We start from the raw sequence: 57671 nt of genomic DNA, 5'->3' as shown, positions 1-57671 counted from the left end.
ATACCTTTACTTTTGGTACACATAATGAATTCTTCAAGTTTAGAAACTTGTATATCAATAATTTCAACGGTTATTGGGAATTCGATAATCTAGCGACATATCTTGCCGGTACCCCTAAGCGTCTACAGGCAACATACTCTAATGTTGATGGTGTGCAATTTCCTGCATCAAAATTCAATGCAGCTCAATACTCAGTTTACGCACAAGACGAATTTGAAGCTTTCGAAGGTTTTAGATTAACAGCAGGTGTACGACTTGATATCCCCGTATTGAACGATAAGCCAGCAGCTAATGCGCAGATTGCAAAAACTTTCGCAGATCAGGGTTATAGAACAGATAAGGCACTCGGCGCTCAGTTCTTATGGGCACCGCGGGTTGGATTCAACTACGATGTGCTTGGAGATCGTTCTATTCAACTCCGCGGGGGTGTAGGTGTTTTTACAGGACGAGCTCCTTTTGTTTGGATGTCTAATGCATATGGAAACGATGGTGTGATGTTAGGTACAGTAGACGTCGCAACATCAACCAGGGCTCCGATAACCACTGCTCCTCCATTCTCAACAGATATAAACAATTACCGCAATTTAGGTCCCGCAGGAGGAACTGCTGAGGTGAATTTAATTGCCGATGATTTCAAGTTGCCGCAGTTGTTAAGATACAACCTTGCTGGTGATTTTAAGCTGCCTTTTGGAGTGGTTGGAACATTAGAAGGGATCTTTTCGAAAACCCTCAATAATATTGTGTACAGGGATGTAAATATGAAGCCATCTGTCGGAACCATAAACGGAGGTCTTTCTAACAACCAGGATAACCGACCTGTTTATACAAACGCAAATGCTTCTGGCAAGATTGATCCTAAATTCACCAACGTGCTCCTGATTGATAACACGAGCCGTGGATATACTTACTCTGTTACTGCACAATTGCAAAAGAACTTTAATTTTGGTTTGAACGCGATGGTTGCATATACGAACGGAAAGTCTAAAGGTATAAACGATGGAACAAGCAGCACGGCTAAATCAAACTGGCAGTTTATGCAAATTGTGAATGATCCTAACAGTCCAGATCTGGCTTATACGCAATTCGATATTCGTCACCGTGTAGTTGGAAGTTTATCTTATGCATTCCAGTATGGTGCTAAGAATGAGTATGCAACGGGTATTAGCTTGTTCTACTCAGGTCGCTCAGGACTTCCATACTCTATCGTTTATAATGGAGACTTGAACGGAGATGGAGGAAATGGTAACGACTTAATTTTTGTTCCGGCTTCAATTGATCAAATCAAGTTAGCTCCGATCACAGGTAACAACCCATTAACTGTGGCTCAGCAGTGGGAGAATCTTGATGCATTCATTTCGAATAACGATTATCTAAGAAAGAATAGAGGGAAGTATACTGCCAGAAATGGTGCGAGAATGCCTTGGGAACATCAGTTCGATCTTAGAGTTTATCAGGATCTGGGAACTGTCATCGCTGGTAAGAAGCATGCTCTTCAGATCACCTTCGATGTGTTCAATGTGGGTAATCTGATCAATAAGGATTGGGGTCGCGCATATACAGTAGCTAACCAGTCATTGACACTGATTTCGTACAACAGTTCAGCATCTAACTTTACATTCAACAGGTCAAACCCTGATGGATATGATGTTCTTGATTTTGCCTCAAGATGGCAGGGGCAGCTGGGTCTAAGATATAGTTTCTAAACTCAGTTCTTACAAATTTAAAGCCGCTCGTAGCAACACGGGCGGCTTTGTTGTTTTAGAGTCAAAACAAATGCTTAAAGAGTTGTGTATTGACTACATGTCTCTTTCAACTCAAATAGCCTGGCTGTTTATTCTGGCCATCCCTATCGCCTGTGTGGCATGGACTGTTACGCACGAGGAGGTTTTCAGAGAGCCTCGCGAATATTGTGTACGTTGTAGTCAGTATGGGAAGACCTTATTCAAAAGAAAGTTTTTTTATTTGTTCACCTGCGAGTACTGCTTCAGTCATTATATCACGGTAATATTTTTGATTTTGACTGATTTCAGGCTGCTGGTGGATGACTGGAGAGGCTATATCATCGCAGGTTTTGCCTTGGTATGGGTGGCGAACCAATACATGAGTTTGTATGGGTACCTGAGGATTGATTTGAAAAAAGAAAAGCTCCTCACAAAGAAGGAGGAGCAGGAGTTGAATAGTTAAACCTTAATGATCAGGTTCTTCTTATACATCGGCCAAAGGAGCAGAAGGAAGAACAGTACGAATGCCAGTGCCCAGGCCAGTGAGGCTATGTCGGACGGAAGCCATGAGGTGAAGAACGTATCGTATAGCCAGGTTCTGGAGCTTACCTCTTCGCCGTTCGCGTTTACTTTGATCATGCCCATTACTTTAGAGATGATCGCTGAGAGAAAGAAAACGGTAATGGCATTTACCCCGTAGGCGACAAAGATCCTGCACCAGCGGTTGTGGCCTTGTACATCAATTATCCAATAGAATAGCGCCAGCATCATAGACGCGAGTCCACCGCAATAGAGCACGTAAGAGCTGGTCCACAACGATTTGTTAATTGGAAAAAATAATCCCCAGAACATGCCCAATATCCAGGCTATGATACCGAAGCTGAAGAGCCAGGTGGTTTTCTCTGCGGCTGGCTTTTCTTTGCCTTTGAGTATGCTGCCTATCAGCATACCGAAAAGGCCGGTAGCTACAGCGGGAAGCGTGCTTAGAACGCCTTCAGGATCCCAGGTTTTTGCAGATTTCCACGTATGATTTTCGGTTAAGACCAGCCGGTCTACCCAGGCAGCCAGATTTGTTTCTTTTTCGAGGTTCGGCGCTCCAAAACCGGGTACAGGTACTAATGTCATCAATATCCAGTACAGGATAAGAATACCGGTCATGCATATAAACTGTGTTCTAGGGGTAGTTTTGATGAAGATGGCTGCGCAAATGAAGTAAACAATGCCTATACGCTGCAGCACTCCCATAATTCTGACCGTTTCAAAGTTGAATTTGGGAAAGAGGGCGAGAAACAGGCCGAGACCGAAGAGTATGGCTCCTCTTTTAGCGGCTTTGATGAGGAGTTGATTATGGTTGCTGATGTCGATTTTCTTTGTTTCTAAAGCGTAAACGATGGCTACGCCTACAATAAAGAGGAAGAAAGGGAAGACAAGGTCAGTAGGTGTGCATCCGTGCCATTCCGCGTGCTTTAGCGGTGGATAGATCCTAGCCCAGCTTCCCGGATTGTTGACGAGGATCATGGCGGCTACCGTTAGTCCCCGGAAGGCGTCGAGTGAGAGAAGTCTTTTCGAAGGAGTCATTGTGTTTGGTAAAAGGGTTTATGTAAATATATGCGTTATGCTGCGTTTTGTGAGAAATCGTGCGCATTTATTTGCATTTGCGCCTGACGAAGCTTATCTTCATTGTAGTAACCAGTTATCAACATTGTCTCAGGTGTATTGTCGACCGTCAAGTCGCGGGCCTTTAGTATTTATCTCATTTTTTGTTATTTCGGGTTATTGTTTCTTGTTTTCAGTCCTGCAAATATGCTCTAGAAACGTTGGAAGAGAAATTTGGATGCGTTTTTATGCATTTTTTTGAGTAAATTTTATGCTTTTCTGTATTTTTTGAATGATTTATTAATAGATTAGGTATTAATTTGAATAATTGATCCTCTTTTAAAGGATTTTTGGTTAAGGTATTGGATCTAGGTGAGGCGAGTGCATGCATATGGTTGAATCATAAATAAAATCAAAATGAAGAGAACATTACTTTCGTTTTTAATGTGCTTTATGTGGGTGTCAGCCCAGATTATGGCACAGGAAAGGACAGTGTCTGGAATCGTCAGGCAAGTCGGGGACAACACACCTTTGGTAGGGGTTTCCGTCAGTATCAAGGGTACCAACAAAGGCACACAAACAGGCGTCGATGGCAAGTTCAGCATTTCTGCAGCTCCGACTGACCGCCTCCGCTTCGTTTACATTGGTTATAACGAGAAAGAAGTCCTGGTGGGACCTTCTCAGAATCTTACTGTTATGCTGAGTGAAAGTGCTGAAGCTCTTGGTGAAGTGATTGTTACCGCAATGGGAATCAAGAGGGACAAGGCAGCCCTGGGCTTTTCGGCCCAGGAAATCGGCTCAGAGGAGCTCCTCAAGAATAAGGATCCCAATATCATCAATTCACTGAACGGAAAGATCGCAGGTGTGAACATTACTAACTCGGGCGGAGCTCCCGGAGCTTCTGCATCTATTGTGATCCGCGGCGGAACGTCCTTAGAACGTGATAATCAGCCTTTGTTTGTTATCGATGGAATGCCTATGGACAACTCAACCGGGCAAGGCGACAATAGTGCATTTGACGGATCGGTTAATATGTCCACGACCAATAGTAATCGTGCGATGGATATCAATCCTGAAGATATTGAATCAATGTCTGTATTAAAAGGTCCTGCTGCTGCTGCACTATATGGTTTACGCGCTGCTGCCGGAGCTATTATTATTACCACAAAAAAGGGCCAGGAAGGAACAACTTCTTTGTCGCTCACCTCACGTTTTGTTACAAACTGGGTGAATAAACTGCCGGAGCAACAGAGTACATTCAAGCAGGGGTCGAGCTATAATGGTACTTTCACGAATCAAACGTCAAGATCATGGGGACCCGCTTTTGCACCTGGTGAGAGAATCTATGATAATATGACAGATTTCTTCCAAACAGCTTATGCGTATGATAACAGCTTCAATTTATCGGGCGGGTCTAAAGCTGGGAATTTCTATTTATCAGCGTCTAACCTGGACCAGTCGGGAGTTGTGCCCACAACTGACTTTAAAAGAAGTACAGTACGTTTCAACGCCGAGCAGAAAAAAGGAGCCTTTACATTTGGTGTAAATGCTTCATATTCAAAGAGTGAAACTCAAAAGACCTTAACAGGGAGTGGATTATGGGGTTCAGGGGGGTCAGGTTATATGGAAAGTATTATTGCCTGGCCGAGGAATGATGATATGTCAGTATGGTTGAATGCTGATGGAACAAAAAGACGTTTGTTGCCTGAGTTACCCTTAGATGAGGACAGCGACAATCCCTATTGGTTGATTAACAAGAATCCTCAGAAGGATCAGACAGACCGTCTGATTGGAACTGTATATACCAATGTCAAGGTTGCAGATTGGTTAGACGTTAACTATCGTCTGGGAATCGACAGTTACAATACAGATTTCAGAAGCTTGACGGCACCTGGGTCCAGTGTTAAAATAGCCTGGCAAAAGGGTATGTTATCAGAAACAACGAGAGATTACAATTATTTGAACTCCAATCTGATGCTGAATTTCCATAAAACTTTTAAACAGGATTGGGATCTCAATTTCGTGTTGGGTACGACAGCTGAGGATACCCATCTGAAGTCGAATTCAGCACGTGCAGAAAACTTCGTTATTCCAGATTTTATCAGTCTTAACAATGCTGCAAATGAAAACCGCTATTTTGCACAGGGTAATAATAAGAAGAGACTCTTAGGTGTGTATGGTGATTTTCGCCTGGCTTATAAAAGCTTGTTGTACCTTAGTGTTACAGGACGTAATGACTGGTCTTCAACTCTTCCTCCTGAGAATCAGTCGTTCTTCTACCCATCCTTCAGCGGTAGCTTTGTATTCACTGAGCTCATGCCGAAAAGCGATATTCTATCCTTCGGGAAGCTTCGCGCCTCCTATGCTCAGGTGGGAAAAGATGCTCCGGCATATCAGACTAATACTTATCTGTTCGGACCTGAGCTAACCATTGGCGGCGGTTTCCGGAACTCATGGACTCGTGGTAATAATCTACTCAAACCCGAAACAACAACATCGAAAGAGTTTGGTACTGACCTCCGGTTTTTGCAGGGGCGAATAGCGCTTGATGCGACATACTACATCAATAACAGTAAGGATCAGATTCTTCAGCCTCGGGTAAGTAATGCAACGGGGTATATCCTTAGTTATGTCAATGTCGGGGAGATCGAAAATAAGGGCTTTGAGCTTTCTTTAACCGGAAGTCCGATCAAGAGGAAAGATTTCCGCTGGGATGCCACGCTGAACTTTTCACACAATAAAGGCGTTGTGAAAGAACTTCCAGGCGCACTACCCATTTTGTATGTAACCGACGTTCAGGTTGGTAACGCAAAGGCCGCCTCCTTTGACGACGGCAACTTCATGGGGCTAAGTGGTACGCTATGGCAGAAAGATAAAGATGGCAACTTACTTCTTAACTGGGCCACCGGCTATCCGCTGACTGATGCCAATGCAACGAAACCGGTAGGGAACCGTGAGCCAAATTTTATCGGCGGTTTAAATAATAACTTCAGCTATAAGAGCTGGAATCTATCTTTTCTCTTTGACTTTAGAAGAGGCGGCGATATCTATAATGGTACAGAATATCTGTTAACAGCTTATGGTCTTAGCAAAAACACAGAAAATAGAGGTAATACGGTCTCATTCTCGGGTATGTCTCTAAATCCCGCAAGCGGTGCTTATGAAGCGGTTACCCGGGAAGTAAAGGCAGATGAAAAATACTACCGGGATATTTATTTGAACAATGCGTCATTTTTCATTGAAAAGGTGAACTGGTTAAGACTGCGCTCTCTATCCCTCGCTTACTCTCTTCCATCGGAAACCTTGAACAGGGTGAAGTTTTTAAAGGGTGCGACAATCACTGCGACCGGCACCAATCTGTTGTTGTTTACCAACTACTCGGGTATGGATCCTGAAACAAGTGCTGCGGGAGCAGGTGTAATCGGCTCAGGTTCTGTAGGTATTGATTATGCGGGTGTGCCTGCCACAGCGTCTTTCGGAATAGGTTTAAATCTCAAGTTTTAAAATTGTGTCCATGAAAAAGATTATATATATACTGGTCTTGTCAGTAGTGTTAACATCATGTAAGAAGTGGCTTGATGTGAATGACAATCCGGATAGTGCAAATTCAACTGTACCTACAGCCGACCAGCGCTTGGCTCCAATAATTGCACAATTTGCAGATGGTTACGAAAGCGCCGGAACCAGAGCTGCATTTTTGTCACAACAACTTGCGGTAACCTACGCGGTAAACAATAACTGGAATCTGACTAGATGGAATGTTAATGCGTCAAACGCTGGTTGGCCATGGCAGGCCTGGTATGTGAATACCGCCGTTAATATACAACCTATGATCGAAGCAGCTGAAAAGCAAGGAGCCTATCATTATATCGGTGCGGGTAAGATCATGAAGGCCTGGGGCTTTGGAACACTTGCTGACCTTTATGGCATGATCCCTTATGAGGAGTTTGACAATCCTGCCATAATTACGCCCAAGTTTGATGATGGCTCTTATGTGCAAGAGAAAGTGCTAGCGCTACTTGATGAAGCGATTGCCGATCTTAAGAAGACACAAGAGGTTGGTGCACCAGCACTTTCGGCAGGAGATATTCTTAACGGAGGAAACGTTGATAGCTGGATCCGTTTGGCTTACGGTTTGAAAGCTCGCTATTTGAACCATCTAACAAAAAAGTCAACTTACAACCCCCAGGCTGTACTTGATGCGTTAGCTAACGGACCGCAGACTGACGCCCAAAGCTCCATTCTGCAATATGTTGATGAAGGTCCTGATGTACCCAGTGCAGCGAAAGAAGCATTACAATATACAAATACGAGTACTACTGCGCGAATCACCAAGTTGTATCTCAATTATATCACTAATAACTATACCGGCGCTCCGACAGGGGCTACCAATATGGAAGATCCCCGCACCGATCTTTTGATTCCAAGCAGTCAGCAAAAGGGAATAATGACCCGTTCCGCCGGAGTAGACATGCAGTCGCCATTGCCTGCTACGGGACCTTTAGCCAAGGATTCGAGCTATGTGCAATTACGTAAGGCGCCGTATGCGCCTACTGCTAAGGACAGGATCGTTTCTACGGGAACCTGGTATACCCAGCGGGGTGCAAAAGGTCTATTGCTCACGAATGCAGAAATGCGGTTTATTGAAGCAGAGGTTAAATTCAGACAGAACCAGCCAGCCGTCGCTCTTGCAGCCTATAAGGCAGGGATTCAATCTCATATGAGCATTATGGGTGTTGCAGCTGACAAGATCAGTGCTTATCTGGCAAGTTCTTCTGTGGTGCAGAACCCGGCTGCTTTGACCCTGAGCCATATTATGATACAGAAGTATATCGCTTTGTCATATTCTCCGGAGCTGTTCTCGGATGTGAGAAGGATGGATTATTGCACAGATGCAAGTGGCAATTATAATGAGGCTACAGGAGTTTACAAAGGCTTCAATCGCCCCTCTCATGTGTTCGTAGAAGCTTATCCAAGCGCTAACAACTGGCCTCGCAGGTTCGCTATTCCGAGCTACGAAGTTAACTATAATCTTGTTCAGGTTTTGAAAGCTAACCCTAACGCTTCATTACCGACTTACTTAAATGAGCCGATCTGGTGGGATAAGCCTTAATATGAGAAAAGCACCTTTTATTCAAGTACTAGTATTTTGCGTTGTTTTTATCACTCAGGTTAAAGGTCAGTCCTTTGACCTGAGTGACGTTACCAATTATCCTTTTAGTTCTGATCTGACTGCTTCGGCTCAGGGGAGTCGCATCGCTCTTTCCATCAATCAGCAGGGTAGGCGTAATATTTACGTGGGTCAGGGGCCTGACTTCAAACTACGAAAGCTCACCACCCGTGATAGTGACGAAGGTATAGAGATCAGCAATGTGAGGTTGTCGTCTGACGGGAAGTGGGTGGTGTACGTTACAGGGGCAGATCATGGGGCATTCGATGAATCGAAGGCTAGAAATCCTTCATCCTTGCCGGTTGCCCCGGCTGTGCAGGTGTGGTCAGTGCCGTTTGAGGGAGGAAAACCTGTGCTTATTTCCGACGGGGACTTCCCTGAATTGAATCCCGCCGGAGATCGTATTGCCTTTATCCGGAACTCCCAGGTTTGGGAGGCACCAGTAGATGGGAAAACTCCGGCAAAGCAACTTTTTTATACCCGGGGAGCAGTGCATTCGCTTCAATGGTCGCCTTCCGGTAAGGAACTAGCATTTGTCGTATCCAGAAGAGATCATGCTTTTATAGGTATATTCAGAGGTAAGGAGCAAGCTATTCAATGGTTAGCACCGGCTTTCGCCAGCGACTATTCACCAAGATGGTCGCCTGATGGGAAGTCCGTGGCTTTCATCCGTACTCCGGCGAGCGGAGGCGCGCCAGACTCCCTGTTGAGCAGGCGACATCGTAAATGGTCTATCTGGAAAGCAGATGTGGCAGATGGGAAGGGGAGTCTGGTATGGAAAGCTCCGGAATCGTTACGCGGATCTGAACCGAGGAATACTTATCTAAACTGGGGGGAGCGGAATCGGATTGCATTTGTTTCTGCACACGATGGTTGGCATCATCTGTATTCGGTATCAGCTGCCGGTGGCCAGGAGACTCTGCTTACACCCGGCAATTTCGAGGTGGAACAGGTGCGCTTAAGTCCGGACAAGAACTGGCTGGTATTTAGTTCCAATACAGGATCAGAAAGAGAAGATATTGACAGGCGGCATATTGCCCGCGTACCTGTGGATGCTGCAAGAATGGAGTTGTTGACAACAGGGGAGGGTATAGAAGAAACTCCGGTGCTGACGGGTGACGGCAGATCTCTTGTGATGATCACATCGACAGTAACACGTCCGCCTTTGCCAGCAGTAAGACATCTTGCCGATAAAATCACGAACTACAAGCTCCTTGGTTCGGAACTCCTTCCCGGAAACTTTCCAGGTAAGGAACTTATCGTTCCGAAGCAAGTCGTATTTAAGTCTTCAGATCAGTTGAATATACATGGACAGCTATTTATGCCTTCCAACAAGAAAGGGAAGAGGCCGGCGGTGGTTTTTGTGCACGGTGGTCCTAGGCGGCAGATCCTTCTGGGCTGGAATCAGGGTGATTATTATGCGAATACGTATGCTATCAACCAATATTTGGCGAGCCGTGGTTTTATTGTACTAACGGTCAATTACCGCCTGGGAACAGGATACGGTTATGATTTTTACAATCCTGCTAGCGCGGGCAGGGCAGGCGCTTCCGAGTATCTGGATGTAAAAGCTGCGGGGGAGTATCTCGCATCACTCCCTGATGTAGATGCTGAACGGATTGGCATTTATGGGGGCTCATACGGTGGATTCCTTGCTGCATTAGCTCTGGGGAGGGATTCGAAATTATTTGCTGCAGGCGTCGACATACATGGTGTTCATAATTATTTGGAGAGAGTGCCTGTGGAAAGAGGAGAGCAAGCCCCTGATCTTGTGGAAGCACAAAAGGTTTTCTGGGATTCCTCACCTGTAGCATGGGTAGATAGCTGGACTTCGCCTGTATTGATTATCCATGGCGATGATGATGGCAATGTGGATTTTCAGGAGAGTATTGATCTGGTGAGAAGGTTGGAAAATAAGAAAGTGGATATGGAAACGCTGGTGATACCTGATGAAACTCATCATTGGATGAAATATTCAAATACATTAAAGGTAAATTCGGCGATCACTGAATTTTTGATCAGAAAACTTAAACCATGAAGAGAGCCACATTTACCTTTGTCTTATTTATTCTTGTCAGGCTGTGCTTCTGTCAGGAGGCCACCGGAGAGTCGACCGTTAACGTTAATGAGTTGGTCAGGAATGTTTTTAAGCGAAAAACCATTACATCGAAACAACTAAGAAACACTATACAGGCTGAATTTGGCAAATATCCGCAAGCAGCCTTTGCCGTCGCTTACCTGGACGTTGAAACGGGGGATAAGTTTACGATCAACGAGCGGGAGAGTTTTCATGCGGCAAGCACGATGAAAACGCCGGTACTCGTTGAAACCTATAAGCAGGCCGCGGAAGGGAAATTCTCCCTGGACGACTCTTTACTGGTTCATAATTCATTTAAGAGCATTGTCGACGGCAGCATATTTGCAGTTGACTCAGCGGATGACAGCGAGAAGGATCTGTATAGTTTGATCGGATCGAAGGTCCCGGTAAGCGACATCCTGTTCAGGATGATTACCAGAAGCGGTAATCTGTCTACGAACATCATTATTGACAAGGTGGGTGCAGAAAACGTCAACCAGACGATGCGAAGTATAGGTGCTAAAGACATCCGGGTATTAAGAGGGGTGGAGGACAGTAAAGCGTTCCAAAAAGGGCTTAATAACACAACAACGGCTCATGATCTGATGCTGATATTCGGCAGGATTGCGAGAAATGAAATGGTCAGTCCCGAGGCATCAGGCGGAATGGTTGATATACTGATGAGTCAGCACTTCAAGAATATTATTGGAGGTAAGCTACCTCCGGAAGTAAAAGTAGCCAGTAAGAGTGGTTCTATTACTGCCGTTTGTCATGATTCAGGAATTGTATTTCTACCTGATGGAAGACGCTACGTAGTGGTATTGTTATCGCGAGGCATTGAAGATCATAAGGCAGCTTCGCAGCTACTCTCGAACGTGTCGAAGCATATCTACGATTATAACCGAAGTAAACACAGATCTCCTAAGTAGATGATAGAGTCGGAATTAAAAAGGACGATTACCCGGCTGCCGGCAATTTTGCTCGTAGTGAGTTCGATTATTGGTTCGGGGGTTTTTAAAAAGATTGCACCGATGTCTGACACGTTGCACTCGCCTATGCTTATTCTTGCATGTTGGATCGTGGCGGGGCTACTGAGTTTGATGGGCGCCTTGTGTACTGCTGAACTGGCTGCTATGATGCCTGGTTCGGGTGGTGAATACGTGTATTTCAAGAAGATTTATGGGCGTTTCTTCTCCTTTTTATTTGGCTGGGGTAACCTGACGGTGATGAAATCGGCAACGATAGCGGCGCTGTCTTATATTTTTGCGGAATCATTCAACACTTTGCTGCCGCTACCGGATCTCTCATTTGCTGCACCGGGTTCTATCGGTCATAATGTGAGCATCAAGATGATTGCTACATTGCTGATCATCATCTTAAGTTATGTTAATCATCGGGGAGTCGTCTTTGGGGAAAAGCTTAGTAGGTATTTTATCGTCAGCATTATCATCGTCATCCTAAATTTTGTAGTACTGACAGTTGTATCTGACAAGGGAAGGATAGAGAACTTCCATACGGTTGGGGAAGTGCCGGAAGGCTGGCCATTGATGGCAGCCTTGTTTGCTGCGTCTCTGAGTGCGTTTTGGGGATATGAAGGCTGGAATAACATTGGATATCTTGGGGAAGAGGTTAAGAATCCACAAAAGAACCTGCCTCTGGCACTGGCCGTTGGAACGGTTATCGTAATTATCTTATACCTCTTGGTAAACGCCTGTTATCTGTATGTGATGCCTGTGGATCAGCTTGCTTCAATCAATCAGGGAATGAATAAAATTGCTGCGGTGGAAGTTGCCCGGGTGATTACCGGAAATATAGGTGCGATCGTGCTATCCTGTCTGATTCTGCTGACTACGTTCAGTTGCACAAACAGCACGATACTGATGTCGGCACGCATCTTCTATGCGATGGCGCGCGATGGCTTATTCCTGAAGAGCGCAGGAAGGGTACATTCGATTTTTCAGACTCCTTCGAAGGCGATCATGTGGCAAGGCATCTGGGCGCTGGTGCTTTTATGGTCTGGGAACTTTGACCAGCTGACAGATCTGCTCATCTTTGCTTCTTTCATCTTTTACGGATCGAGCGCGTTCGGCGTGTTGTTACTCCGGAAGAAAGAGCCTGATGCTCACAGGCCCTACCGTGTGATCGGGTATCCGGTATTGCCCATTATGTTCGGGGTATTTTGTCTGACACTTGTTGTAGCGACGATCATGCAGAAGCCGGTACAGTCGGGGATCGGCCTATTTCTGATTTTCTCAGGAATTCCTGTTTATTGGTATTATACGCGGAAGCTTAAAGAAGTTGAGGAGGGAGTAAAATGATGAACCTGAGTAGCTGCCTTCATGGACTTGTTGTTGGCTTAGTTTTTACTGTATCAGTACAGAAAGGCCACTCACAAGTCCCGATTTTAGTTAACGATACGGATCAGGCGGGCAATATAGCTGTTGCACTTCCTATGGTGGACAGTTTATTTAATGCGTATCGGAATCAGTATCATTTGCCGGGGCTTGCTTACGGTATTGTATACGGGGGCAAGCTTATACATAAAGGATATCTTGGTTATGCAGATCCGGAGAAGAAGCGTTTGGTTGATGATGCATCGGCTTTTAGGGTCGCTTCGATGACCAAGAGCATTGTTGCCATGGCTATTCTAAAGCTCCGGGATGAAAAAAAGCTGCGCCTCGACGATGCTGCGGAGATGTATATTCCGGAACTTAAAGGGCAAGTGTATCCATATTCAGATGCTCCGCTCATCAGCATCAGGCATCTTCTTACGCATACGGCAGGATTTCCAGAGGATAATCCCTGGGGAGACAGGCAGCTCGCTATCAGTAATGCTGAGATGCTGGCCATGATTAAAAAGGGTGTAAGCTTTTCAAATGCTCCGGGTGTGGCGTTTGAATACAGCAATATGGGTTACGCGATGCTCGGCTATATCATTGAACGCGTGACGGGTGTTTCTTACCAGCAATATATTAGTCAGCAGCTTTTCAGTCATCTCAACATGAGTGCTTCGTATTGGGAGTATGATAAGGTTCCGCCGGATAATCTCGTTTATGGTTACAGAAGGGTAGGAGAGAAATGGGTTAAACAACCCATGTTACATGATGGTGCCTATGGAGCAATGGGCGGCCTGATTACTACGATTGATGATTTTTCAAAATATGTGATTGCCCACTTATCAGCCTGGCCTTCATCGGATGATCAGGAAGCAGGCCCAATTAAGCGAAGTTCCCTGAGGGAGATGCAGCAACCCTGGGCTTTTAATAATGTGCAGTCGGGCATAGTGTCTGCCTACGGATATGGATTAAGGTGGACGAGAGATACCAGTGCACGCGTGATGGTGGGTCACAGTGGGGGCTTGCCTGGCTTCGGCAGCAATTGGACTATTCTGCCTGAGTATGGCCTGGCTGTGATTTCTTTCAGTAATCAGACCTATGCGCCCTGCGGATCGATGAACAGTCGTGTGGTTGAAGCAATTATCTCGCGGGCGGGACTGAAGGCCCGGAAACCGGCCTTATCTGCGGTGCTTTCTACGCGACTGCAGCAGCTGTTAAAAGTCCTTCCGGACTGGAAGCGGGCAGAGCAGTCGGGGATTTTTGCTGAAAACTTTTTCAGTGACAATTATATCGAGGTGCTCAGGGAAGAGTCTGTGCGCTTATTCAAAAAGGCAGGAAAGATCAGGGGGATTAAAAAGGTGGAGCCCACTAACAGGCTCCGGGGGACTTTTGTTCTGGACGGTGAAAATACGGCTATCGAAATTAAGTTTACGCTTAGTCCCGAACATGAACCGCTCATTCAGCAGTTTCAGATCATGGAAATAAAAGAATAATAACACAAGGATAATATCATGAAGTACAACAAACGTCTTTTTCTAAAGGCACTGCTTTTTGGGGGGCTTGCCATATCAGGTGCACAGGCTCAGCAGCATAAATTGAATGAAAAATGGTTGAAAGAGAAGAAGATTATTGAGCGGAATACCGTCTTGCTGAACAATGAGCAGAGTTTTATTCCTATCAGGAAGCTGTCTGATAATCGTATCGCGAGTATAGGGTTCAATTCTCAACTTTCGGGAACATTCGACAGGATATTGAACTTACATGCGCGGGTTACTGCGGTGGACGGGAATGCGTATTGGGGGAAGTCGGCCCGACTGAGTGATCTTAGCTATGATCTTAAATTTTATAATACGCTGATCTTACAGCTTGAAGCTGCTCAGTTGCGGGATCAGCAGGTACTTGATTTTATAACAGATAATCAAAAAGAAAAGCAGATCATTGTTGCAGTCTTTGGCGGTCAGGAGGCTTTAGTCAAACTTGATGGTCTTTCGGTTCCTGTCATCTGGAGTCAGAAAGTCTCTGCGGAATCAGCAGACTATACTGCTCAGGCGATCTTTGGCGGTGTGCCTCTGATGGCCAAACTCCCGGCTAATATATCCCCAAAATATAAAAAGGGACAAGGATTTACGACGACGGTAAGCCGGCTTACTTATACGGTTCCGGAGGAGCTTGGCATTAATTCAGCAGATTTGCAACAACCTATAGACGCGATCATTGCAGAAGCGATTGTCAAGCGAGCTACACCGAGTGCCGTGTTATTGCTGGTTAAAGATGGGAAGGTGATTATGAATCAGGCATTTGGTTCGCATACCTATGAAGGGACTCAGAAAACCAGAACTACTGATATTTACGATCTCGCTTCTGTAACTAAAACGACTGCTACGACGCCGGCAGTAATGAGACTGGTTGAAGAACACAAACTTAAACTGGATACGCCTGCTAGTGCATATATACCGAAAGCATGGGCGACTAATAAGCGGAATACACCTGTTCGTCAGATCATGCTTCATGAGGCGGGCTTTGTGCCGTTCATTCCTTTCTTTAAGGATATTAAGCCGGACGACTTCCGCAAAGATTCCTCAGCTGCGTATCCTGTGTCCGCTTCTCAGAACTACTATTTCCGGAAGGATTTCTTTAAAGACGTGATGTGGCCATTGATGTTAAATTCGGCTCTGCGCGACACCGGCAAGTATGTCTACAGTGACCTCAGTATGTACTTCATGAAGGAGATTGTTGAAGGAGTTTCTTCGCAGCATCTTGAGAATTATGTTCAGGAGAACTTTTACAAACCTCTCGGAATGCAAAGAGCCGGATACAATCCGCTTTACAGATTCGCAAAGGAGCAGATCGTTCCGACAGAGATCGATACGCTCTTCAGGAATACCTTGCTGCAAGGGTATGTGCATGACCCGGGTGCATCGATGGTAGGTGGTATCTCCGGTCATGCGGGTTTGTTCGGTTCGGCAACTGATCTTGCAATTTATTATCAGATGCTTCTAAATGGTGGTAGCTATGGAGGAACTCAGTACTTCAAGCCAGAAACCGTTCAGATGTTTACCTCCAAACAGTCGCGCACCAGCCGCAGGGGACTAGGCTTTGACAGGAGTGATGCTAAAGAAGATTATCCATCCAAACTAGCGTCTGCGAATACTTTTGGCCATACAGGCTATACCGGAATACGTGTTTGGGTAGATAAGGATGTTAATTTGGTTTATATCCTGTTAACAAATAGGGTTCACCCGGTGACATCAAATAAACTAAACGAGCTCAGTACCAGTTCCCGATTAATGGATTCTATTTACCAGGTCGTAGGAAAAGCAGCCCGCTAAACTTGTATCGGATCAGTTAATGTGCTGCTTTTTGCTGCTTAGTAGCAAAAAGCAGCTATAAAGTCGCGTTTTTGTGCGCTATCTCCTCAATAAGTCGCAACAATTACTGAACTCAGGAGATGATTTGCTATATTTAAGTATAAATCTACAATCCCAATGAAGAAAGTAACTCTCCTTGCTCTCTGTTTAATAGCATTGCCGAATATGATAAGAGCGGCAGAGCAAGACTCCCTGCTTTCCCGTTATCAAAACATCATCCAAACCGTTAAATCGGAGCTTGTACCGGATCCCCGAACGGAGGTTTTTAATGTGACGCTGAATAATGGAAGAGTGCAGGTGGAGACGACGAGAAAGGATGCTCTGGAACGGTTTAAATCACTCATGACGAAAGCTGGAGAGAAAGAGGAGGTAACAGAAAAGCTGCTTCCTGCCGGGGAGCTCGGGGAGAGGTTTATGGGGCTTGTTCGCCTTTCTGTTGCCAACCACAGAGAGGAGCCGGGCCATCCCGCAGAAATGGTTACCCAAAGTTTGTTGGGAACGCCGGTTCAGCTATTGAAGAAGCAAATGGGCTACTATCTGGTCCGTACGCCAGATACTTATATCTCATGGCTTAGTGACGATGAGGTAACACCTATGACTGAAACGGAGATGGAGCAATGGAAAAAGTCAGCTCGGGCTGTATATATTGCAGACTACGGATATTCTTTTAGCAGCGCATCGGCCCAGTCACAGCGGGTTTCAGACCTGGTGAGTGGCAATATCCTGGAAGTGACAGGGAAGAAAAAGGAGTTTACGCAGGTGAAATATCCTGACGGGCGTGTTGCCTGGGTTCATTCAAAGGATCTGGTGATGCTTGATGCCTGGTTATCGCGGCCTACCCCATCAGCCACGGATGTATTGAAAACAGCGCGTCAGTTTGTAGGAGTTCCCTATCTGTGGGGCGGCACCTCTGTAAAAGGTATGGACTGCAGCGGCTTTACACGTACATGCTATTTTCTAAATGGTATACTTCTCTCGAGGGATGCTTCGCAGCAGGCTTTATATGGTGAGAAGATAGATATCCATGAGGGAGATTCTTTGAGTATTGAAAAGTGTATGAAGAATCTACAGCCGGGAGACCTGATGTTTTTCGCTTCCGGGCGCGCCAGAAATCGGAACGCAAGAGTAACGCATACCGCCATTTATATGGGAGAAGGCCAGTTTATACAGGCTGCGGGCATGATACGCATCAACAGTATCCTGAAGGAAGCCCCGAACTACGATGATTTTCAGAGCCGGACACTCGTTGGAGCCAGAAGGGTTTTAAGTGCTGTCGGCAACAAGGGGATCAGCCGGGTAGATCACAACAAATTTTATAAAACAGCAGCAGAATAATATGCATAGCAGAAGAGATTTTATCAAAAAGACAGGCTTGGTAACAGGTGCAACTATGGTAACAGGATCATCAAACGTATTTGCTCAGGCTTCATCAGAATGGGCCGGAAAAGGAAAATTGCAGTTGAGCTATAAGCCTTATACACTGCAGCTCAGGCATGCTTTCAATCTGGCGACGAGTTCGAGGACAACGACGCCTGTTGTGCTTACCCAACTTGCCTATAACGGAATAATCGGTTACGGAGAAGCCTCTATGCCGCCTTACTTAGGTGAGTCTCACGAGACTGTACTGAAGTTTCTGGCCAAAGTTGATCTTTCCAAATTTGAAGATCCATTCCAGATGGAAAAAATACTGGACTATGTTGATGGGATTGAAGAAGGGAATAAAGCGGCAAAGGCTTCTGTTGATATTGCGCTACACGACCTCGTAGGGAAAATTATAAAGCAACCATGGTATAAGATCTGGGGCTTTGATCCTGCAAACACGCCCAACACATCCTTTACGATTGGAATAGATACACCTGAAGTCGTTCGCCAGAAGGTGAAGGAAGCTGATCCGTATAAGATTTTAAAGGTCAAGTTGGGAAGAGATACCGACAAGCTCATGATTGAGACCATTCGCGAGATGACTGATAAGCCCTTGTGTGTGGATATAAACCAGGGGTGGACCGACAGGAAGATGGCTTTGGATATGGCCCACTGGCTTCACGAGAAAGGAATTGTGTTTCTGGAGCAACCTATGCCTAAAGAACGCATAGACGATAATGCATGGCTGACTGAGAATAGCCCCATCCCCACCATAGGAGATGAGGCAGTTCAGCGTTTGGATGATGTGTTGAAGGCTCATAAAGTTTACAACGGAATCAATATTAAGCTGATGAAGTGCACGGGAATGCGCGAGGCACATAAAATGCTGATATTAGGAAGGGCCCTGGATATGAAGATTATGATTGGCTGTATGACCGAGACTTCATGTGCGATTTCTGCAGCTGCACAGCTGTCGCCAATGACAGACTGGGCAGATTTGGATGGTGCATTGCTGATCAGCAACGATGTTTACACAGGAACAACGATCAAAGATGGCAAGGTAATGCTGAACGATAAAACAGGTATTGGAATTCAGAAGATCTGATATGCGAAAAAAGTTTGTCGTTGCTATTTTAATGATTGGCTCTATCATGCAAAATGGATATGCGCAAAGTCAGGGAGACTGGCTTCCTTCTTTGCTAAAGCAGAATGGTTCGTCTCATTTGAAAGAAGTGTTGGCACATCAGGATGAGTACAGGGTGCAGGTGATCTATACGAAAATTGAACGGGATAAGAGGAACCGGCCGCATTTTACGTCATATAAGCTGAATCCCGTTGACCACTACTTTTATCCGGCATCTACCGTTAAGCTGCCCACTGCGCTCTTAGCGCTGGAGAAGCTGAACCGATTGAAGGTGAAGGGGCTGGATAAATATTCGAGTATGATCACCGACAGCGGCTTTACTCATCAAACGAAGGTTTCGCAAGATCTTACCGCTGAAAATAAGAAGCCATCGGTGGCACACTATCTCAAGAAAATATTCATCGTTAGCGATAATGATGCTTATAACAGGCTGTACGAGTTTGATGGGCAGCAGTTTCTGAACGAAAGGCTGTGGGATCTGGGGTTCAAAAACACCAGGATCACTCATCGGTTCCAATATCCGATGACAGAGGAAGAAAACAGGTACACTAATCCGATTCGCTTTTACAATGGAGAAAGTCTGGTCTATGAGCAGAAAGGGGAGTACAGCAAAGCGAAGTTCAGATATCCGGAGAAGATCCTCATCGGGGATAAGCATATGGATAACGATGACAAGCTTTGGGATGGACATATGGATTTCTCGAGGAAGAATAGTTTCCCGCTGGCAGAGCAGCAGAATATGCTGAGAAGGGTTTTGTTTCCTCAATCGGTGTCAGCTAAGGAGAGATTCAACTTGAAAGAGGACGATTATGCGTTTTTATATAAATACATGTCGATGCACCCGGCGGAGAGTGACTTTCCGAAATATGACACCAAGGAATTCTTTGAATCATACGCGAAGTTTTTCTTTTTCCGCGCAGGAAAACAGCAGAAACCGGACTATATCAAAATATTTAACAAGGCCGGATGGTCACACGGGTTTTTAACAGACAATGCCTATGTGGTTGATTTTAAGAATAACGTTGAGTTTATGGTTAGCGCTACCATTTATGTGAACAGTGATGGAGTGATCAACGACAACAAGTACGAGTACGAAGAAAAAGGTTATCCGTTCTTCAAGGAAGTGGGGGAGATTTTGTATCAGTACGAGCTCAAAAGAGAGCGGAACCATCGTCCGGACTTAAGTATGTTCAGATAGGTGCGTGATGGTGCGTGTTTCAACTTTTTATGTGCAGGAGTTTGCAGATGTTGCTGAAATCTTTTATCTTCATCATTGTTGTCAACCATCCGCTAAAACTAATCACCTATGAAAAGCTTGTTCAGTGTTGCGTGTTTGTTAATTGGGTTTGGAAGTGCTTTTGCGCAGACTGATTCAAGCGCAGTCGTAAATGCCGAATGGCTAAGTAGAAAAATCTCAAAGGGCGTCATATTGAAGCAGGCGGCATTCCATCAAAATCTTTTTGAGTCGAATCAATTCGTAAGTATTCTTGAGATTAAGCAGAAGCGCCGCTACACGATTGATCTGGCTTATGAGGACTCTTTATTACGGACGACTAGCGAATTTGGAGAAATACATAAGGCGCTCGCGGCCATCAATGGTACTTTCTTCAATATGGCCAGGGGAGGGTCTGTTGATTATCTACGGTCTGATGGTAAAGTTATTAATGAAAACAGGTTGAATAAAGATGGCAGTCGGGCTGTACATCAGAAAGCGGCTGTCGCGATCCGTCGGGGAAAACTGTCGTTGACGGAATGGAATGGCTCTGACACCTGGGAAAGCTCTATAGAAGCAGAAGACGTAATGTTGAGCGGTCCCTTGCTCCTAAGAAAAGGCTCCATCGCTGGTCTTGATTCTGCAGTCTTTAATACAGCGCGCCATCCGCGGTCCATTATTGCCACAGGAAAAGGGAAGAAAATCTATTTCATCGTTGTAGACGGCAGGAGAGAAAATGCCGTGGGTATGTCCTTATTCGAAGCCAGAAAGGTTATGAAGTGGCTGGGCATGATTGATGGGATCAATCTGGATGGGGGAGGCTCGTCAGCACTCTGGGTTGCCGGTCAGCCCTTTAATGGTGTAGTGAGTTATCCTTCCGATAATAAAAAGTGGGATCATGAAGGTCAGCGAAAGGTGGCAAATGTTATCCTTTTAAAAAATAAAAAGCCATAAGTATGTTTTCGAAAAAAATCACGGGTCTGATAGCCTCTTTGCTGGTTGTCAGCTTCTCACATGCGCAGTTCCGGACTGGAGCAGATCAAACAGAAAAATATCTATCCTATTTGAAGGGAAAGCGGATAGGGATGGTGGTCAACCAGACTTCTATTATTGGAAATAAATCAAGCGTTGACAGCCTTTTTTCATTAGGGATCAATATAGTTAAGGTCTTTGGACCAGAGCATGGTTTTCGTGGGAACGTCGGTGCAGGAGTACACGTAGGCGATTCAAAAGATCCTGCAACCGGGATTTCGGTCGTTTCTCTTTATGGGAAAAATAATAAGCCAACCAGTGAAATGTTAAAGGACGTCGATCTGATGATCTTTGATATACAGGATGTAGGAGCCCGCTATTACACTTATCTGGCAACCATGCACAGAGTGATGGAAGCTTGTGCAGAGAACGGCAAGGAGCTGCTCATTCTCGATCGTCCGAATCCTAACGGATATTTTGTAGACGGACCTGTACTGGACATGGCTCTCAAGTCGGGCATCGGTATGCATCCGGTACCTGTAGCACATGGTATGACCGTGGCAGAGTATGCTCAAATGATCAATGGTGAGGGATGGTTGGCGAATGGCGTTAAGTGTAAAATCAAGGTAATTCCACTGGCAAACTACAATCACAATATGCCTTATGTACTACCCGTTGCGCCGTCACCGAATCTGAATACGAACGCGTCGATATTGCTTTATCCCTCCGTTTGTTTATTCGAAGGAACGATCATCAGTCAGGGGAGAGGAACCCACTTTCCTTTTACGGTGTTGGGAAACCCGGATTTGAAGGGTAAGTACTCTTTTTCCTTTACTCCCCAAAGCATCAAGAGTATGAGTGAGACACCGCTCTTTATGGGGCAGGAATGTTTTGGTTTAGATTTGCGTACTGTTGATCTTGTGCAGCTTAAAGCAGCAAAGAAGCTCAATTTGTCCTGGTTGATTGAAATGTATAAGGCCTATCCATACAAAGAAAAGTTCTTTGATTATAAGCAAAGTAAAGAGATAGGGAACTTTGACAAGCTCGCGGGAACCAAGGAATTAAAAGAGCAGATCATTGCAGGAGTGAGTGAAGAACGGATAAGGGCAAGTTGGGAGCCGAAATTGTTGTTATTTAAGAAAATGAGAAGAAAATACCTTCTTTATAGCTAGATTTTCATCAAATAAGCCCATTTTCTGATATTTTTATCTTCTTTGTGTTGGGATGTTTTGCATAGGCTTGCGTTTTTGTGCAAAACTTTTAAAAGAACTTGCAAGAACGTATCGTTTTTCAAATATCTATTCTTTAAATTTGTTAGTGTCAGGTCTTTTTTGTTGCTGCAAAGATGCCTTGACGTGATCCATTAAATCAAAAAAACTTAAATCAAAACAATGTTATGAAAAAAAGGCTACTCGCATTTTTAATGAGCCTCATCATGATCTCTGTGCATGTTGTTGCACAGCAAAGGACAATAACCGGAACGGTTATTTCCGCTGATGACGGTGCGCCATTGCCGGGTGTTTCTGTGAAGGTCAAAGGAACAGCCCAGGGCACCAGCACGGACATGAATGGAAAGTATACCCTTCGTGCTAATCAGGGCCAGGTATTGGTGTTCAGTTTTATTGGGTCTGCTACCCAGGAGAAGACAGTTGCTGCTAACGCAGTAATTAACGTTAAATTGGGGGCTGATTCGAAGTCGCTCGACGAGGTAGTTGTGGTCGGTTATGGTACACAGAAAAGGGCAAATCTTACAGGAGCTGTTTCGACAGTAGACACAGAAGTACTGCAGTCAAGACCTGTTACTGACGTCGGTCGGGCTCTTCAGGGTACAACACCGGGACTTAGTATTACTACATCCAGCGGAGCTATCGGACAAAATCCAAACATAAAGCTGAGAGGAAATACGGGTACTTTAACAGGAACAGGCGGAGCTCAACCACTCATTCTTGTGGATAACGTAGAGATTCCGAGCCTTCAATTGATCAATCCGGAAGACATTGAGTCCATATCTGTTTTAAAGGATGCGGCTTCAACATCGATCTACGGAACGCGTGGAGCCTGGGGGGTAATTTTAATTACAACAAAGACCGGTAAGAAAGGAGCTCCAACGCGAGTTATGTATTCAAATAACTTTTCTTACAGCAATCCAACAACCACACCAGAGATCGCGCCTGCAGCAGAAGGCGCCGAAATGGCTTTCCTTGCTTTCAGAAGAACTAATCCCAGCTATCCACTCTTCAGCGCAGTGGGCGTTTCTATCGACGAAATTGCAATAGAAAAGATGAGAGAGTGGGAGACTTTGTATGGTGGTAAAGATTTAGGAAATGAAATGGTTTTAGGACGGGATTTTGAAATCAGAGATAATCGTCTTTTCTTTTACCGTCCCTGGGACGTGAATGAAATGTTCATGAGAGATCGTACTCCACAGCAAAACCACAACATCTCGGTTTCCGGAGGAAGCGAGAAAACGAGTTTTAATCTTGGAGTCGGCTACCTCGGACAAGAAGGTGTATTGAAAGCTAATCCAGACCAGTTTTCACGTTACAATCTAAACCTTGGTGTGAATACCTCGGTTAACAACTGGTTTGATGCGAGAGGAAAAGTGTTGTATTCCAACTCGGTTCTGGAGCAGCCTTTTGTCTTTGCAGCTGCTGTTTATGATCCATGGTACTATCTGTATCGCTGGCCGGTCGTTCATCCCTATGGAACTTATGAAGGTAAGCCTTTCAGAAATGCTGTTACTGAAGTTGAGCAGGCAAATATGAATAAACATACGTCAGGGCTTACTCGCGTGTCAGTTGGTGGTACACTTAAACCGCTTAAAGGTCTGACCGTAGATGCTGATTATACCTACACGTCGATGAATAATCACCAACGTAATGCAGGAGGATCTGTTACTGCTTTGAACTATTGGGCAGGACTGTCTAATGGACAGATTCCATATCAGAATTATACAAGTGCAAGTTACAATAAGGCTGAGTACTATTCTTATTGGTCTGATATGCACACCGGTAAGTTGTTTGGAACTTATTCTAAAGATATCAACGATCATGCTTTCAAAGTAATCGCAGGTGGTGATGTAGAGACCTTCCAAAATTACTCACATACATCATCTCGTCTCGGTTTGATCGATCCCAACCTGGTAGAACCTGTTCTGGCTACTGGAGATCAACTTATAGGAAGCGCGAGGGGGCATTGGAATACGGCGGGTGCTTTTGGACGAATCAACTATAGCTATAAAAGCAAGTTTCTTTTTGAGCTTAACGGACGCTATGATGGATCGTCCAGATTATCTCCGAATTTAAAATGGGGCTTTTTCCCGTCAATGTCCGCAGGGTATATTATCAGCGAGGAGCCGTTTATGAAGGCTGTAAAGCCAGTTCTTTCGACATTGAAGTTTAGAGGATCATGGGGTGAAATTGGAAACCAGAACACTGCGGTAAGCAGTATTTACTCCGTTTTGCCAACTAGCAATTCAAACTGGTTAATAGATGGACAAAAAGTACTTGTTACTGGAACACCGGCCCCTATTTCTGGTACTCTTACCTGGGAAAGCGTTGCTACACTCGATTTTGGACTTGATGCACGATTGTTGAACGACAAAGTAGGAGTAGTATTTGACTGGTATCAAAGAACAACCAAGGATATGCATTCAGCGGGTGCTACTTTGCCTAGTTCATACGGTGCTGCGGCTCCGAGAAGAAATTTCGGCGAATTACAAACAACAGGATGGGAACTAGCTGTGGATTTTAATCACCGATTCGGTAATGGATTAACCATTAATGCAACAGGTACGTTAGCTGACTTCAAAGAGAAGCTTACTAAATTCGAGGGGTCGCGCGCAATATCCGGCAATTACCAGGGCAAAACCCTTGGCGAAATCTGGGGTTATGAGACTGATCGCTTTTTCACGAAAGACGATTTTGCTCAAGATGCTAATGGTGCTCCAATATTGCAGGATGGACGTTATGTTCTCAAAGAAGGAATTCCTAGCCAGGCTCAGTTCGAAGGAAGCGGCTTCTTTTATGGCCCAGGTGATATAAAGTATGTAGATGCAAATGGAGATGGTGTCATCTGGAGGGGAGACAACACTGTAGAGAACCCTGGCGACCAAAAAGTTATAGGTAACACGACTCCACGGTATCAGTACGGTTTCCGCATCGGTGCAGATTTCAAAGGCGTTGATTTCAACGTTTTCTTTCAGGGGGTTGGAAAAAGAGATTTCTGGGCACAGGGGCCGATGTTTGTTCCCGGTTGGAGACCTGGAGAAGCTTGGTATGCTCATCAATTAGACTATTGGACAGAAGAAAATCCAAACGCTTTTTATCCGCGCGTTACTCAAATTGGTGAATCTAGTACCAAAAACTTTTATCCACAAACGAAATACCTTTTAAATCTTGCTTACCTAAGACTTAAAAACCTAGCGGTCGGCTATACTTTGCCTCAGGCACTTACACGTAAAGCTCATATCGAACGTCTTAGATTTTATTTTAGCGGTGAGAACTTGTTTGAATGGGATAAGCTAGGAAATGTTCCAATTGACCCGGAGGTCAATGTTACTGAAGCGGGTGCAAATGACTCCGCTGCCTTTGGAAGGGTTTATCCTTACCGCAGATCTGTTTCTTTAGGATTACAAGTTACATTGTAAAATTTGATAGTAATGAAAATTAAAATATTAGCGCTGCTTTGCCTCGGGTTAACTACAGTTGTTAGCTGCAAAGAAGATTATTTAGAGAAACCGCCACTTGACCAGTTGTCAGATGGTACTTATTGGACAAACGAAGCTAACGTAAGAACCTTTGCTTATGGTTTTTACACTGATTATTTCACCGGATATGGATCAGGGAATACCTGGGGGAATTATTTTTCCGGTCAGGCTTTAAATGATGATTTCGCTTCAGGAACCCCGCCGGAATACACCAGGGTGGTTCCTGCGTCGGGTGGAGGTTGGACCTTTACGTATGTTAGAAAAGCAAACCTGTTTTTGTCAAAAGTCCAGAATATGGAGGTTGATGCAGACATGCCTGAGGAGGCAAAGCTGCACTGGCAAGGAATAGGTAGGTTTTTCAGGGGACTGGAATATTTCGATTTGGTGAAGCGTTTTGGCGATGTTCCTTACTATGATCAAGTAATTGATGAGAAAGACGTTGCATTGCTTTATCAGCCAAGAGATCCACGGACTTTAGTAATGGACAAAGTCCTGGAGGATTTTAAATATGCAGCTGCGAATGTTCGGGCCGTTGATGGAAAGGCTGGATTAACGGTTAATAAGTATGTAGTTTTAGCATTTATGTCTCGGGTGTTCCTTTTTGAAGGAACGTGGCAGAAATATCATATGAATAATACAGCGAAAGCAAAGGAATATCTGGAAGCCGCCAAGTGGGCTGCTGCCGAGGTAATTGCTTCGAAAAAATATTCGTTGAAAAATTATCGTGATGTATTCAGTTCTTTGGACTTAAATGGTAACACTGAAGTCCTCCTTTACAGACAATATGTTGAGGGAGTCCTTACGCATGCCTTAATGTCCTATAATAACAAAGAGGCTCAAACTGGTGCACCGAAGGATCTAATTGAATCCTATCTAGCTTCTGATGGTTTACCAATTTCCCTTTCGACCGTGTATCAGGGTGATAAAACTATCGCTCAGGTTATGACCAACCGGGATCCGCGTATCAAGGAAACGTTTGTAAGCGAACTTCGTCCTGCAGGTGTAGTAAGTGCCTCTTCAACTACTGGTTACGCGACTCATAAGTTCTTAAATGAATCGATCAAAGATCAAACTATAGGTACATTAAACTTAAATCCTACAGATGCTCCAATAATCCGTTTTGGAGAGGTATTGATCAACTACGCAGAAGCTGCTGCAGAACTCGCTACAGTGGGAGGGCCAGCCTTGACAAACGAGGATCTTAATCTTTCTGTCAATGTACTTAGAAGCAGACCCGGTATCAATATGCCTGCATTGCAGGTAAGCGGCGACGTAGCTGTTGTGAGGAATGTTCCTTACACAGATCCGCAGAAGGATGCTGATATCTCTTCTATACTTTGGGAAATAAGAAGAGAGCGAAGAGTCGAATTGGTCTATGAAGGTTTCAGATGGGATGACCTGAGAAGATGGAAGAAACTGGAATATACAGATACTCAAGCCAACCCTGACATCAACAGAGGCGCCTATCTGAAGAAGTCAGACTTTCCAAAGCTTGCAGCCAGCGTCGTGTTGGATATGGATCCGGCTGATTCCGAAGGTTATATCACACCAGCTTGGAAGCCTGAGTCTCAGAGGAAGTTTACTAATCCGCGGATTTATCTGAATCCGATTCCGCAGGATCAGATTGTACTGTACAAAGAAAACGGATCAACATTAACACAAAACCCAGGTTGGGAATAAATACCATTAACAAACCCTCCGGCACCTACCGGAGGGTTTTTACTAAACACTATGATTAAAAACTTTACTGGCCTGCTTTTCATTACCCTCCTGTCATTTGTCGCGAAAAGTCAGACCCCTGATCCGAAGCGCGAGTTCAGAGGTGTATGGGTAGCCACAGTTCAGAACATCGATTGGCCATCCAAAAGAGGCCTTAATTCAGACAAACAGAAAAAGGAGCTGACCGGGATTTTTGACGAGCATCAAAAATCAGGGATGAACGCCATCATGTTCCAGATCCGTCCTTCCGCTGACGCACTATATGCAAAGGGTACTGAGGAGTGGAGCATGTTTTTGTCAGGTAAACAGGGAGTAGCTCCTGCACCGCTCTATGATCCGCTTGAGTTTGCCATCCAGGAAGCTCACCAACGAGGAATGGAGTTGCATGCATGGTTTAACCCTTACCGGGCAACCAATAATCTTGTAGACGCTGATATCAGCGCAAGGCATATTACACGTACAAAGCCCGAGTGGTTCTTTACGTATGCCAACAAAAAATATTTCAATCCGGGAATTCCTGAGGTAAGGAAATATATCGTCTCTATTATCATGAATGTTGTCCGTAACTACGACATCGACGGCGTGCATTTCGACGACTACTTTTACCCTTATCCTGATAAACCCGCATTGCCTGATAGCCTCACCTTCACGGCTTATGGAAGCAATTCGTTTAAGTCCATCGAAGACTGGCGACGCAATAATGTAGATATGCTGATCAAAGAATTGAACGACAGTATACATGCAGAAAAGAAATACGTGAAGTTCGGCATCAGCCCCTTCGGTATATGGAGAAATAAAAAAGAAGACCCACTCGGTTCGGAGACAAACGGCCTTTCCGGTTACGCCGGCCTATATGCAGACGCCCGCAAGTGGCTCTCCGAAGGGTGGATAGACTATATAAATCCTCAGGTTTATTTTCCGTTCAAATACCCTGCGGCGGCGTATGAGAAGTTGGTAGACTGGTGGAGTAATAATGCCTTCGGGAAACACGTATATATCGGTCAGGGTGTCTACCGCGCTACTGAACAGCGCGAGGGATGGAAAGAAAAGAACCAGCTTCCGGAGCAGGTGCGCTACCTCAGAAAAAATCCAAGGGTACAGGGAAGCGTATATTTCAGTTCCAAATCACTGACAAATAATCTGGCAGGGTTTCAAGACTCTCTTCGACAGGATCTGTATCGCTCAAAGGCTCTGCTTCCAACCATGATATGGCTCGATGCAATTCCCCCACAGTCTCCTTTAAACCTTCAGGTCAAGCGATCTAAAGGGAAGAACGAACTTGCATGGAATCAGCCGCTTCCGGTACGTGACAACGAAGCCGCCTATGGTTATGTGGTATATCGCTTCGACAAAGGAGAGAATATAGATATTAACAATCCGGAGAAGATCAGAAACATCAGTTTCGACAGTTCCAAGCTTTCATTCCAAGATCAGGAAACGAAGAAAAGGTCGAAGTACGTCTACGTGGTTACCACCCTCGACCGCCTGAAGAACGAAAGTCTTCCATCAAACAGCATCCAGGTTAAGTCAAAATAAAATCATGAACTACATCAGACCTGTTTTTTTATGGCTCGCGCTGCTTTGTTCCAGCCAGGTGCTGCATGCACAGTCCGTGCGCTTTGCATTCGTTACGGATACGCATGTGGGTGGAGCTACAGGCGCGGATGATTTACGACGCACTGTGCAGGATATCAATGCCAATAGCTCTTTGGAGTTTGTTTTAGTAACAGGTGATATCACCGAATTTGGAGCGGATATAGAACTGGCGCTTGCTCATCGGATCCTCGATAGCCTGAACAAACCCTGGTATGTAATCGGGGGGAACCATGACTCCAATTGGTCGGAGAGTGGTGCCAATAGCTTTCGTAAAGTATTCGGATCAGAAACCTTCGCCTTCGTTCATGGAGGCTATCAATTTGCGGCTACAAGCTCAGGCCCGAATATGCGAATGAGCCCCGGGCAGGTGCCACGCGAAAACCTTGTGTGGCTTGATTCAGTTTTGAACAATATGAAGGAGCCTGAAATGCCCTTGATCTATATCAATCATTATCCACAGGACTCATCTTTGAATAACTGGTATGACGCACTAGACAAGGTCAAGAAGAGAAATATCCAATTGATGCTCTGCGGCCACGGTCACCAGAACAAGCTCTATAACTTTGAAGGGATCCCACAAGTAATGGGCCGCTCAAACCTGCGTGCAAAAGACAGCATCGGAGGGTACAACATCGTCACCATTAAGGACGGAAAAGCTGTTTTCGAAGATCGCAGACCTCTGGTCAGCACTCAAAACAAGTGGCTGGATGTTCCAATGGTTAACTACCGGTTTGCATCCTCAAATCAGCAATACCCCCGTCCTTCATTTGCAGTAAACGCCAAATACCCAAATGTCAGAAAACTATGGGAATTCCAGGATCAAAGCGACGTGGGCAGTGGTATGGCTGTAGGCAAGGGACTTGCTGTTGCGGCTAACACCAATGGCGACCTGTATGCACTCGATTTTAAGACCGGTAAAAAAAGATGGTCATTCAATACCGGTGGTAAGATATATTCAACTCCTGCAATCTCGGGCAACTATGTCGTGGTCGGTTCTTCAGATGGCCACATCTACTGCGTTGGCTTGAATGATGGAAAGCTCCTCTGGAAACTTGCAACCGGAAAGGCAGTACTAGGCTCTCCGGTCATCGAGAATCAGGTCGCTTATATAGGCGGCTCTGATGGCCACTTCAGGGCGCTCGATATTCGTACCGGCAAACTTCTGTGGGACTTTGCAGAAGTAAAAGGCTTTGTTGTCACCCGTCCTCTTATCTATCAGGGAAAAATCTTTTTCGGCTGCTGGGGACATGATTTCTACGCACTTGATCAGAAAAACGGAAAGCTCGTCTGGAAGTGGAATAACGGTAATGCTAACCGCATGTTCTCACCTGCAGCCTGCTACCCTGTAGCATCAAATGGCCGCGTATTTATCGTCGCTCCTGATCGCTTCATGACAGCCTTCGATGCAGCTACAGGTAAGGTGGTCTGGAGACAGCAGATGAAAGAGGGTCGTGTTCGCGAATCAATGGGCTTGTCAAAAGATGGTAGCCTGGTCTACGTAAAGACCATGGACGGACAACTCTTTGGGGTTTCAACCAAAGCTGATTCCTTGCAGGTAGGCCTTACAACCGAACTGAAGCTGCCCTATGAACTCAGTCCCTCAGAGATCGTCGAAAGCAACGGGATGATTTACGTGCCAAGTAACTCTGGCCTGGCTACAGCGATAGATCGAAAAACAGGTAAGGTGGTTTGGCAATACAAGAGCTCCAATGCCCTGGTCAATCCCATGCTGCCATTTGGCAAAAGTTCCGTGCTGATGAGTACGATGGATGGAAAAATAGTATGTCTCAACTACGCGAAGTAGGAGAGCTGGAATAATAAAAATTATAATGAAGAAGATATTACTGATTGCGTTTCTTTTCTCTTCTACCGGGAGTTTTGCACAACGTTTTTTGGAAGTTACTCCGCAATCCAGGCATTGGGCGGACAGCACTATAAAGAAATTATCAAAGAAGCAAAAGATAGCCCAGCTGATGGTTATCCGTACATCGACCACCAGTCCCGGAGGTGTCAAATTCTTTGAGGAAGATGTTCTGAAATACATTCGTAAATACAATATCGGGTCGATCTGCCTGTTCCAGGGAACATCTCTTCAGCAGGCCCTGCTTATTAACAAATTGCAGGAAAAGGCAAAAACGCCTTTGATGGTATGCGTGGATGGCGAAACAGGTCTTGGAATGCGCTTCTCTGACGTGATTCCCTTTCCTGATCAGCTCACGATAGGAGCGGTTCAGAATCCCTCTATTGCCTATCATGCAGGAGAGGCTATCGCCGCTCAGTGCAAACGTATCGGCATACAGGTCGATTATGCTCCCGTGGTCGATATCAATAACAACCCCGCTAATCCGGTCATCAACTTCCGCTCCTTCGGAGAAGATAAATACAAAGTCGCTACTTTCGGTAGCAGTATCATGAAGGGAATGCAGGATAATGGCGTTCTTGCCTGTGCTAAGCACTTCCCCGGACACGGAGATGTCTCTGTTGACTCACACTACGATCTGCCTGTAATCAACAAATCTTTTGCTCAGCTGGATGAACTGGAGTTGTATCCTTTCAAGACCATGATCAAAGATGGTATTGGCAGTGTTATGGTCGCTCACCTTTATATCCCGGCGATCGACAGCACGACAAACCGTGCTACCTCCCTTTCTCCGAACAATGTGAGTAAATTGCTCCGCCAGGATCTGGGCTTTAAGGGACTTACTTTCACCGATGCTCTCGAAATGAAAGGCGTTGCCAAATTTTACCCGCAAGGGGAGGCCGCGGTACAATCACTCATTGCGGGCAATGATATGCTTTGCCTGCCCGGAGATATCAAAGGAAGCATCCGCAAGATTAGGAAGGCAGTTCGCAAGAAAAACCTTAGCTGGGCTGATATTGACGAGAAAGTGAACCGTGTGCTTTTGGCCAAGTATAACCTGGGCCTCAATCAGGTTACCAAAATTGATACCACCTCACTGACCCACGATCTGAATGCACAGACAGACGTTTTGAAACAGCAGGTCTACAAAAATGCCATCACGCTTCTTCGTAATGACAATGGCGCCTTACTTAATAACCTTAAATCCAGGAAAGTCGCATACGTCGGTATCGGTCTTGATAAAAGCAGCAAGTTCGGTACTGAACTGAAGAGCCGCATGAATGCTGATGCATTTTTCCTGCCGCATACTGCCACTCAGGCCTCTGCCGATAGTCTGCTTCAACTCATTGGAGATAAGTATGATGTGGTTTTCCTCGGCGTTCACAAGTACAAGAAGTATCCTGCTGCAAACTTTGGAGTCAGCAAAGATGCCGTACGCTTTATCAGCACTTTGGGCGCAAAAGAAAACGTATTTAGTTTTATATTCGGAAATCCTTATCTGATTAGCAATTTTTCAGAAAATAAGAATCTGGTAGCCTGCTACGAAGATGATCCGTTGATGCACGATACGGCCATCGACTTTATCGAAGGTAGACTTGTCCCGGGTGGAACGCTCCCTGTGACTGTCTCTTCCAGATACCAGTTTGGTGCCGGGATCAGCGCAGCACCGGCGACCCTGACATCTCAGGGCCTTTAACGCGAAAGATGAGTTTCAGTCATCAAAGTCGAAACTCCATATCCTGATATCACGCGCATTGACGCGTATAGTATATTAATATTGATAACGAACAGCATTTATAATACAATGGAAAGAATAACAGAGAAGGATTCAAATTATACCAATTTAGAGAAGATGTCAGTGAAGGAAATCCTCGAAAACATCAATCGGGAGGACAAAACCGTACCGACTGCTGTTGAAAAGGTCATTCCTCAAATAGAAAAGTTGGCCGAAGTGGTTGCTGAGAAAATGAAGAACGGTGGCCGCATGTTCTATATCGGTGCCGGCACCAGCGGGCGCCTCGGTGTCCTTGATGCTTCTGAATGTCCTCCTACTTTTGGTGTGCCCTTCGACTGGATCGTCGGAATCATTGCAGGAGGCGATACCGCCATCCGTAAGGCAGTCGAATTTGCTGAAGATGATATTAACCAGGCATGGCTTGACCTGAAAGAATACGATATCGACGAGGGAGACGTAGTTGTTGGTATAGCTGCATCAGGCACTACTCCTTATGTAATCGGGGGATTGAAGAAAGCAAACGAGAATAGCATCGTAACTGGCTGTATCGTCTGCAATAGTGGAAGTCCCGTTGCTGCCGAAGCAAAATACCCTGTAGAAGTAGTTGTAGGCCCAGAGTTTGTTACCGGCTCTACGCGCATGAAATCGGGTACTGCACAGAAGCTTGTGCTGAACATGTTGAGCACTTGTGTCATGATCCGCTTAGGTCGTGTGCAGGGAAACAAAATGGTCGACATGCAGCTGACCAATAAGAAGCTCTACGAACGTGGTGTAAAAATCATCATGAACGAAACGGGCACTCCAGAGCCAACTGCAGCAGAACTGCTCCAGAAGTACGGCAGCGTACGTAAAGCTATCGAGGCCACCGCTAAGTAATTCTCATTCCTTCCAAAGCTTATTATGTCTCCAATAGTATTATTATCTTTCCTGATCGGGTACTTTGCCCTTTTGATCCTTGTATCGTACTTCACATCGAAGGGATCATCCGACAACTCCTCGTTCTTCATTGCCAACCGTAATTCCAAGTGGTACTTCGTCGCCTTCGGGATGATTGGTACTGCATTATCGGGAGTGACGTTTATCTCTGTTCCGGGTGCAGTTGTCAACAGTAGCTTTGGCTACTTCCAGTTTGTTCTGGGCAATGCCGTTGGCTTCCTGCTGATCGCTACCGTTCTGTTGCCTTTGTATTACCGCATCAACTTGATCTCTATTTACACCTACCTGGAAAACAGACTGGGGCATTGGAGCTATAAGTCGGGTGCCATGATCTTTCTGGTGTCGCGTACTATCGGTTCGGCCTTCAGGCTTTATTTGGTAGCCATCGTCCTGCAGAAGTTTATCTTCGACGCATGGAACGTTCCCTTCTGGGTTACCATTGCCATCTGCCTGGTACTGATCTGGTCTTATACCTTCAAAGGTGGATTAAAGACCATCATCATCACGGATACACTGCAAACGGTATTTCTGCTTTCGTCGGTTATGCTGTCGATCTATTTCATTTCCAAAAGCCTCAACCTGGATATCGCAGGCACCATCGAGACCGTGAAAACCAGCTCGTACTCGAAGATATTTTTCTGGGAAGACTTCATTGGGAATAAAAATCATTTTATCAAACAGTTCCTTGGCGGCGTGTTCGTTACCATTGCCATGACTGGGCTTGATCAGGACCTCATGCAGAAGAACCTGAGCTGCAAGAATATCGGGGAGGCACAAAAGAACATGCTCACTTTCACCGGCGTATTCGTCGTCATGAACATTTTTTTCCTCAGTGTTGGATCTCTGCTCTACAGCTATGCCGCAGCTAAGGGCATCGATGTAGCCTCACTCGGAACACCAGACCATGTATTCCCCGAAATAGCACTCAACTATCTGGGCGTGCTTCCGGCTATCGTTTTTATGCTGGGACTTACTGCAGCAACCTTTGCCACCACAGATTCTGCGCTAACGGCTTTAACCACTTCGTTCTGTGTAGACTTTCTAAACTTTAACAAGAAAGATAACCACAATGATCCGAAGCTGATCCGCACCCGTCACCTGGTGCACGTGGTTTTCTCCGTAGTTATGTTGCTGGTTATCCTCGTGTTTAAAGCCATCAACGATGATTCGGTAGTAAACTCCATATTCAAAGCAGCAGGTTACACCTACGGACCCCTGCTTGGCCTATTTGCCTTCGGGATGATTTCTAAAAGAGCAGTAAAAGACAAACTGGTGCCGTTCTTTTGTATCCTGTCACCGGTGATCTCTTTCTTAATCGACAAATATTCACCTGCTCTGACAGGATATTCCATCGGTTTTGAGCTAATTGTTATCAATGGATGCATTACCTACCTTCTCCTTCTTTTAACAAGCAGACACCATACAGAAGAAGAACGGAAGGGCGTTATTTATTAATATTGCACGAGTTGTACGATCGTTTATGAATATAGGAAGAATGCTGGAGGCCATCATGCCGAAGGCAAGGATTAAATCGAGGTTGATAGATGTGGTTTCTTATGCTTCAGATGCGGGTTTCTATTATCTGCAGCCGAAAGCAGTAGTACAGCCTGTTTCTGAGGAGGAGGTAAAAGGCTTATTCCGATTCTCCCATGAACATCGCATTCCTTTAACCTTTCGCGCTGCAGGCACCAGCCTATCAGGGCAATCTATCACCGATGGGATCCTGGTCGATCTCAGTCAGTACTGGAGCCTTGTCAGGGTGGAAGATGCAGGCGAGTCAGTAAGGGTGCAGCCCGGCGTAACAGGTGCTGTGGTCAATGCCCAGCTGAAAAAGTTCAAAAAGAAGATTGGGCCTGATCCTGCCAGTATCAACTCGGCTATGATGGGAGGAATCCTTTCCAACAATGCCAGTGGCATGTGTTGCGGAGTAAGCCGCAACTCCTACCATACCACCCGTTTCATCCGCTTCATCCTGCCCAGTGGATTAAGCTATACAACGGAGAGAAAAGAAGACTACAGCCGCTTCCGTCTGGAAAATCCGGCTATTTACGATACTCTTGTCGCGCTTCGCGACCAGATCAGGAGCAATCCGGATACCTACGCGAGAATCAGGAGCAAGTACAAGACCAAAAATACGGTTGGATATTCCGTCAACTCTTTCATCGATCATGAAGAGCCCATGGATATTCTCGCACACCTGCTGATCGGCGCTGAAGGCACCCTCGGGTTTATTGCCGAAGCCGTCATGCAGACTGTGCCTGATTACCCGATGAAATCCACCGCACTAATCTACTTCCCGGATATCTTCGCTGCCTGTAAGGCGATCGTACCGCTCACCAATTCGGGCGCCGAAGCCGTGGAGCTTATGGACCGGGCCTCGCTTCGGTCCGTGGAGCACATCCCCGGAGTGCCCGACGTGCTCAAAACGCTTCCCGAAAGCGCCGCTGCTCTTCTGGTGGAGTACCAGGGCAACACCCAGGAGGAGCTCGACGCAAAGAGCGAACGCTTCCTGGCCGTCGCGCCGGAACTTTCCATGCTCAATGCACCGGTATTCACCAGTAATCCTATTGAGCAGGCTTTCCTCTGGAAGATCAGAAAAGGCATGTTCCCTGCCGTAGGTGCGGTCAGAGCAAGCGGAACTTCCGTGATCCTGGAGGATATCGCCTTCCCTGTATCACAACTGGGGGATGCTATCCTCGACCTGCACGGCCTCTTCAAGGCCCACGGCTATCATCAGGCAATCATCTTCGGACATGCTAAGGATGGCAACATCCACTTCGTGGTGACTCAGTCCTTCGAAACGCAGTCGGAAATTGAGCGATACAATCGCTTTCTGCAGGACGTTGTGGACCTGGTAGTAAGGAAATACGACGGTGCACTGAAAGCAGAGCACGGCACAGGCAGGAACATGGCTCCTTTTGTCGGAACCGAATGGGGAGAAGAAATCTACCAGGTGATGAAGTCGCTGAAGAGCGTTATTGACCCGAAGAACCTCCTGAACCCGGGCGTCATCATCAATGCCGACAAAAACGCGCATATTCAGAATCTCAAGGAACTCCCCAGGGTAGAAGAGGAAGTGGACCGGTGTATGGAATGCGGTTTCTGCGAATACAAATGCCCGAGCCGCAATATCACCCTCACACCGCGTCGACGTATCGTCGTCAGGCGCGAACTGCTAAAACTAAAGCGTGAGGGCAAAACGCAGACCTACAAGGAACTGCTCAGGGAGTACCAATACGATGGCCTCGAAACCTGTGCTGTAGATGGCCTTTGCGCCACTGCCTGCCCGGTAGACATTAACACCGGATCCCTTGTAAAGCGCCTCCGCAGGGAAAGCCACAGCGATTTTGCCAATGGCGTAGCCATGATGGTCGCTAAGAACTTCAGTCCCGTTGCTGGTGCCGTAAAGCTCGCGCTGCAGGCAGGTAACGTCATGAACAAGGTCCTTGGTCCCAATACCCTCGTCAGAACTACGGGCGCCATCAAAAAGGTTATGCCGGTAATGCCATTGTGGAGCAACCAGCTGCACGCTTCCGCACATAAGAAGGCCCACGGCTCAGCTAATCTGAAAACGGAAAAGACCCTTGCCATTTACTTCCCAACCTGTATATCCCGCAACATGGGTGGATCGGCAGATAAGGAAGACAGCATCGTGGATGTGTTTAAAAAAGTCTCTGAAAAAGCCGATGTGGGCTTCTGGATTCCTGATGAGATTGCAGGTACCTGCTGCGGACAACTGTTCTCTTCTAAAGGCTTCAACGATGCCTATGCTTATACGGTTAACCAGACGGTTGAAAAGCTATGGCGCTGGACGGATCAGGGGAAATATCCTGTTGTACTCGACATAACCTCCTGTACGCATACCCTTCAGGGTTGCAGGCCGGCACTGACTCAGGAGAATCAGCAACGGTACGATGCCATAAAAATCATCGACAGCATCGAATACATCAGCGACTACCTCTTACCGCGATTAACCATCAGGCAGAAGAAAAATGCGGTGGCACTTCATCCGGTATGCTCCCTGCAGCATATGGGGCTCGAAGCCAAGTTTGTCAGCATTGCCCGCCAGATGGCTGAAGTGGTCGATATTCCGCTTCATGCAGGATGCTGCGGAATGGCCGGCGACAGAGGATTCCTCTTTCCCGAGCTCACACGCTCAGCCAGTATGCCCGAAGCCTTAGAAGTCAAACAAAAAGAATACGACGGCTATTATTCTACATCCAAGACCTGCGAAATGGCCATGTCAGATGCGGTTGGGAAAAACTATAAATCGATCATTTACCTCCTCAAGGAGTGTATCTGATACGGATTAGAGAGTTGTTCAGGTTCTTATAGTACCTGAACAGCTTCTGCGTATTTAGCCAGCTGCGGGTCTTCAGGATTCAGATCAGTAATCAGATAGCTGATGGAGTTCAGTCCGCAGATCTTCATCTTCTGTACCGACTCCAATTTCTCGCCGATGCTGATCACCGCTGTTTTCTGAGCCGATTTAAGCATAGCCTTCTTCACCTGTACCACTTCCCAGTCAGACTCCGTTACGCCGCCCTCATAAGAGAGCCCGTTGGTTCCCATGATGCAGAGATCGACCTTGATATCTGCCAGAAGATTAATCGTTAATGCGCCCGTGTTAATGTGTGAGTTCTTCGAAAGCTGTCCGCCTATCAGGATCACCTCCACGCCTGCACGCTCCGTAAGCTCCAGGCCCACAAGAGGGCTTACCGTAAAGACAGTACACTGAATATTCTCAGGAACGGAGCGCGCCCATTCAATCATGGTGGTTCCTCCGCCCGCCAACAGCACCATGCCATTCTGCAGCAGGTTCATTGTTTTCTGCACAATCACCTTCTTTGCATCTTTAGCATAGACATCATTCTGCTGAAAAGGATAATGAAAAGATTTCGACAAAGCCCCGCCATACACCTTCAGGATCTTGCCACTCTCTGCAAGTTCGTTCAGGTCCCTGCGGATCGTATCTTCCGATACCGCGAGCTGAATGCTCAGGTCAGATGATAGAACTTTATTGTGCAGGTTTATTTGCTTGATGATGTAGGCTTGTCTCTCTTCTTTTAGCATAATGTAAGGGGTCTAGAACTCAAATATATATAAAAACACCATTTTTAGACAGCTTAACGTAACAGGAATAGTGCACATCGGCTATTTTCTTCAACCATAGCCCCTTTATGTTGTTGTAAATTCACATAGAAGACAAGATATGATTAAACAGATTCATCTACTATTAGCATCGCTTATATTTGCCTCATGTAATTCCCCCGGGGGAAAGACTGCGGAAAAGAAAGAAGAAAAAAAAGACACCATTGAGTTTGCAAAAGGAAAAATGTTGTTCGATCGTGAGGATTGCGGAGGTTGTCACGCAGAAAGTCAGGCTATCGTCGGTCCCTCTTTCCAGCATCTGGCAGCAGAGTACCCGGCCACAGAAGCCAACATCACTCACCTTGGCCATATCGTGATGCTCGGAGTCAAACCCAACCAGGGCATCTGGGGCAGTCGCGAGATGCCTCCGCATCCCAAACTGAGCAGGGAAGAGGCAGAAGAGATCGTGAAATACATGCTCTCGTTCCCGGCCGACCCGAATAAGCCGCATTTGCACAATACAAAATAGATGAATAAAAAACGTAATTATATACTGATCCTCATCGTCATAGCCGGATTGCTTTACATGATGAAAGATGCATTCTTTCAGCCCGGTGCTGAAGATCTGAAGGGAAACTTCAAAGAGCAAGGATTCACCCGCAACGAGAACAACACAGGTCCCATCCTGCGCCTTTACTCCGTTAGCACCCCCGATACCTTGTGGAAAGAAATGGAAACCTATGGCAATTACATGCCTCATACCAAATACGGCGTGACCAAAGTCTTCTTCTTTCGCGAAGGCAGCCCCGTACCTTCAGCTATTTCGCTAGAGACGCAACTTCCTGCCGGGGAATTCAGGGATAACTGTATCGCGATGTATGAAAAGGATGCGAATAGCCAGGTAAAGTTGGTTCATTACCCCTTCCGATGAGGATATACAGCAGAAACGTATACAAACACGCATAATCAATAGCGCAAATGCTTAGTTTTGCATCATAATTAACAAAAATGAGAAGGATACATTTTTTTATTACATCTTGCTTGCTGGTGGCCATGCTGTTCGGCTTGGTCGTCAAAGCAGACGAGGGGATGTGGGTGCCGATGCTCATCGGCAAGAACTATGAGCAAATGAAGAAACAAGGGTTCAAGCTGACCCCTGAAGATCTCTATAACGTCAATAAAGCCAGTCTGAAGGACGCTATCGTTTCCTTTGGCGGATTTTGTACAGGAGAGATCGTGTCAAAAAACGGCTTGATCTTCACCAATCACCACTGCGGATACGAAGCTATCGTTTCCAAATCAACGCCACAGGATAACATTCTTGATAATGGTTTCTGGGCAAAGCAGTATGCTGAAGAAAAGCCTGTTGAAGGCCTTTTCGTGAACTTCCTGGTTCGTATGGAAGACGTCACTGAAAAGATCAAAGCTGCAACAAGCGGCATTGCTGAAGACAAGAAAGAAGATGCCATCCAGGCAGCAGGAGCGCGTATCGCTGCTGACGCGACTAAAGGAACTCACTACGAAGGTTTCGTGCGCGACTTCTACAAAGGAAACCAATACTTCCTGTACATCTTTGAAAAATTCAATGACGTACGTCTGGTAGGTACTCCTCCGCAGTCTATCGGTAAGTTTGGTGGCGACACCGACAACTGGCAGTGGCCAAGACATACAGGCGACTTCTCTGTCTTCCGTGTGTATGCAGGCCCTGATAACAAACCTGCTGAGTATTCAGCCAACAACAAACCTTATACACCGAAGAAGTACCTTCCGGTTTCCATCAAGGGACTGAAGAACGGCGACTTTTCTATGGTATACGGTTTCCCTGGCAGAACAGATCGTTTCCTTACTTCAAGCGGCGTAAAGCTAGCTACAGAGAGAACCTCTCCAACTATCGTGAAGCTTCGCGACATCCGTTTGAAAGCATGGGACGAAGTGATGGAGAAAGACGTTGCTACACGTCTGAAACTTTCTTCTGTACACGCTAAAATTGCCAACTACTGGAAGTATTTCATCGGGCAGACAGAGCAGCTGAAGCGCCTGAAGATCTACGAAAAGAAGATGAAAGAAGAGCAGGAATTCACTGCATGGGCAGCTAACAAGCCAGAGTATGCCAACCTGATGCAACAGTACCAGGACGTTTACGCGGCTTATGCTCCGTTTGCCGTTCAGCGTACCTACATCAACGAAGGTTTCTTCGCTTCAAACTGGGTAAGGCAAGCTATTCCTGCAAAGTCAGCATTAACACTGCTTGAGTCCAAGAAGAACGATCCTGCTGCATTGAAAGAAGCTCAGGATAAACTGAACGCCAGCATTGCTGAGTACGAAGAAACGTACAATGAGCAGGCAGACAAGAAAATCTTCGTGCAGATCATGTCGGCTTTCTACAATGATATTCCAAAGAACCAGCACCCTAAGTTCTACACCGTGATCGCACAGGATTACTGGCAGGGAACACCGGAAGCAACATTCCAGAAATTTGCGAATGAGCTTTGGGAGAAATCGAACTTCATCCGTCCTGAAAGACTGAAAGCGTTCTGGAGCAATCCATCGCTGAAAGGCATCGAACAGGATCCAGGATACAAGTATGCCATCAACCTGATGCCTGCAGACTATATCCGCAACAACTTCGGTACCGCTATTTCCGACTTCGAAAACAAAAAAGCAGCACTCGATAAAACCTATCTGAAAGCGCTTTTGGAGAAGAACCAAGGTAAGGCAATGTATCCGGATGCGAATTCAACGATGCGCATCACCTACGGTAACGTTCAAAACTACAGCCCGAAGAATGGTATGACCTATGATATCACCACCACGATTGATGGTGTGATGGAGAAATACATTCCCGGAGATGCAGAGTTTGATCTTCCGCAGAACCTGATCGATGCGTACAACGCAAAGAACTATGGTCAATACGGAGAGAACGGCGACCTGGTCGTGAACTTCATCAGCAATAACGATATCACTGGCGGTAACTCCGGTTCTCCTGTAATCAATGCAGAAGGCGAATTAATCGGCCTTGCATTCGACGGTAACTGGGAAGCTATGTCGGGCGACATCGCCTTTGACAAGGTGTACAAGCGTACCATCAGCGTAGATACCCGTTACGTATTATGGTGTATCGACATCCTTGGAGGTGCAAAGAACATCATTGCCGAGCTGGATATCCGCAAGGATCCTGCGATTAAAACAACAAAGAAAGCCAAAAAGAAATAGGGCTTGTAAATAGAAAAGGCGTCTGCCCCGCAAGGGTAGACGCCTTTTTTTATTTCCTGTTCAGCAAAGAATCAGATATCGTCAGGTTCACGCTCCGGAAAGAATTCTCCCGTAAGGGTGATCATTCCATTTTCAAAGTCCACCTCAAAGTCAATCTCCATTTTCGCTTTATCACTCAGATCCAGATCCGCGCATGCATTATACATTCCCAGAATGTAGCGCGCCGTGAAAGAACCCTTACCCTGTTCATCCACCGTCATGTTCGTGGTGTCAAGCTCCAGATGATCCACACTGCCCCGCTCCCGGAAGTGGTACCCCATCAGCAGGTCTTCCACATGCTTGATCTCATTTTCTAGGGTCTGCGCCAGAATCACTTTCCTATCCGCACCATTTTCAATCGCTTCCATCGCTTGAGGCGACATCGCAAATTTTGTTGTTTCCTGCATAACTCAGTCGTTTGGTTTCGATCCGCCTAAAGTGCCCGTCTTTGCCTTTTCGGCAATTTCGAGGCTTCGTTTAATACGGGTGTCTACAGATTTAGCAGAACGAATATAGTGGATCAGTCCGCGCTTATGTCCCGGCAGCAGCTTCTCAAACTCAAAGCTGAAATGCTCATCCTGCATCAACACCTCCAGAAGCTCTTCCGGAAGTTGTAATCCCTCATGCACGTCACTGCGCACCCGTACACGAAAGGCAACATGCGGAATCAATTTATGTTTTTTGATCAGCTGCTTGCTGGCGATAATGACATAACCGTCGCCTCGTGGGTTCAGCGCACATGGAAATTCTTCGCCTCCTTTGATGGAGCAAAGGATCCTTACTGCACCCTTGCTTTCGCGAAAAAGCTGGCATACCTCATCCGGCACAACAATGACACTCGACCTCATTGTCGCTTCAGCCTCATAAAGAATGCCGTCAAACTCTGCCGATTTATTAGTGGTAGATGAACTCACCAAATTCTGACTTAATTGTCACCTGTTTCTTGTCGGCCGCCTCTACGCGACCTACAATCTGCGCATCAATATGGAAACTTTCAGAAATAGTAATTATATCAGCAGCAATCTCCTGAGGAACATAGATCTCCATACGGTGGCCCATATTGAAAACCTTATACATTTCCTCCCAGCTGGTGCCTGATTCTTCCTTGATCAGCTTAAATAGCGGCGGAAGAGGGAATAAATTATCCTTGATCACGTGCAGATTCTCGATGAAGTGCAGCACTTTAGTCTGCGCACCACCACTGCAATGCACCATTCCATGGATATTCGAACGGTGGTTTTCCAGTATTTTCTTAATAACGGGTGCATAGGTACGGGTAGGAGAGAGGACCAGCTTACCCGCAGTCATCGTCTTTCCAAAGCCGATTTCCACCTCATCAGTCAGCTTTCTGCTTCCGGAGAATACCAGTTCATAAGGAACAGAAGGGTCATAACTTTCCGGATACGAAACAGCAACAGACTTTCCAAAAACGTCATGACGTGCCGAAGTCAGTCCGTTAGAACCCATTCCGCCGTTATATTCCGTTTCGTAAGTAGCCTGGCCAGAGGAAGAAAGTCCTACAATCACGTCGCCTGGTTGTATGGTGTGGTTGGATATCACATCCGCGCGTTTCATCCGGCAGGTAACTGTCGAGTCCACGATCAGCGTACGCACCACATCGCCCACATCGGCCGTCTCACCGCCGGTGGAGTAGATGCCTACCCCCATTTCACGCAGTTCCGCAAGGATTTCCTCTGTACCGTTGATCAGGGCGGCAATAACCTCCCCCGGTACGAGGTTCTTGTTTCTTCCGATTGTCGAAGAAAGCAGGATCTGATCTACAGCGCCAACACAAAGCAGGTCGTCAATATTCATGATAATGGCGTCTTGTGCAATGCCTTTCCAGACAGACAGGTCGCCGGTTTCCTTCCAGTAAACATACGCCAGGGATGATTTGGTACCTGCCCCGTCGGCATGCATGATATTGCACCATTCTTCATCGCCACCCAGTATATCAGGGATGATTTTACAGAAAGCCTGTGGATATAAACCTTTATCAATGTTTTTTATGGCATTGTGTACGTCTTCTTTTCCAGCAGACACGCCTCTTTGGTTGTATTTAAGATCTGACATCAGGTCAAAGATAAGGCAAAGTATAGAATAAGGAAACCGGAAATGTGACATTGTAAGACGAAATTGCCCGGTTTCATAAGGTAATTTGCCGATCGTTGTTATCTTTAGGGAACCGGAATTAAAACCAATTATAGCCGAGCCATGAATATTCTGAAAAAGAGTTTTCTCCTCCTTCTGATGGTCTGCCTTCAGCTTGGAGCCTATGCACAAACGAAGGATGAACGTAGGCGGGAGCGTCTGCTGATGGATTTCAACTGGCGTTTTTCCTTTGGACATCCCTACCAGACAGCAAAAGACTTTGACACCGGAACAGGCTACTTCTCCTACCTGGCCAAGGCGGGTTATGGCGATGGCGCTGCTGCCACCGATTTTGATGACCGCTCATGGAGGAAACTCAACCTGCCGCACGACTGGGCTGTAGAGCAGGATTTCAGTGAAAAAGCAAGCTTCAGTCACGGCTTCAAAGCCATAGGTCGCAATTTTCCAGATGCTACCGTGGGCTGGTACCGCAAAACCTTTAACATTCCAGCATCCGACCTCGGCCGGAAAATAGCCATTGAGTTTGACGGTCTATTTCGCAACTCGGCAGTCTGGATCAACGGCCACTATCTCGGCACCGAAGCCAGTGGATACAACAGCTTCCGCTATGATCTGACAGACTACCTCAACTATGGAGGCAGCAACGTGATTGCGATCCGCGCAGACGTCACCATGGAAGAAGGTTGGTTCTACGAAGGAGCAGGCATCTACCGGCACGTATGGCTCAGCAAACACGAGCCCTTGCATGTGGCCCCCGATGGCACTTTTGTTACCACCCAGGTCAGCGGTTCCACCGCGAAGATAAACGCAAGGGCCACCGTCATCAACGAATCTACATCAGGAAAGACCTTCACCCTTTTGCAAACCATAACCGACCCCAGCGGTAAAGTCGTCGCCAGCGGCCGCATAGAAAAACTCTGGCTCGCTGCATTTCAGGAGCGGGAACTTGATCTGCAGCTTAGCGTCGAGCAGCCGCAGCTGTGGGATATCGAGACGCCGCATCTTTACCAGCTGAACACCAGCATCCTCGAAGGAACAAAAGAAGCGGACCACTATCAAACCACTTTCGGCATCCGCACCATCCGCTTCGATGCCAAAGAGGGTTTCTTCCTGAATGGCAAACACGTGAAGCTCAAAGGCACCAATAATCATCAGGACCATTCAGGCGTCGGTACAGCGATGCCCGACGAGCTGCAGTATTACCGCATCCGCAAACTAAAAGAGATGGGTGCCAATGCCTACCGATGCTCGCACCATCCGCCAACACCAGAGCTGCTGGAGGCCTGCGACAAGCTCGGCATGCTGGTGATTAATGAGAACAGACTGATGGGCACCAATGCGCAGATGCATGGCGATATGAAGAGGATGATCCAGCGTGACCGCAACCATCCGAGCATCATTGCCTGGTCTATCGGTAATGAAGAATGGGGCATTGAGAACAGTGAAACCGGCGCCCGAATCGCCACTACCATGCAGGCCTACGCCAAAAGCCTGGATTCGACCAGGGCCATTACGGTGGGTGTCAGTGGAGGCTTCCAGAGCGGAATATCTGACGTCATCGAGGTAATGGGCTACAACTACCTGGGTAATGGCGATATCGACGCACATCAGAAGCGCTTCCCTAATCAGCCGGGTATGGGTACCGAAGAAGGTTCCACCTTTGCCACCCGGGGCATTTATATTGACAATCCGCAGCGGCAGCACGCCGCCGCCTATGATAAGAAGCCTAGGCCAAGTTTCTACAGCATCGAAGAGGGCTGGCAGTTCTATGCCGCGCGGCCCTACCTGGCAGGCATGTTCATCTGGACAGGCTTCGATTACCGTGGCGAACCTACTCCTTATGGCTGGCCTTCTGTAACCTCCTATTTTGGTATGATGGACCTCTGCGGCTTCCCTAAAGACAACGTGTATTATCTCAGATCCTGGTGGCAGGATAAACCGGTCCTGCATATCTTACCACATTGGAACTGGAAGGGGCGGGAAGGAGAAGCGATTGATGTACGCGTTTACAGCAATTGCGATGAAGTGGAACTCTTCCTCAACCGGAAAAGCCTGGGCAGGCAGTCCATGAAGCCCAATTCTCACCTTCAGTGGAAGGTGCCTTATGCTGCCGGGAAGCTCGAAGCTATAGCTTACCGGGGCGGAAAGAAGATCCTGACAGACCAGCGCACTACCAGCGGAGAGGCCACACAGATCAGTCTCTCTGCACATAAGGGTACCTTACTCGCAAACAGCGAAGATATTGCCATGATCAGCGTATCGGTAGCCGATAAAAATAATGAAACCGTGCCCACAGCAGAGAACGGAATTAGTTTCTCGATCAGCGGACCGGGTAAGATCATCGGAGTAGGTAATGGCGACCCATCTTCACTTGAGCGCGAAAACTTCGTTGATCAGATCAGGAATATTAGAACAAGCCTTCGTGTAGAAAAAGCCCTGCCTGAAAACTATGATGCAGTGCAAGCACTTAGGCTCCAGCCAGACAGCACCTGGAAAGAGGCTTTCAGCACACGCGATTACAAAAACTTAGCGAAAGCCTATATCCATCGCGGCACCTTTGAGTTACCGAAGGATTTCGCCGCTGCTGAGCTGACCTTCTTTTACAAAAGCATCGGTACAGGCCAGCAGATCTTCATCAATGGAAAGCAAATAGCCAAAAACATAGAAGATCAGCAAGCGGGACACGTGTTCAGGCTGAACAAAGCCCTTTTGAAGCCCGGAGTCAACGAGCTGACCATTATCGCAGCACCCCTGACAAAGAAGCGCGACTGGGACAAGGTCAATACAGATCCCGGTACGATACAGATCCTCAAACCGGCCGCGGAATGGAACAGAAAGCTGTTTAGCGGACTGGCGCAGGTCATTGTGCAGAGCAGCGGTGAAGCGGGTACCATCCGGCTGAAGGCAAGCGGACCCGGACTTAAACCCTCCACGATCATTTTACAGGCACGGCCTGGAGGCAAAAGACCAGCCCTTGAGTAGAAGGCAATCCACAAACACACAGATAAAAACTATATTACAACAGAATACAAGATCCATTTCATGAAAAAAACACTTGCACTCCTTACTTTACTTAGCGCAGCCAGCCCCAGTCCGGCTTCCGCACAAAGCAACAAGAACTTCATCTCTAATCCCATTGTAAGCGGCTATTTCGCCGATCCGACCATCGTCAAAGACAAAGACACCTTCTATATTTATGCCACGATAGATCCCTGGGGAGCCGATGAACTTGCCGTTTTGGAGACCAAAGATTTCAAGACCTTCAATAGAAAGACGCTAAACTGGCCTACCAAGCAGGCATGTACCAGTCCCACCTCCGGCGATGCCAAAGTATGGGCCCCCGGAGTAGTGAAGGCGCCAAACGGTAAATACTACATGTATGTAGCCGTAGGCAGCGAAATCTGGGCAGGCGTGAGCGACGCTCCTCTGGGCCCCTGGAAAAACATGAAAGCAGATAACACCCCTCTTGTTTCACAAACCGACTTCCCCAAGGTGCATAATATTGATGCTGATTGCTTTATTGACGATGACGGGCAGGCCTACCTTTACTGGGGTTCAGGGTACAACTGGAAAAACGGTCGCTGCATGGTCGTTAAGCTGAATAAAGACATGGTCACCTTCGCAGAAACACCAAGAGATGTGACGCCGCCAACCTTCTTCGAAGGAGCGCACATGATCAAAAGAAATAAAAAGTATTACCTCATGTTCTCCTCCGGAAAGGCTGTGGATGCTAGCTACCGCGTGGGCTATGCGATAGGCGACACCCCCTATGGGCCATTTAAAGAGCTGGGTGATAATCCGATCCTTAGCACCACTGCCGACAGTACCGTGATCGGCCCAGGACATCATACCGTGCTGCGCGAAGGAGGGCAAGATTATATTGTATACCATCGCCTCACGCCAAACAAAGAAAAAGCTGTACTGAGACAGCTGTGCATTGATTATCTCAACTATAATCCAGACGGGAGCATCAAGAAGATCACCCCGGCGGGTGTGAAGCCCTTTATTAACACCAAAGCCTCCGTTAAATAAAAAAAGGGGTTGTTTCTCATCAGAAACAACCCCTTTTTCCTTTATCAGGAAAAATTTATTTGATGAACAACAGCTCGCTCAATTTAGGAAGCGGCCAGTTGCTGTCAGCAACGATCTTCTCCAGCTTGTTAACATGGTAGCGGATCGGATCGAAGTAGGATTTCACGTTCTCATCGTATGCGATCGCTTTTTCACGGGCATCGTCAATCACGTTAGCTTTCTTGCGTTCGTTGATCATCTCAGTCGTGTTCGTCTTGATGAAGTTCACGTGGTAAGAAATCTTTTTGATGATCTCCAACTGAGCTGCATAAGATTCTTCATCCAGTCCAAGGTCTTTCAAACCTTTCACGTTATCAATTAGTGAAGTCTGGTAGGAAATGGCAGCAGGGATGATCACACTATTAACCATTTCGCCCATTACCCTTGCTTCAATCTGAAGTTTCTTGAAGAAGCTCTCCAGCAGGATCTCATGTCTTGCGTGGCTTTCGCGTTGAGTATATACACCCGCATCCTCAAACAGACGCGTTGTTTTCTCATTAACAAGAACATCTAAAGCTTTAGGAGTAGTCTTGATGTTAGACAAGCCTCTCTTTTCAGCCTCAGCAGCCCACTCATCGCTATAACCGTTACCTTCAAAACGAATCGCTTTTGATTCCTTGATATAACGTTTGATGATGGTCATCAGGGCAACGTCCTTTTTCTCGCCTTTTTTCAGCAATTTATCCACATCTGTCTTGAACTTCGCCAATTGCTCAGCAACGATGGTGTTCAATACAGTCATCGGATTAGCCGAATTCGCAGAAGAACCTACCGCACGCAGCTCAAACTTGTTACCCGTAAAGGCAAAAGGAGAAGTACGGTTACGGTCAGTATTGTCAAGCAGAATCTGAGGAACTTTCGGGATGTGTGTCCACAGAGCAGGCTCCTGTTTCATTTTGCTGGTTACGCGCGATGACTCGATTTCATCCAGAACATCATTCAGCTGGCTTCCAAGGAAGATAGAGATGATTGCCGGAGGAGCCTCGTTAGCACCCAGACGGTGGTCATTGCTTACCGAAGCGATAGATGCACGCAGCAAATCAGCATGCTCGTAAACCGCTCTGATAGTGTTCACGAAGAAAGTCAGGAACATGAGGTTGTTTTTCGGAGTCTTTCCCGGAGCAAGCAGGTTTTTGCCGGTGTTGGTGATCAACGACCAGTTATTGTGCTTACCAGAACCGTTCACACCTGCGAATGGCTTCTCGTGCAATAACACTTTGAAGTGATGACGACGTCCAACCTTATCCATTAAGTCCATCAGCAACTGATTGTGGTCAATCGCCAGGTTCATTTCTTCATAAAGAGGAGCACACTCAAACTGAGAAGGAGCAACCTCGTTGTGACGGGTTTTCAAAGGAATACCCAACTTCAATGATTCTGTTTCGAAATCCTGCATGAAAGCCAGGACACGCTCAGGAATAGATCCGAAATAATGATCTTCCAGCTGCTGGTTCTTAGCAGACATATGACCGAATAATGCTCTACCGGTTGTGTATAAATCCGGACGTGCATTAAACAAAGAAAGGTCAACAAGGAAATACTCCTGTTCGATACCCAGGGAAACAGAAACTTTCTCGATCCCTTTATCGAAATATTGAGCAACAGAAACGGCAGCCCTGTCGAGTGCAGAAATAGCTTTTAATAAAGGAGCTTTGTAATCCAGAGACTCACCGGTGTAGGAGATGAATACAGTCGGGATACAAAGCGTCTTTCCCATAATAAAGGCAGGAGACGAAGGATCCCAGGCTGTGTAGCCTCTCGCTTCAAACGTAGTACGGATACCGCCGTTAGGGAAGCTGGAAGCGTCAGGCTCCTGTTGAGCCAAAGCCTCGCCCGAGAACTTCTCAATGCCAAATCCATCACCAGTCGGTTCAAAGAAGGAATCATGCTTCTCAGCCGTAGTTCCAGTCAATGGTTGGAACCAGTGCGTATAATGTGTAACACCAACGCTCATCGCCCAGGCCTTCATTGCTGAAGCAACTTGTTCTGCAACATCACGGTCAATTCTTTCTCCATTGATAATAGAATTATCTACACTTGCAAAAGCATCTTTAGAAAGATACTCCTTCATTTTACGTTTGTCGAAAACGAGTGAAGCGAAATAATCCGAAACTTTTGGAGATGGAGAAGTGACCTCAGGAACAGTCCTGGTTAGAACGGCATTTAAAGCCTGGAATCTAAGACTTGACATGATTAATGTTGGTTTTTTAAAAATATTTAAATAAAATATTCGTGTTTGGGTCAAATATTTATATAAAATACCTAAAAAGCTAATAATATTTGAAATTAATGATTTGGCATGACAAAAGTCATTCTTATTCCTGCTTATTTGATGTTTAATCGTGTAAATTGCTGAGGATATCTGGATTCAGACCCTAAGTGACTTTGTGCCTCCACGGGAGCTCAAGGATGGTGAGAGCAAGGTACCCAAACAGAAGTTTATTTGAGGTTGAAAGTGTGTGCAGACGCTGGTGAGCCGACGGTGATCCGTAAAATGACGACTGAGTAGTGGTTGAACTCCGTTAAATGCTTGGTGGAGCTTCCATGAGGGTACCTCGCCGGTTGAGGCCATCACCCTTTTCGGAGGCGCGCGGCGAAGGCCAGCTTATGGAAATGCTTATCTTTGGAATCCTGCATATAGAGACGGGAATGACCATTAACAGATGAAAAACATCTTCCGCTTTAAACAATTTAGCGTTGACCAGGCCGGTTGTGGCATGAAGATCAATACAGACGGCGTACTGCTGGGCGCACTGGCAGGAGGCGGGAATCCCGGCAGGGTTCTCGACATAGGTGCCGGAACGGGAGTCATCTCCATGATGCTTGCGCAGCGCTTTCCACACGCCCGGATAGATGCAGTAGAGATAGACCCTTCCGCTGCCGAAGCGTCCCGGAAGAACTTCGCCGCTTCAGCCTTTGCAGGTAGACTCCAGCTGATTGCAGGATCATTTCAGGAATATGCACTTCAGTCGGATCTGATCAGGTATGATCTGATTGTGAGTAATCCTCCCTTTTTTCTGAATTCTTTGAAGAACCCCGACGAGCAGAGGAAACTCGCGCGGCATGCCGAACGAGGTTTCTTTGAAGAGCTGGTAAGCTTCGGGCAGCAACACCTGAGTGATGAGGGGGAATTCTGGCTGATTCTGCCGCCGGAAGCAGCACTCGAGACCCGGACACTCGCCGGAGCCGCAGCCCTGCACCTGATCAGGAGCATAGCGGTAAAATCATTCGCTGAGGACGAGCCTCATCGGGAAGTGCTGGTTTTTTCAAAACAGCAAAAAAATATCTCAGCAGATTTGTTGGTTATCTCAGCAGATTTGTTGGTTATATATGAGTCGCCTAAAGTATATACCGAGGCCTATAAAAGCCTTCTCAGAGACTTCTTAATCATTTTCTAAACGACATTGTGAAACGAATCGGACTTATATCAGATACACACGGCTTTCTGGATGATGCGGTTTTCAAGCATTTTGATGAATGCGATGAAATCTGGCATGCGGGCGACTTCGGCAATATACAACTGGCCGATCAGTTGGCGGCGTTCAAGCCGCTGAGAGGGGTGTATGGAAATATTGATGGTAAGGATGTCAGGATCAGCTACCCCGAAGACCTGCGCTTTATGTGTGAGGGCGTCGACGTGTGGATGACGCATATTGGTGGATACCCCGGGCGATATGACGCAAGAATCCGCACAGAATTATACAATAATCCGCCCAAACTTTTCATCAGCGGGCACTCCCATATCCTAAAAGTTATCTTTGATAAAAAAATTGGTACTTTACACTTAAATCCGGGTGCCGCCGGCAAACAAGGATGGCATAAAGTGCGTTCTCTGTTAAGATTCAGCGTTTCTGAGGAAAAAATTCTTAACTTGGAGATCATTGAGTTGGGAACAAGATAATGTATAAAATACACTAAGTATGTCGGTAGTTAAAACTTTAGGTCAGTTTATTATTGAAAAACAAAAAGACTTTCCCTACGCCAAGGGTGAGCTGTCCCGCCTCTTGCGGGATATTGGCATTGCATCCAAAATCGTCAACCGTGAAGTGAACAAAGCGGGACTTGTCGACATCCTTGGTGAAGTCGGAACGCAGAACAGCCATGGCGAGTCGCAGAAGAAGCTCGACGTGTTTGCGAACGAACAGTTTATCTCAGCCCTCACGGTTGGAGGAGAATGCTGTATTGTGGTCTCTGAAGAAAATGACGAGCCGATTTACATTAATTCAGAAATATCTCCTAATGCCAAGTACATCGTGGCGATAGATCCATTGGATGGTTCGTCCAATATCGATGTGAACGTTTCAGTAGGGACGATTTTTTCAATTTACCGCAGGCTGTCTACCGACGGGCCAGCCCAGTTAAAAGATGCCCTGCAGAACGGTACAGAGCAAGTGGCAGCGGGTTATGTGGTGTACGGATCATCCACGATGCTGGTTTATACTACAGGAAAAGGAGTGAATGGCTTTACGCTGGACCCATCGATCGGTGAGTTTTGCTTGTCGCACCCCGACATGTGTATGCCTAAAGACGGCTATATCTATTCCCTGAACGAAGGGAACTACGTTCATTTTCCACAGGGAGTGAAGAAGTATCTGAAATACTGCCAGGCGGAAGACGAGGCAACAAACCGTCCATACTCATCCCGATATATAGGTTCCATGGTAGCGGATTTGCACCGTAACCTGCTTAAGGGCGGGATCTTTATCTATCCAAGTACGGCAAGTGCCCCTAACGGGAAGCTGCGTTTGGTTTACGAATGCAATCCGATGGCCTTTATCATTGAGCAGGCGGGAGGGAAGGCATCAAACGGCTTCAAGCGGATCCTGGATACCGAGGTTGAGTCTCTTCACCAGCGCTCTCCCATCTTCCTGGGATCAGAGAACATGGTGCTGAAAGTGGAGGAGTTTATGAAAGAATATTGCCCGGAGCTGGCTCCGCGTGAAGTGGAAAGTACAGAATTATAACGCCTCTGCCTCGAAAGCGGCGTCTATTAATAATTTGTCTCTTTGTTGAGCTGCTGCGACTGCTAAACGGTCGCAGCGTTCATTTTCAGGGTGTCCGGCATGCCCTTTAACCCATTGAAAGCGAACCTTATGCTGCTTGTAGATCTGGAGGAACCGCATCCATAGATCTTTGTTTTTCTTGCCCGCAAAACCCTTGCTTACCCAGCCAAATACCCATTTCTTTTCGACTGCATCCACCACGTATTTGGAATCGGAGAAGATGACGACCTCTTGTCCGGGCTTATGAATAGCTTCCAGCCCTACGATGACCGCCATTAGCTCCATTCGGTTATTGGTGGTCTTTCTGAAACCTGCTGCCAGTTCTTTGTAGTGTGGGCCTGATTTGAGCACGACACCGTATCCGCCCGGACCAGGATTGCCACTTGAAGCACCGTCAGTATAGATTTCGATCATTTGTTAATGAGTTTTGAACTGGCAAAAATAGCAAGATAAAGCGGATTAGCGGGGAATTGAGGCGTGCAGAAAAATAATCGCGTTCAAAATTAGGGAGTTAATGAAATAGTAAATTTTAAATTTGCAGAATGTAATATTTGAGTTATTTTTGCAGCATAATAAAGCACGGTGGTTTTAGCTCAGTCGGTTAGAGCGCCTGATTGTGGTTCAGGAGGTCGTGGGTTCGAGCCCCATATTCCACCCTTAAATGGGGCAAAGTCTTAAAATTAGGTTTTGCCCCATTTTTTTGCTTGGGATTTTCGTGTCTCTCTATTACGGCGGCAGCGCTGTTGTTATTCGGTTCGACAGTTCTGTTTTGAAACACAATTAATACAAGCAATATCTGGCAGGCTATTGTGTCCACGGAGCTGTCGCAATTGTTCTTCTACAAACAAAAGGACCAGAAAGACAAGCTTTATTCATCGATCAAATTGCGCTTGACTATCATTACCTTTTTCTTTTTGGGTGGTCTTTTAGGCGGTATTCTATTCCCGATATTAAAGGTATACATGTTGGCGATTGCAACCTCGGTGCTAATTGCCGGAATGATATACGATGACCTCAAATTGAAGCTAATGATTCAGAATAGGAGCAAAACTAAAGCCCATCCAATATCCTAGAAGGATGATCGGCTTGAATGGATGTAAATCCTGGGTTTATTCTAGATTGTTTTTAGCTCACATGTTTTATCTTTGCTATTGATTATGAGTTAGATATATGCATTTCTTGAGTGGAGATGAGACGATTATGAGAAAGCCCATTAGCTTTATTCCACTGCTGCTGCTCGCTCTTCTTCTGAGCAGCTTTACCCATATTTTAAGACCCGGAGACATGACTAAAAATAAAGAAACGGTTGCCAGGTACATGAGTGCCTTTAACCAGAAAGACCATGCCGCAATCCTCGCTTGTTTGACTGAGAATGTAGTCTGGGAACTTCCTGGTGTCTATCAGCATAGAGGCAAAGCCGCCTTTGATAAAGAGATCGAGAACGAAGGGTTTTCTGGCAAGCCGGTGATCAAGGTGTCGCGAATGGTGGAAGAGAATGACGTCGTCATCGCGGAGGGTACGGTGCAGGCTACAACGAAAGATGGTGTGGTAGTGAACCTGGTATTTTGCGATGTTTTTGAAATGGAGAATGGGCTGATCAAAAAGCTGATCAGCTACCTCATGCCAATACCGGATAAGAAGTAAGGGCAAAAACTGCATCTTTGCATATACAACGATGATATTTCATGATACATATTAACGAGTCCTTATCCTTTCCGCTGGAAGATGTATTGTTTTCATTCGCACTGGAGTCTGAAGCTGCTGAAGTCTTTTCTGACCATCGTACCATCTTCACCGGTATCGGCAAAATTAACGCGGCCTATGAGCTGACGAAAGCCATTCAGACTAAAAAGCCATCCCTTATCGTAAATCTGGGTTCGGCAGGGAGCAATCATTTCAAAAAGGGTGATGTTGTTTGCTGTACAAGCTTCGTGCAAAGGGACATGGATGTGCGCGGACTGGGTTATGAACTTTACGAAACGCCTTTATCTGGGCTGTCGCCTGTTCTGGAGTACGGCCTGGTGATGGATGGTCTAAAAAGGGGAGTTTGTGGTACCGGAGACAGCTTCGAGATGGGACATTCGGCCGCCATATATAACGTGCTGGATATGGAAGCTTATGCACTGGCGATGATTGCCATGAAGGAGAGCATTCCATTTTTGTGTTTGAAGTATATTTCGGATGGTGCAGACGACAATGCTGCAGAGGATTGGGTTGTTCAGGTTCACCAGGCTGCTGTCGCCTATGGGGATATACTCAGGCTGAGAAAGAATGACGTCCTTTCCTAAATGACTCTTTTTCATCGGGCTTTCCATGGTGATCTGATCTAAACAAAAGCTACCAGAAGCCGTTTCTATTGCATGGAAAACTTTGCAATATCTCTTAATCATGCGGATGAAGTACGCCACTTTGAAGTGGGTGAATACCTGCATCATGATGGTGGGCAGTGTAAGTACCGGATCTATGAAGATGGGAATTATGTAGCGAGCTTTCGGCCCGATGCACAGAACTACCTGCATATCTGTCAGAATCCGGCGGGTCTGGATGAGGAACTGCTTGATCAGGTTGCCGACTATATTGAGTCGCGGATTCCGCATTCCAGAGGCAGGTTGTTCAATGACGATGCTTCTGAAAACCAGGAGGAAATTTGATTCATCATAAGCATATTTTATGGAATGTCAATCGAATAATAACGATCCGGTGATCCGTGAGATCGCCGATCAGTTTGATACTTTGCAGAAGGTAGCAGATGAACTGCGCCTTGGTAATTATAAGAATGAGGACGGCGACCTGGTTTGCAATCCGGCTTTCCTGAAGCTGGAGCAACTCGCCAGACAGGAGCAGCCTGTAGAAGAGGACGTCGCCTCAAACGGCATGAGATATGAAGAGGAGCAGTTGATCAATGAACCTTTTCATGTTGAAGCGGATATTTACGACAGTGGTGATTACGCTCATCTGCTGGTCATTCCCTCGGCCGGCAATTACATCGTGGTCGGAGAGAATGAGCACCTGACGACGCTGACTAAGACCTGCGATGAACCTGAATGCTGGGATCAGGTAGATGGCTCGTTGGATGAGGAGGTGGTTGAGGTACTTGGCCGCGAGATCAGCAACTATCTGAGCTCCATTTGATGTTTTGTATGTCTTTCTTCTGCGGTGATAGCGGAAGAAAGATCTGGAAGAACAAATTTCCGCAATGATGGTACTATATATGGATTAAAGATTATATAGGTACTTGGTTATGAACGGATTCTCTGAACTCAGGTGCATGATAGCCCTTATGGCTATGCTCCCCCTTTTCTCGTGTTCTCAAAAGAACGAAAGTAATGATTTAACTACGCCGGTGGAGGCTTTATCTCCTGTAGAGACTCAGCAACCGAATTCAGATTATAAGCCTGCTTTTGCGGGACAAACCCGGATCAGTGGGGTAAAAACGTCTGCCAGCTACAAGGTGACTGTGCTTACTTCTTCGCTAGTTGCCCCCTGGGGGATAGCGGCTTTGCCGGACGGGCGTTTCCTTGTGACAGAAAAAGCGGGTAAACTGAGGATCGTAACAGCTACCGGAACGATAGGTGAACCGATTAGCGGGGTGCCACAGGTCAATGCGTCGGGGCAGGGTGGATTGCTGGGCATCTGCCTGGATCCTGATTTTGCCAGCAACCGCATGATCTATTGGTCATTCTCTCAACCGGGTAATCTCACTGCTATAGCAAAGGCCAGACTATCTGCTGATGAACGTGCGTTGGAAGGGGTGACGGTTATCTACCGCGCTACTCCCTTGTATAGCGGCTCCAACCATTATGGCGGACGTGTAGTTTTCGATCGGAACGGAAACCTTCTGGCGAGTACAGGGGAACGCTCAGATCTAGTAACGCGGCCGCAGGCGCAGTCGCTGGAATCAGGTCTCGGAAAGATCGTCCGCATTACTAAGGATGGTTCACCCGTAGCTGGCAACCCATTTGCCGCTCAGGCGGGAGCAAGGCCGGAGATCTATTCTTACGGACACCGTAATCCACAGGGTTTAGCGATTCATCCTGAAACAGGCGACCTATGGGAAAGTGAACATGGCCCGCGCGGCGGAGATGAGGTAAACAGGGTGCAGGCGGGTGCCAATTATGGCTGGCCCACCATCACATATGGTATTGAATACAGTGGCCAGCGGGTAGGCGAGGGCATTCAGCAGAAAGAGGGCCTGATGCAACCCGTTTATTACTGGGACCCGGTGATCTCACCAAGCGGGATGACGTTCTACAGCGGTGACCGGATTCCGGAGTGGCGTAACAACCTGTTTATCGGTGCGCTGAGCGGTATGCATATCGTCAGGCTGGTGATCGAGAAAGACAAGGCGCTGGGCGAAGAACGTTTGCTGGTAAATGAGAAACAGCGTTTCAGGGATATTACCCAAGGTACCGATGGTGCACTGTATGCAGTCACCGACCAAGGTAAGCTGTACCGGATAGATAAGGAGTAGATCGGATATTTTTCGGCTAGTGTATCTGAGATTGGCAGAAAACGCCTTGTAACAATAACATATCAAAGTAAAAAAAGCGCTGATTACCAGCATTCAGGACATCTTTCAGGCTTTTTGGTAGTCTATTTGTTACAATTAATCAATCGATTGATTAATT

43 protein-coding genes and 1 tRNA gene (1 of these 44 running past the window's edge) are annotated in these 57671 nt (G+C 46.4%); 37 read left to right on the top strand and 7 right to left on the bottom strand.

The genetic code is table 11. The features are described from left to right. Together ACO1NU_RS07350 and ACO1NU_RS07345 are read left to right on the top strand one after the other, a co-directional pair. Window positions 1-1703: the 3' portion of a TonB-dependent receptor gene (locus tag ACO1NU_RS07350; RefSeq protein ID WP_448817828.1), read on the top strand. Its footprint begins 1447 nt before the window's first position; the window shows 1703 of its 3150 coding nt (coding positions 1448-3150); its start codon lies beyond the left edge, outside the window; it ends in the stop codon at window positions 1701-1703. Window positions 1704-1773: 70 nt separating this feature from the next. Further along, window positions 1774-2184: a hypothetical protein gene (locus ACO1NU_RS07345; protein ID WP_448817827.1), complete on the top strand. Its 411-nt coding sequence runs from the start codon at window positions 1774-1776 to the stop codon at window positions 2182-2184. On the opposite strand, the gene ACO1NU_RS07340 is transcribed toward ACO1NU_RS07345, so the two are convergent. Beyond that, window positions 2181-3299 (bottom strand): acyltransferase family protein, encoded by a 1119-nt coding sequence (locus ACO1NU_RS07340; protein ID WP_448817826.1) that lies wholly within the window; start codon window positions 3297-3299, stop codon window positions 2181-2183. The genes ACO1NU_RS07345 and ACO1NU_RS07340 overlap by 4 nt on opposite strands. Window positions 3300-3734: 435 nt before the next feature. On the opposite strand from ACO1NU_RS07340, the gene ACO1NU_RS07335 reads away from it, so the two are divergent. The 20 genes from ACO1NU_RS07335 (at window position 3735) to ACO1NU_RS07240 (ending at window position 37817) form a co-directional block, all read left to right on the top strand. Beyond that, window positions 3735-6821 (top strand): SusC/RagA family TonB-linked outer membrane protein, encoded by a 3087-nt coding sequence (locus ACO1NU_RS07335; RefSeq protein ID WP_448817825.1) that lies wholly within the window; start codon window positions 3735-3737, stop codon window positions 6819-6821. 10 nt (window positions 6822-6831) lie between these two features. Continuing rightward, complete coding sequence (locus ACO1NU_RS07330; protein WP_448817824.1) at window positions 6832-8430, top strand: SusD/RagB family nutrient-binding outer membrane lipoprotein; 1599 nt, start codon at window positions 6832-6834, stop codon at window positions 8428-8430. A 1-nt stretch (window position 8431) separates the two neighbouring features. Beyond that, complete coding sequence (locus ACO1NU_RS07325; RefSeq protein WP_448817823.1) at window positions 8432-10525, top strand: prolyl oligopeptidase family serine peptidase; 2094 nt, start codon at window positions 8432-8434, stop codon at window positions 10523-10525. After that, entirely contained in the window at window positions 10522-11493 is a 972-nt protein-coding gene (locus ACO1NU_RS07320; protein WP_448817822.1) for a serine hydrolase, read from the top strand. The genes ACO1NU_RS07325 and ACO1NU_RS07320 overlap by 4 nt, the downstream gene beginning before the upstream one ends. Beyond that, complete coding sequence (locus ACO1NU_RS07315; protein WP_448817821.1) at window positions 11494-12882, top strand: APC family permease; 1389 nt, start codon at window positions 11494-11496, stop codon at window positions 12880-12882. Next, entirely contained in the window at window positions 12879-14393 is a 1515-nt protein-coding gene (locus ACO1NU_RS07310; protein WP_448817820.1) for a serine hydrolase domain-containing protein, read from the top strand. The genes ACO1NU_RS07315 and ACO1NU_RS07310 overlap by 4 nt, the downstream gene beginning before the upstream one ends. Window positions 14394-14411: 18 nt before the next feature. After that, window positions 14412-16229 carry a serine hydrolase domain-containing protein gene (locus tag ACO1NU_RS07305; RefSeq protein WP_448817819.1) on the top strand — a complete coding sequence of 606 codons (1818 nt, stop codon included), beginning with the start codon at window positions 14412-14414 and terminating at the stop codon, window positions 16227-16229. A 156-nt stretch (window positions 16230-16385) separates the two neighbouring features. Beyond that, window positions 16386-17603, top strand: a complete 1218-nt coding sequence (locus ACO1NU_RS07300) for a C40 family peptidase (protein ID WP_448817818.1) — start codon at window positions 16386-16388, stop codon at window positions 17601-17603. A gap of 1 nt (window position 17604) precedes the next feature. Then, window positions 17605-18735 (top strand): dipeptide epimerase, encoded by a 1131-nt coding sequence (locus tag ACO1NU_RS07295; RefSeq protein ID WP_448817817.1) that lies wholly within the window; start codon window positions 17605-17607, stop codon window positions 18733-18735. 1 nt (window position 18736) lies between these two features. Next, a complete protein-coding gene (locus ACO1NU_RS07290) occupies window positions 18737-19972 on the top strand; it encodes a serine hydrolase (protein WP_448817816.1) in 1236 nt (411 codons plus the stop codon). A gap of 108 nt (window positions 19973-20080) precedes the next feature. Beyond that, entirely contained in the window at window positions 20081-20941 is an 861-nt protein-coding gene (locus ACO1NU_RS07285) for a phosphodiester glycosidase family protein (RefSeq protein WP_448817815.1), read from the top strand. 2 nt (window positions 20942-20943) lie between these two features. Further along, a complete protein-coding gene (locus ACO1NU_RS07280; RefSeq protein WP_448817814.1) occupies window positions 20944-22131 on the top strand; it encodes an exo-beta-N-acetylmuramidase NamZ family protein in 1188 nt (395 codons plus the stop codon). Between the two features lie 224 nt (window positions 22132-22355). Beyond that, window positions 22356-25607: a SusC/RagA family TonB-linked outer membrane protein gene (locus ACO1NU_RS07275; protein ID WP_448817813.1), complete on the top strand. Its 3252-nt coding sequence runs from the start codon at window positions 22356-22358 to the stop codon at window positions 25605-25607. Window positions 25608-25619: 12 nt separating this feature from the next. Then, window positions 25620-27347 carry a RagB/SusD family nutrient uptake outer membrane protein gene (locus tag ACO1NU_RS07270; protein ID WP_448817812.1) on the top strand — a complete coding sequence of 576 codons (1728 nt, stop codon included), beginning with the start codon at window positions 25620-25622 and terminating at the stop codon, window positions 27345-27347. A gap of 51 nt (window positions 27348-27398) precedes the next feature. Next, on the top strand, window positions 27399-28922 hold the full coding sequence (locus ACO1NU_RS07265; RefSeq protein ID WP_448817811.1) for a glycoside hydrolase family 10 protein: 1524 nt from the start codon (window positions 27399-27401) through the stop codon (window positions 28920-28922). A gap of 4 nt (window positions 28923-28926) precedes the next feature. Beyond that, complete coding sequence (locus ACO1NU_RS07260; protein WP_448817810.1) at window positions 28927-30786, top strand: outer membrane protein assembly factor BamB family protein; 1860 nt, start codon at window positions 28927-28929, stop codon at window positions 30784-30786. Window positions 30787-30811: 25 nt separating this feature from the next. After that, a complete protein-coding gene (locus ACO1NU_RS07255) occupies window positions 30812-32539 on the top strand; it encodes a glycoside hydrolase family 3 protein (RefSeq protein WP_448817809.1) in 1728 nt (575 codons plus the stop codon). A gap of 108 nt (window positions 32540-32647) precedes the next feature. Then, window positions 32648-33454, top strand: a complete 807-nt coding sequence (gene murQ / locus ACO1NU_RS07250) for an N-acetylmuramic acid 6-phosphate etherase (RefSeq protein WP_448817808.1) — start codon at window positions 32648-32650, stop codon at window positions 33452-33454. Window positions 33455-33478: 24 nt separating this feature from the next. Beyond that, complete coding sequence (locus tag ACO1NU_RS07245; protein WP_448817807.1) at window positions 33479-34969, top strand: sodium:solute symporter; 1491 nt, start codon at window positions 33479-33481, stop codon at window positions 34967-34969. Window positions 34970-34994: 25 nt separating this feature from the next. Continuing rightward, a complete protein-coding gene (locus tag ACO1NU_RS07240) occupies window positions 34995-37817 on the top strand; it encodes an FAD-binding and (Fe-S)-binding domain-containing protein (protein WP_448817806.1) in 2823 nt (940 codons plus the stop codon). Between the two features lie 26 nt (window positions 37818-37843). On the opposite strand, the gene ACO1NU_RS07235 is transcribed toward ACO1NU_RS07240, so the two are convergent. Next, a complete protein-coding gene (locus tag ACO1NU_RS07235) occupies window positions 37844-38587 on the bottom strand; it encodes a DeoR/GlpR family DNA-binding transcription regulator (RefSeq protein ID WP_448817805.1) in 744 nt (247 codons plus the stop codon). Window positions 38588-38726: 139 nt separating this feature from the next. Here ACO1NU_RS07235 and ACO1NU_RS07230 point away from each other — a divergent pair, with 139 nt between their 5' ends. The 3 genes from ACO1NU_RS07230 (at window position 38727) to ACO1NU_RS07220 (ending at window position 41818) form a co-directional block, all read left to right on the top strand. Continuing rightward, window positions 38727-39134 carry a c-type cytochrome gene (locus tag ACO1NU_RS07230; RefSeq protein ID WP_448817804.1) on the top strand — a complete coding sequence of 136 codons (408 nt, stop codon included), beginning with the start codon at window positions 38727-38729 and terminating at the stop codon, window positions 39132-39134. Next, the gene (locus ACO1NU_RS07225) at window positions 39135-39536 is read left to right on the top strand and encodes a hypothetical protein (RefSeq protein WP_448817803.1); all 402 of its coding nucleotides are present in this window, start codon (window positions 39135-39137) and stop codon (window positions 39534-39536) included. It abuts the gene before it with no gap. 77 nt (window positions 39537-39613) lie between these two features. Beyond that, the gene (locus tag ACO1NU_RS07220; RefSeq protein ID WP_448817802.1) at window positions 39614-41818 is read left to right on the top strand and encodes a S46 family peptidase; all 2205 of its coding nucleotides are present in this window, start codon (window positions 39614-39616) and stop codon (window positions 41816-41818) included. Between the two features lie 71 nt (window positions 41819-41889). Here ACO1NU_RS07220 and ACO1NU_RS07215 read toward each other — a convergent pair whose 3' ends face one another. The 3 genes from ACO1NU_RS07215 to ACO1NU_RS07205 are packed head-to-tail and all read right to left on the bottom strand — an operon-like array spanning window position 41890 to window position 43930. After that, window positions 41890-42264, bottom strand: a complete 375-nt coding sequence (locus ACO1NU_RS07215) for a hypothetical protein (RefSeq protein WP_448817801.1) — start codon at window positions 42262-42264, stop codon at window positions 41890-41892. Window positions 42265-42267: 3 nt separating this feature from the next. Continuing rightward, on the bottom strand, window positions 42268-42771 hold the full coding sequence (locus ACO1NU_RS07210; RefSeq protein ID WP_448817800.1) for a YdeI/OmpD-associated family protein: 504 nt from the start codon (window positions 42769-42771) through the stop codon (window positions 42268-42270). Further along, a complete protein-coding gene (locus tag ACO1NU_RS07205) occupies window positions 42752-43930 on the bottom strand; it encodes an AIR synthase related protein (RefSeq protein WP_448817799.1) in 1179 nt (392 codons plus the stop codon). The genes ACO1NU_RS07210 and ACO1NU_RS07205 overlap by 20 nt, the downstream gene beginning before the upstream one ends. Before the next feature lie 141 nt (window positions 43931-44071). On the opposite strand from ACO1NU_RS07205, the gene galA reads away from it, so the two are divergent. Together galA and ACO1NU_RS07195 are read left to right on the top strand one after the other, a co-directional pair. Further along, entirely contained in the window at window positions 44072-46951 is a 2880-nt protein-coding gene (gene galA, locus ACO1NU_RS07200; protein WP_448817798.1) for a beta-galactosidase GalA, read from the top strand. 60 nt (window positions 46952-47011) lie between these two features. Then, window positions 47012-48001: a family 43 glycosylhydrolase gene (locus tag ACO1NU_RS07195; RefSeq protein WP_448817797.1), complete on the top strand. Its 990-nt coding sequence runs from the start codon at window positions 47012-47014 to the stop codon at window positions 47999-48001. A gap of 55 nt (window positions 48002-48056) precedes the next feature. Here ACO1NU_RS07195 and ACO1NU_RS07190 read toward each other — a convergent pair whose 3' ends face one another. Then, the gene (locus ACO1NU_RS07190) at window positions 48057-50231 is read right to left on the bottom strand and encodes a glutamine synthetase III family protein (protein ID WP_448817796.1); all 2175 of its coding nucleotides are present in this window, start codon (window positions 50229-50231) and stop codon (window positions 48057-48059) included. A gap of 472 nt (window positions 50232-50703) precedes the next feature. Between ACO1NU_RS07190 and ACO1NU_RS07185 the strand changes: the two genes are divergently transcribed. From ACO1NU_RS07185 to fbp, 3 genes are read left to right on the top strand one after another with little or no spacing between them, the layout of a single operon-like run. Next, entirely contained in the window at window positions 50704-51438 is a 735-nt protein-coding gene (locus tag ACO1NU_RS07185; RefSeq protein ID WP_448817795.1) for a tRNA1(Val) (adenine(37)-N6)-methyltransferase, read from the top strand. An 8-nt stretch (window positions 51439-51446) separates the two neighbouring features. Beyond that, window positions 51447-51941 carry a metallophosphoesterase family protein gene (locus tag ACO1NU_RS07180; RefSeq protein WP_448817794.1) on the top strand — a complete coding sequence of 165 codons (495 nt, stop codon included), beginning with the start codon at window positions 51447-51449 and terminating at the stop codon, window positions 51939-51941. A 19-nt stretch (window positions 51942-51960) separates the two neighbouring features. Then, window positions 51961-53004 (top strand): class 1 fructose-bisphosphatase, encoded by a 1044-nt coding sequence (gene fbp / locus ACO1NU_RS07175; RefSeq protein WP_448817793.1) that lies wholly within the window; start codon window positions 51961-51963, stop codon window positions 53002-53004. On the opposite strand, the gene rnhA is transcribed toward fbp, so the two are convergent. Next, window positions 52999-53457: a ribonuclease HI gene (gene rnhA, locus ACO1NU_RS07170; RefSeq protein ID WP_448817792.1), complete on the bottom strand. Its 459-nt coding sequence runs from the start codon at window positions 53455-53457 to the stop codon at window positions 52999-53001. The genes fbp and rnhA overlap by 6 nt on opposite strands. A 167-nt stretch (window positions 53458-53624) precedes the next feature. Here rnhA and ACO1NU_RS07165 point away from each other — a divergent pair. The 7 genes from ACO1NU_RS07165 to ACO1NU_RS07135 all read left to right on the top strand — a co-directional run bounded on the left by ACO1NU_RS07165 (window position 53625) and on the right by ACO1NU_RS07135 (window position 57514). Further along, window positions 53625-53700, top strand: a tRNA-His gene (locus ACO1NU_RS07165). 152 nt (window positions 53701-53852) lie between these two features. Next, window positions 53853-54116 carry a DUF1275 family protein gene (locus tag ACO1NU_RS07160; RefSeq protein WP_448817791.1) on the top strand — a complete coding sequence of 88 codons (264 nt, stop codon included), beginning with the start codon at window positions 53853-53855 and terminating at the stop codon, window positions 54114-54116. A gap of 97 nt (window positions 54117-54213) precedes the next feature. After that, window positions 54214-54687, top strand: coding sequence for a nuclear transport factor 2 family protein (locus tag ACO1NU_RS07155; RefSeq protein WP_448817790.1), 474 nt, complete (start codon window positions 54214-54216; stop codon window positions 54685-54687). Between the two features lie 41 nt (window positions 54688-54728). Beyond that, window positions 54729-55331 (top strand): 5'-methylthioadenosine/S-adenosylhomocysteine nucleosidase family protein, encoded by a 603-nt coding sequence (locus ACO1NU_RS07150; protein ID WP_448817789.1) that lies wholly within the window; start codon window positions 54729-54731, stop codon window positions 55329-55331. A 72-nt stretch (window positions 55332-55403) separates the two neighbouring features. Continuing rightward, window positions 55404-55694, top strand: a complete 291-nt coding sequence (locus ACO1NU_RS07145) for a hypothetical protein (RefSeq protein WP_448817788.1) — start codon at window positions 55404-55406, stop codon at window positions 55692-55694. 19 nt (window positions 55695-55713) lie between these two features. Next, a complete protein-coding gene (locus tag ACO1NU_RS07140) occupies window positions 55714-56175 on the top strand; it encodes a hypothetical protein (RefSeq protein ID WP_448817787.1) in 462 nt (153 codons plus the stop codon). A gap of 136 nt (window positions 56176-56311) precedes the next feature. Further along, on the top strand, window positions 56312-57514 hold the full coding sequence (locus ACO1NU_RS07135; RefSeq protein ID WP_448817786.1) for a PQQ-dependent sugar dehydrogenase: 1203 nt from the start codon (window positions 56312-56314) through the stop codon (window positions 57512-57514). The last annotated feature ends 157 nt before the right edge of the window (window positions 57515-57671 follow it).

It is taken from the genome of Arcticibacter sp. (assembly GCF_053551015.1).
Note: the sequence above shows the minus strand (reverse complement) of the source record. Positions and strands in the feature narration are given on the sequence as shown.

Coding starts and splice junctions, on each gene's coding strand:
- ACO1NU_RS07345 (WP_448817827.1), top strand. CDS start 1,774: ATGCTTAAAGAGTTGTGTATTGACTACATGTCTCTTTCAACTCAAATA.
- ACO1NU_RS07340 (WP_448817826.1), bottom strand. CDS start 3,299: ATGACTCCTTCGAAAAGACTTCTCTCACTCGACGCCTTCCGGGGACTA.
- ACO1NU_RS07335 (WP_448817825.1), top strand. CDS start 3,735: ATGAAGAGAACATTACTTTCGTTTTTAATGTGCTTTATGTGGGTGTCA.
- ACO1NU_RS07330 (WP_448817824.1), top strand. CDS start 6,832: ATGAAAAAGATTATATATATACTGGTCTTGTCAGTAGTGTTAACATCA.
- ACO1NU_RS07325 (WP_448817823.1), top strand. CDS start 8,432: ATGAGAAAAGCACCTTTTATTCAAGTACTAGTATTTTGCGTTGTTTTT.
- ACO1NU_RS07320 (WP_448817822.1), top strand. CDS start 10,522: ATGAAGAGAGCCACATTTACCTTTGTCTTATTTATTCTTGTCAGGCTG.
- ACO1NU_RS07315 (WP_448817821.1), top strand. CDS start 11,494: ATGATAGAGTCGGAATTAAAAAGGACGATTACCCGGCTGCCGGCAATT.
- ACO1NU_RS07310 (WP_448817820.1), top strand. CDS start 12,879: ATGATGAACCTGAGTAGCTGCCTTCATGGACTTGTTGTTGGCTTAGTT.
- ACO1NU_RS07305 (WP_448817819.1), top strand. CDS start 14,412: ATGAAGTACAACAAACGTCTTTTTCTAAAGGCACTGCTTTTTGGGGGG.
- ACO1NU_RS07300 (WP_448817818.1), top strand. CDS start 16,386: ATGAAGAAAGTAACTCTCCTTGCTCTCTGTTTAATAGCATTGCCGAAT.
- ACO1NU_RS07295 (WP_448817817.1), top strand. CDS start 17,605: ATGCATAGCAGAAGAGATTTTATCAAAAAGACAGGCTTGGTAACAGGT.
- ACO1NU_RS07290 (WP_448817816.1), top strand. CDS start 18,737: ATGCGAAAAAAGTTTGTCGTTGCTATTTTAATGATTGGCTCTATCATG.
- ACO1NU_RS07285 (WP_448817815.1), top strand. CDS start 20,081: ATGAAAAGCTTGTTCAGTGTTGCGTGTTTGTTAATTGGGTTTGGAAGT.
- ACO1NU_RS07280 (WP_448817814.1), top strand. CDS start 20,944: ATGTTTTCGAAAAAAATCACGGGTCTGATAGCCTCTTTGCTGGTTGTC.
- ACO1NU_RS07275 (WP_448817813.1), top strand. CDS start 22,356: ATGAAAAAAAGGCTACTCGCATTTTTAATGAGCCTCATCATGATCTCT.
- ACO1NU_RS07270 (WP_448817812.1), top strand. CDS start 25,620: ATGAAAATTAAAATATTAGCGCTGCTTTGCCTCGGGTTAACTACAGTT.
- ACO1NU_RS07265 (WP_448817811.1), top strand. CDS start 27,399: ATGATTAAAAACTTTACTGGCCTGCTTTTCATTACCCTCCTGTCATTT.
- ACO1NU_RS07260 (WP_448817810.1), top strand. CDS start 28,927: ATGAACTACATCAGACCTGTTTTTTTATGGCTCGCGCTGCTTTGTTCC.
- ACO1NU_RS07255 (WP_448817809.1), top strand. CDS start 30,812: ATGAAGAAGATATTACTGATTGCGTTTCTTTTCTCTTCTACCGGGAGT.
- murQ (WP_448817808.1), top strand. CDS start 32,648: ATGGAAAGAATAACAGAGAAGGATTCAAATTATACCAATTTAGAGAAG.
- ACO1NU_RS07245 (WP_448817807.1), top strand. CDS start 33,479: ATGTCTCCAATAGTATTATTATCTTTCCTGATCGGGTACTTTGCCCTT.
- ACO1NU_RS07240 (WP_448817806.1), top strand. CDS start 34,995: ATGAATATAGGAAGAATGCTGGAGGCCATCATGCCGAAGGCAAGGATT.
- ACO1NU_RS07235 (WP_448817805.1), bottom strand. CDS start 38,587: ATGCTAAAAGAAGAGAGACAAGCCTACATCATCAAGCAAATAAACCTG.
- ACO1NU_RS07230 (WP_448817804.1), top strand. CDS start 38,727: ATGATTAAACAGATTCATCTACTATTAGCATCGCTTATATTTGCCTCA.
- ACO1NU_RS07225 (WP_448817803.1), top strand. CDS start 39,135: ATGAATAAAAAACGTAATTATATACTGATCCTCATCGTCATAGCCGGA.
- ACO1NU_RS07220 (WP_448817802.1), top strand. CDS start 39,614: ATGAGAAGGATACATTTTTTTATTACATCTTGCTTGCTGGTGGCCATG.
- ACO1NU_RS07215 (WP_448817801.1), bottom strand. CDS start 42,264: ATGCAGGAAACAACAAAATTTGCGATGTCGCCTCAAGCGATGGAAGCG.
- ACO1NU_RS07205 (WP_448817799.1), bottom strand. CDS start 43,930: ATGTCAGATCTTAAATACAACCAAAGAGGCGTGTCTGCTGGAAAAGAA.
- galA (WP_448817798.1), top strand. CDS start 44,072: ATGAATATTCTGAAAAAGAGTTTTCTCCTCCTTCTGATGGTCTGCCTT.
- ACO1NU_RS07195 (WP_448817797.1), top strand. CDS start 47,012: ATGAAAAAAACACTTGCACTCCTTACTTTACTTAGCGCAGCCAGCCCC.
- ACO1NU_RS07190 (WP_448817796.1), bottom strand. CDS start 50,231: ATGTCAAGTCTTAGATTCCAGGCTTTAAATGCCGTTCTAACCAGGACT.
- ACO1NU_RS07185 (WP_448817795.1), top strand. CDS start 50,704: ATGAAAAACATCTTCCGCTTTAAACAATTTAGCGTTGACCAGGCCGGT.
- fbp (WP_448817793.1), top strand. CDS start 51,961: ATGTCGGTAGTTAAAACTTTAGGTCAGTTTATTATTGAAAAACAAAAA.
- rnhA (WP_448817792.1), bottom strand. CDS start 53,457: ATGATCGAAATCTATACTGACGGTGCTTCAAGTGGCAATCCTGGTCCG.
- ACO1NU_RS07155 (WP_448817790.1), top strand. CDS start 54,214: ATGCATTTCTTGAGTGGAGATGAGACGATTATGAGAAAGCCCATTAGC.
- ACO1NU_RS07150 (WP_448817789.1), top strand. CDS start 54,729: ATGATACATATTAACGAGTCCTTATCCTTTCCGCTGGAAGATGTATTG.
- ACO1NU_RS07145 (WP_448817788.1), top strand. CDS start 55,404: ATGGAAAACTTTGCAATATCTCTTAATCATGCGGATGAAGTACGCCAC.
- ACO1NU_RS07140 (WP_448817787.1), top strand. CDS start 55,714: ATGGAATGTCAATCGAATAATAACGATCCGGTGATCCGTGAGATCGCC.
- ACO1NU_RS07135 (WP_448817786.1), top strand. CDS start 56,312: ATGATAGCCCTTATGGCTATGCTCCCCCTTTTCTCGTGTTCTCAAAAG.